This window comes from Klebsiella indica (assembly GCF_005860775.1).
Classification (GTDB): domain Bacteria; phylum Pseudomonadota; class Gammaproteobacteria; order Enterobacterales; family Enterobacteriaceae; genus Klebsiella; species Klebsiella indica.
On record NZ_VCHQ01000035.1, the window covers coordinates 1 to 46509 of the forward strand.

38 protein-coding genes, 1 rRNA gene and 3 pseudogenes are annotated in these 46509 nt (G+C 52.3%); 28 read left to right on the forward strand and 14 right to left on the reverse strand.

Annotated elements, in window-relative coordinates:
• Positions 1-1253: IS66 family transposase (tnpC, locus tag FE839_RS22340; protein WP_138362957.1), on the forward strand; the 1253-nt coding region annotated here is incomplete at its 5' end.
• A 38-nt stretch (positions 1254-1291) separates the two neighbouring features.
• Here the strand turns inward: tnpC and FE839_RS22345 are convergent.
• Together FE839_RS22345 and FE839_RS25210 are read right to left on the reverse strand one after the other, a co-directional pair.
• Positions 1292-1774, reverse strand: a pseudogene (locus tag FE839_RS22345) (FadR/GntR family transcriptional regulator); the annotation flags it as partial.
• 171 nt (positions 1775-1945) lie between these two features.
• Positions 1946-2068 (reverse strand): putative zinc ribbon protein, encoded by a 123-nt coding sequence (locus FE839_RS25210; protein WP_479680759.1) that lies wholly within the window; start codon positions 2066-2068, stop codon positions 1946-1948.
• A gap of 361 nt (positions 2069-2429) precedes the next feature.
• On the opposite strand from FE839_RS25210, the gene FE839_RS22350 reads away from it, so the two are divergent.
• The 5 genes and pseudogenes from FE839_RS22350 to FE839_RS22375 all read left to right on the forward strand — a co-directional run bounded on the left by FE839_RS22350 (position 2430) and on the right by FE839_RS22375 (position 8196).
• Positions 2430-3455 (forward strand): amino acid ABC transporter substrate-binding protein, encoded by a 1026-nt coding sequence (locus FE839_RS22350; RefSeq protein ID WP_138362959.1) that lies wholly within the window; start codon positions 2430-2432, stop codon positions 3453-3455.
• Positions 3456-3520: 65 nt separating this feature from the next.
• Positions 3521-4699 (forward strand): amino acid ABC transporter permease, encoded by a 1179-nt coding sequence (locus FE839_RS22355; protein WP_138362960.1) that lies wholly within the window; start codon positions 3521-3523, stop codon positions 4697-4699.
• Positions 4700-4714: 15 nt separating this feature from the next.
• Positions 4715-5815 carry an amino acid ABC transporter permease gene (locus FE839_RS22360; RefSeq protein WP_138362961.1) on the forward strand — a complete coding sequence of 367 codons (1101 nt, stop codon included), beginning with the start codon at positions 4715-4717 and terminating at the stop codon, positions 5813-5815.
• An 8-nt stretch (positions 5816-5823) separates the two neighbouring features.
• Entirely contained in the window at positions 5824-6585 is a 762-nt protein-coding gene (locus tag FE839_RS22365; protein ID WP_138362962.1) for an amino acid ABC transporter ATP-binding protein, read from the forward strand.
• A 399-nt stretch (positions 6586-6984) separates the two neighbouring features.
• Positions 6985-8196 (forward strand): annotated as a pseudogene (locus FE839_RS22375) (FAD-dependent oxidoreductase).
• Between the two features lie 39 nt (positions 8197-8235).
• On the opposite strand, the gene FE839_RS22380 reads toward FE839_RS22375, so the two are convergent.
• Entirely contained in the window at positions 8236-8940 is a 705-nt protein-coding gene (locus FE839_RS22380; RefSeq protein ID WP_138362963.1) for a GntR family transcriptional regulator, read from the reverse strand.
• 191 nt (positions 8941-9131) lie between these two features.
• Between FE839_RS22380 and FE839_RS22385 the strand changes: the two genes are divergently transcribed.
• The 10 genes from FE839_RS22385 (at position 9132) to FE839_RS22430 (ending at position 19533) form a co-directional block, all read left to right on the forward strand.
• Complete coding sequence (locus FE839_RS22385) at positions 9132-9947, forward strand: alpha/beta fold hydrolase (protein ID WP_138362964.1); 816 nt, start codon at positions 9132-9134, stop codon at positions 9945-9947.
• 148 nt (positions 9948-10095) lie between these two features.
• Entirely contained in the window at positions 10096-11184 is a 1089-nt protein-coding gene (locus tag FE839_RS22390) for a substrate-binding domain-containing protein (RefSeq protein WP_138362965.1), read from the forward strand.
• Positions 11185-11205: 21 nt separating this feature from the next.
• Positions 11206-12798 (forward strand): sugar ABC transporter ATP-binding protein, encoded by a 1593-nt coding sequence (locus tag FE839_RS22395; protein ID WP_138362966.1) that lies wholly within the window; start codon positions 11206-11208, stop codon positions 12796-12798.
• The gene (locus tag FE839_RS22400; protein WP_138362967.1) at positions 12798-13781 is read left to right on the forward strand and encodes an ABC transporter permease; all 984 of its coding nucleotides are present in this window, start codon (positions 12798-12800) and stop codon (positions 13779-13781) included. The genes FE839_RS22395 and FE839_RS22400 overlap by 1 nt, the downstream gene beginning before the upstream one ends.
• 75 nt (positions 13782-13856) lie before the next feature.
• Positions 13857-14273: a RidA family protein gene (locus FE839_RS22405; RefSeq protein ID WP_138362968.1), complete on the forward strand. Its 417-nt coding sequence runs from the start codon at positions 13857-13859 to the stop codon at positions 14271-14273.
• 26 nt (positions 14274-14299) lie between these two features.
• Positions 14300-15184, forward strand: coding sequence for a fumarylacetoacetate hydrolase family protein (locus FE839_RS22410; RefSeq protein ID WP_138362969.1), 885 nt, complete (start codon positions 14300-14302; stop codon positions 15182-15184).
• Between the two features lie 20 nt (positions 15185-15204).
• Positions 15205-16203 carry a DODA-type extradiol aromatic ring-opening family dioxygenase gene (locus FE839_RS22415; RefSeq protein ID WP_138362970.1) on the forward strand — a complete coding sequence of 333 codons (999 nt, stop codon included), beginning with the start codon at positions 15205-15207 and terminating at the stop codon, positions 16201-16203.
• Between the two features lie 11 nt (positions 16204-16214).
• Positions 16215-17381 carry an FAD-dependent oxidoreductase gene (locus FE839_RS22420; protein WP_138362971.1) on the forward strand — a complete coding sequence of 389 codons (1167 nt, stop codon included), beginning with the start codon at positions 16215-16217 and terminating at the stop codon, positions 17379-17381.
• A gap of 164 nt (positions 17382-17545) precedes the next feature.
• The gene (locus FE839_RS22425) at positions 17546-18889 is read left to right on the forward strand and encodes a uracil-xanthine permease family protein (protein ID WP_138362972.1); all 1344 of its coding nucleotides are present in this window, start codon (positions 17546-17548) and stop codon (positions 18887-18889) included.
• Positions 18886-19533 (forward strand): cysteine hydrolase family protein, encoded by a 648-nt coding sequence (locus tag FE839_RS22430; protein WP_206665982.1) that lies wholly within the window; start codon positions 18886-18888, stop codon positions 19531-19533. Before FE839_RS22425 ends, FE839_RS22430 begins: the two co-directional genes overlap by 4 nt.
• A gap of 113 nt (positions 19534-19646) precedes the next feature.
• Here the strand turns inward: FE839_RS22430 and FE839_RS22435 are convergent, their stop codons facing one another.
• From FE839_RS22435 to FE839_RS22460, 6 genes are all read right to left on the reverse strand, one after another.
• On the reverse strand, positions 19647-20753 hold the full coding sequence (locus FE839_RS22435) for a M20 family metallopeptidase (protein ID WP_138362973.1): 1107 nt from the start codon (positions 20751-20753) through the stop codon (positions 19647-19649).
• On the reverse strand, positions 20750-21508 hold the full coding sequence (locus FE839_RS22440; protein ID WP_138362974.1) for a glutamine amidotransferase: 759 nt from the start codon (positions 21506-21508) through the stop codon (positions 20750-20752). The genes FE839_RS22435 and FE839_RS22440 overlap by 4 nt, the downstream gene beginning before the upstream one ends.
• A gap of 11 nt (positions 21509-21519) precedes the next feature.
• Positions 21520-22599: a phosphotriesterase family protein gene (locus tag FE839_RS22445; RefSeq protein ID WP_138362993.1), complete on the reverse strand. Its 1080-nt coding sequence runs from the start codon at positions 22597-22599 to the stop codon at positions 21520-21522.
• Between the two features lie 8 nt (positions 22600-22607).
• Positions 22608-23609 carry an ABC transporter permease gene (locus FE839_RS22450; RefSeq protein WP_171034946.1) on the reverse strand — a complete coding sequence of 334 codons (1002 nt, stop codon included), beginning with the start codon at positions 23607-23609 and terminating at the stop codon, positions 22608-22610.
• Between the two features lie 19 nt (positions 23610-23628).
• A complete protein-coding gene (locus FE839_RS22455) occupies positions 23629-24375 on the reverse strand; it encodes an ATP-binding cassette domain-containing protein (RefSeq protein WP_138362994.1) in 747 nt (248 codons plus the stop codon).
• Positions 24376-24731: 356 nt separating this feature from the next.
• The gene (locus FE839_RS22460; protein ID WP_138362976.1) at positions 24732-25745 is read right to left on the reverse strand and encodes a LacI family DNA-binding transcriptional regulator; all 1014 of its coding nucleotides are present in this window, start codon (positions 25743-25745) and stop codon (positions 24732-24734) included.
• Between the two features lie 382 nt (positions 25746-26127).
• On the opposite strand from FE839_RS22460, the gene FE839_RS22465 reads away from it, so the two are divergent.
• Complete coding sequence (locus tag FE839_RS22465; protein WP_138362977.1) at positions 26128-27072, forward strand: ABC transporter substrate-binding protein; 945 nt, start codon at positions 26128-26130, stop codon at positions 27070-27072.
• 10 nt (positions 27073-27082) lie between these two features.
• Here the strand turns inward: FE839_RS22465 and FE839_RS22470 are convergent, their stop codons facing one another.
• Positions 27083-27952 (reverse strand): PfkB family carbohydrate kinase, encoded by an 870-nt coding sequence (locus FE839_RS22470; RefSeq protein WP_138362978.1) that lies wholly within the window; start codon positions 27950-27952, stop codon positions 27083-27085.
• Positions 27953-27982: 30 nt separating this feature from the next.
• Here FE839_RS22470 and FE839_RS22475 point away from each other — a divergent pair, with 30 nt between their 5' ends.
• A complete protein-coding gene (locus tag FE839_RS22475; protein ID WP_138362979.1) occupies positions 27983-28828 on the forward strand; it encodes a BtpA family protein in 846 nt (281 codons plus the stop codon).
• Complete coding sequence (locus tag FE839_RS22480; RefSeq protein ID WP_138362980.1) at positions 28828-29472, forward strand: TenA family protein; 645 nt, start codon at positions 28828-28830, stop codon at positions 29470-29472. Before FE839_RS22475 ends, FE839_RS22480 begins: the two co-directional genes overlap by 1 nt.
• 50 nt (positions 29473-29522) lie before the next feature.
• Here FE839_RS22480 and FE839_RS22485 read toward each other — a convergent pair.
• A pseudogene (locus tag FE839_RS22485) lies at positions 29523-30755 on the reverse strand (dipeptide ABC transporter ATP-binding protein); the annotation flags it as partial.
• Positions 30756-31233: 478 nt separating this feature from the next.
• Here FE839_RS22485 and evgA point away from each other — a divergent pair.
• The 7 genes from evgA (at position 31234) to FE839_RS22520 (ending at position 40852) form a co-directional block, all read left to right on the forward strand.
• Positions 31234-31806 carry an acid-sensing system DNA-binding response regulator EvgA gene (gene evgA / locus FE839_RS22490; RefSeq protein ID WP_138362981.1) on the forward strand — a complete coding sequence of 191 codons (573 nt, stop codon included), beginning with the start codon at positions 31234-31236 and terminating at the stop codon, positions 31804-31806.
• Between the two features lie 2 nt (positions 31807-31808).
• Positions 31809-34988 carry a response regulator gene (locus FE839_RS22495; protein WP_138362982.1) on the forward strand — a complete coding sequence of 1060 codons (3180 nt, stop codon included), beginning with the start codon at positions 31809-31811 and terminating at the stop codon, positions 34986-34988.
• Between the two features lie 459 nt (positions 34989-35447).
• On the forward strand, positions 35448-35966 hold the full coding sequence (locus tag FE839_RS22500) for a helix-turn-helix transcriptional regulator (RefSeq protein ID WP_138362983.1): 519 nt from the start codon (positions 35448-35450) through the stop codon (positions 35964-35966).
• Between the two features lie 103 nt (positions 35967-36069).
• Positions 36070-36588, forward strand: a complete 519-nt coding sequence (locus FE839_RS22505; protein ID WP_138362984.1) for a fimbrial protein — start codon at positions 36070-36072, stop codon at positions 36586-36588.
• A 42-nt stretch (positions 36589-36630) separates the two neighbouring features.
• Positions 36631-37308 (forward strand): fimbrial biogenesis chaperone, encoded by a 678-nt coding sequence (locus FE839_RS22510; RefSeq protein ID WP_138362985.1) that lies wholly within the window; start codon positions 36631-36633, stop codon positions 37306-37308.
• 11 nt (positions 37309-37319) lie between these two features.
• Positions 37320-39821 (forward strand): fimbria/pilus outer membrane usher protein, encoded by a 2502-nt coding sequence (locus FE839_RS22515; protein ID WP_138362986.1) that lies wholly within the window; start codon positions 37320-37322, stop codon positions 39819-39821.
• Between the two features lie 17 nt (positions 39822-39838).
• Positions 39839-40852, forward strand: coding sequence for a fimbrial protein (locus tag FE839_RS22520; RefSeq protein ID WP_138362987.1), 1014 nt, complete (start codon positions 39839-39841; stop codon positions 40850-40852).
• 123 nt (positions 40853-40975) lie between these two features.
• On the opposite strand, the gene FE839_RS22525 is transcribed toward FE839_RS22520, so the two are convergent.
• Both FE839_RS22525 and FE839_RS22530 read right to left on the reverse strand, forming a co-directional pair.
• On the reverse strand, positions 40976-42319 hold the full coding sequence (locus tag FE839_RS22525; protein WP_138362988.1) for an OprD family outer membrane porin: 1344 nt from the start codon (positions 42317-42319) through the stop codon (positions 40976-40978).
• Positions 42320-42403: 84 nt separating this feature from the next.
• Positions 42404-43183, reverse strand: coding sequence for a histidine phosphatase family protein (locus tag FE839_RS22530; protein ID WP_138362989.1), 780 nt, complete (start codon positions 43181-43183; stop codon positions 42404-42406).
• 495 nt (positions 43184-43678) lie between these two features.
• Between FE839_RS22530 and surE the strand changes: the two genes are divergently transcribed.
• On the forward strand, positions 43679-44554 hold the full coding sequence (surE, locus tag FE839_RS22535) for a 5'/3'-nucleotidase SurE (protein ID WP_138362990.1): 876 nt from the start codon (positions 43679-43681) through the stop codon (positions 44552-44554).
• A gap of 69 nt (positions 44555-44623) precedes the next feature.
• Here the strand turns inward: surE and FE839_RS22540 are convergent, their stop codons facing one another.
• On the reverse strand, positions 44624-45748 hold the full coding sequence (locus FE839_RS22540; RefSeq protein ID WP_138362991.1) for a ribosomal protein uL16 3-hydroxylase: 1125 nt from the start codon (positions 45746-45748) through the stop codon (positions 44624-44626).
• A 588-nt stretch (positions 45749-46336) separates the two neighbouring features.
• Here FE839_RS22540 and FE839_RS22545 point away from each other — a divergent pair.
• Positions 46337-46509 (forward strand): 16S ribosomal RNA (locus tag FE839_RS22545); the annotation flags it as partial.

Consider the following 46509-nt stretch of genomic DNA (forward strand, 5'->3'; position numbering starts at 1 on the left):
CCCGTACACGTAAACCCTTCCCTGAATCACTCCTCCGGGATGAAAAGCGTCTGCTACCGGCAGAGCCCTGTTGCCCGGACTGTGGGGGGGCGCTGAGTTATCTGGGTGAGGATGCCGCCGAACAACTGGAGCTGATGCGCAGCGCCTTCCGGGTTATCCGCACGGTGCGCGAAAAACACGCCTGTACGAAGTGCGACCGTATCGTTCAGGCTCCGGCGCCTTCACGGCCCATCGAACGCGGTATCGCCGGGCCGGGGCTACTGGCACGGGTACTCACATCAAAGTACGCAGAGCATACACCGCTGTATCGTCAGTCAGAAATATATGCCCGCCAGGGTGTTGAGCTGAGCCGCTCAGTGCTGTCGGGCTGGGTGGATGCCTGTTGCCGGCTGCTGTCACCGCTGGAAGAGGCGCTTCGAAACTATGTGCTGACTGATGGCAAGCTCCACGCCGATGACACGCCCGTCCCGGTGCTGTTGCCGGGCAATAAAAAGACGAAGACCGGACGGTTATGGACGTACGTTCGTGACGACCGTAACGCCGGGTCAGCGTCGCCACCGGCGGTCTGGTTCGCATACAGCCCGGACAGAAAAGGCATCCACCCGCAGACCCATCTTGCGGGGTTCAGCGGAGTGCTGCAGGCGGATGCTTACGCCGGGTTCCATGAGCTCTACCGCGAAGGTCATATAAAGGAAGCGGGCTGCCGGGCCCATGCCCGCCGAAAGATCCATGATGTGCATATCCGCACTCCGTCGGCCCTGACGGAAGAAGCGCTGAAACGGATCGGCGAGTTGTATGCTATCGAAGCGGATATAAGGGGAATGCCAGCAGAACAGCGGGTTGCCGAACGCCAGTTGAAAACGAAAGCGCTTCTTAAATCACTGGAAAACTGGCTGCGTGAAAAGATGAAAACCCTGTCGCGACACTCAGAACTGGCGAAGGCGTTCGCTTATGCCCTGAATCAGTGGCAAGCGTTGATGTACTACGCAGACAACGGCTGGGCTGAAGCGGATAACAACATCGCGGAGAATGCTCTGCGAATGGTCAGTCTGGGTCGTAAAAACTACCTGTTCTTCGGCTCTGATCATGGTGGTGAGCGCGGAGCGTTGCTGTACAGCCTGATCGGGACGTGCAAACTGAACGGCGTGGAGCCGGAAAGCTACCTTCGCTATGTCCTTGACGTCATTGCTGACTGGCCGATAAACCGGGTGAATGAACTGCTCCCCTGGCGCGTCGCACTGCCAACGGAATAACACATCCCCGTCAATACGGCCCTCGGTGTACGCTTACGCATGTGCGACATATCGAGTAACACTTTGTTCTTGCTTGCTTCTGATATGGCAAGGTGAAACTGTTTATCAAGGGAATAAAAACCATAAACATTATTCTCGAGGATGGCTTTCTCCATACTGAGATACAGGGACTCAATTTTCTGGATTAAACTATCCTCACCAGCCTGAGCAGCAAGTTTCGCACAGTGACTATCAACCAGTTCACGGGTATAGAGAATTTCTTCGATCGTATAGTCGCTGGAGGCGTGTTTTTTATCCGAAACGATGACCCCATTACCGGACTGGATAGTAATCCAGCCAGAAATTTCCAGCACAATAAGCGCTTCCCGGAGTGATGCCCGGCTAACAGCAAGTTGCTTCGCCAGCTCGCGTTCAGGTGGCAGGAAGCTTCCTGGAGGAAAAATATTATCATTGATCAGTTTGATGATGAGATTAGCAATTTTTTGATAAAGTCTCTCCTGTTTTATCTCAGGAATAACCATGTGCCCCCCATTTTCTTACTCTGCGCAAATTTTCGTTGGCTATCATATCATTCCTGGACTTAAGAGTCGTACTCAAGAGTTAAAGCCTCCTTGATTTCCATCGTTGAGAGGTCTCGGGGCGAGTCTGGGTAAGCGGTCAGAATCATTATTGCAGTGCGCTGCATTTAAATATCAATGGTCTGATGGAGATTTACTCTCTTTTTCAATGCTGTAAATACCCGTAACGCACGAAGTGCAATGATTGTCCCCGCAGTAATAACCCCCACACGACAAGCAGCACAAGGAAAATGTCATCGCCGGACGAGCCTGGGTGGAGAAATATCCTCCGATAAAAATCAAACGGTAGACAAATATCTCTCGCCAGTCCTCATATCCAACCTAACATCCCTGACATTTCCTCTGCCTTCATTTGGTGGAACACTTGCACCGTTTGTGATCGACGCGGTGCCATATTGCCCCCTTTTGGTATTCCGTTGTCATCGCTGTTTTCAGGGTGCGTGAGATTATAAATATTTACTACCAGTGATTTCAGTGGATTACAAAATTTGGCACCAGAATTGCTTATTCATTAATGGCTGATGGCCGCACACAGAAAAAGCGCACTTAAAATGCGCAATGCAACCACATAACCACATTTCTTCACACAGGATGCTTTATGAAAAAGATTATGTTCTCTACTTTATTCGCAGCAGCTTCTCTGCTTGCCGTCGCGCAGCAAGCGCATGCGGGCGCCACGTTGGATGCAATTAAGAAGAAAGGGTTTGTTCAGTGCGGTATCAGTGATGGTCTGCCGGGGTTCTCTTATGCCGATGCCAGCGGCAAATTCACTGGTATTGATGTGGATGTCTGTCGTGCCACTGCGGCTGCGGTGTTTGGCGATGCCAGCAAAGTCAAATACACGCCACTGACGGCAAAAGAGCGTTTTACCGCGCTGCAATCCGGTGAAGTGGACATTCTGTCCCGTAACACGACCTGGACCTCTTCGCGCGATGGCGGCATGGGCTTCCTGTTTGCCGGCGTGAACTATTATGACGGCATCGGTTTTCTGACCCATAAAAAAGCCGGTCTCAAAAGCGCGAAAGAACTGGATGGCGCCACCGTCTGTATCCAGGCCGGTACCGATACCGAGCTGAACGTAGCGGATTACTTCAAAGCTAACAATATGCAATACACGCCGGTGACCTTCGACCGCTCTGACGAATCCGCCAAAGCGCTTGACAGCGGCCGCTGCGATACCCTGGCGTCCGATCAGTCTCAACTGTACGCGCTGCGTATTAAGCTGGGCAAACCGGATGAGTTCATTGTTTTACCGGAAGTGATTTCGAAAGAGCCGCTGGGCCCGGTGGTCCGTCGCGGGGATGACGACTGGTTCACCATCGTTAAATGGTCGCTGTTCGCCATGCTCAACGCTGAAGAAATGGGGATTAACTCGAAAAACGTCGATCAGCTGGCGGCAAAACCCTCCAACCCGGACGTGGCTCACCTGCTGGGTGCTGAAGGCGACTTTGGCAAGGATCTGAAGCTCGACAACAAATGGGCGTTCAACATTATTAAACAGGTCGGTAACTACCAGGAAAGCTTTGACCGTAACGTCGGTAAAGACAGTGCTCTGAAAATCTCGCGTGGCCTGAATGCGCTCTGGAATCAGGGTGGCATTCAGTACGCACCGCCGGTGCGTTAATTCCGCCTTCCCGTCGGGCACTGCGCCATGCGGTGCCCAATGCGTTTTTTCACTGAGGTTTCAATATGTCTCAACGCCCAACCGTAAAAAGGGATTTTTCCATCGGTAACCCTACGGTTCGCGCCTGGTTTTACCAGATAGTCGCCATTGTGGCTGTGTTTACCGTTGCGGGATATCTCATCCACAACACGGTAATAAACCTGGCCAATCGCGGCATTACCTCCGGTTTTGGTTTTCTTGAACGTAACGCTGGCTTCGGCATTGTCCAGCATCTGATTGATTATACGGAAGGCGATACCTACGCGCGCGTGTTCCTGGTGGGATTAACCAATACCCTGCTGGTTTCCGCGCTCTGTATCGTTTTCGCTTCTATTCTCGGCTTCTTTATCGGCCTCGCGCGTCTGTCGGATAACTGGCTGCTGCGTAAGCTATCAACCATTTACATCGAAACGTTCCGTAATATTCCACCGTTGTTACAGATTTTCTTCTGGTATTTCGCGGTGCTGCGTAATCTGCCCGGTCCACGCCAGGCATTGAGTGCGTTCGATCTGATATTTGTCAGCAATCGTGGCCTGTACATCCCATGGCCTACCTCAGCGCCGGGCTCCTGGCCCTTTGTCATCGCACTGGCGCTGGCGATTGCCGGTAGCGTTGGCTTGCTGAAGTTTAATCGCAAACATCAGTTAAAGACCGGTCAGTTGCGCCGTACCTGGCCGTTTGCCGTGGCCATGTTCATCGTCTTCCCGCTGATCGCTCATCTGCTATTTGGGGTCGCCGCCCACTGGGATATCCCGCAACTTCGTGGATTTAATTTCCGCGGTGGGTTCGTCATGATCCCAGAGCTGGCTTCCCTGACCCTGGCGCTGTCGATCTACACATCGTCGTTTATTGCTGAAGTGATTCGCTCCGGTATTCAGTCGGTCCCGTCCGGGCAGAATGAAGCCGCCCGTTCGCTGGGATTGCCGAATCCGGTCACTATGCGCCAGGTGATCATCCCGCAGGCAATGCGGGTGATCATTCCGCCGCTGACCAGCCAGTACCTCAACATCGTGAAAAACTCCTCACTGGCGGCGGCGATCGGCTACCCGGATATGGTATCGCTGTTCGCCGGTACGGTGCTGAATCAGACAGGTCAGGCTATTGAGACCATTGCCATTACTATGGCGGTGTACCTGAGCATCAGTCTGATTATTTCGCTGCTGATGAACCTCTACAACCGCAAGATCGCGCTGGTTGAGCGTTAAGAGAACGGAATAACTATGTCTGTTACCACACATGAAACACCGCCTGTGCCGACGAATCCGGTCAGTAAAGCCTGGGCCTGGGCACGTAAAAACCTGTTCTCCAGCTGGTTCAATACCCTGCTGACGCTGCTATGCCTGTGGATTATCTGGAACGTGATCCCCCCGGCGCTGAACTGGCTGATCTTCCAGGCGAACTGGGTCGGATCAACCCGTGCCGACTGCACCAGAGAAGGTGCCTGCTGGGTGTTTATCCATGCGCGTTTTGGTCAGTTTATGTATGGCCTTTATCCCCATGAGCTGCGCTGGCGTATCAATCTGGCGCTGGTGATTGGGCTACTGTCCATCATTCCGATGTTTATCAAATCGATGCCGCGCCGTGGCCGTTACATCGTCTGCTGGGTGGTGGCCTATCCCATTATCGTCTGGCTGCTGATGTACGGTGGCTACTTTGGCCTTGGCCGCGTGGAAACCCGCCAGTGGGGCGGCCTGACGCTGACGCTGATTATCGCATCGGTGGGGATTGCCGGCGCGATACCGCTAGGGATTTTACTGGCGCTGGCGCGTCGTTCAAAGATGCCGGTCGTACGAACCCTGTCGGTAATTTTTATCGAATTCTGGCGTGGGGTACCGCTGATTACCGTGCTGTTTATGTCATCGGTGATGCTGCCGCTATTTATGGCCGAAGGGACCACCATCGATAAGCTGGTGCGCGCCCTGGTCGGGGTCGTTCTGTTCCAGTCGGCCTATATCGCGGAGGTCGTGCGCGGTGGCTTGCAGGCGCTGCCCAAAGGGCAGTATGAAGCGGCGGAATCGCTGGCGCTGGGTTACTGGAAAACGCAGATTCTGGTTATTCTGCCCCAGGCGCTCAAGGTCACGATCCCCGGTCTGGTCAACACCATCATCGCGTTATTTAAAGATACCAGTCTGGTGATCATCATCGGCCTGTTCGATCTTTTCAGTAGCGTGCAGCAGGCAACGGTTGACCCTACATGGCTGGGAATGTCGACGGAGGGCTATGTTTTTGCCGCTCTCGTTTATTGGATTTTTTGTTTTAGCATGTCTCGCTTTAGCCAGCATCTGGAACAGCGTTTTTACACCGGGCGTAAATCGCACTGAGGTTTTATATGACACAATCTATGATTAATTCTGCTGACGCAATGATGATTTCGCTCGAAAATGTGAATAAATGGTACGGACAATTCCATGTGCTGAAAGATATTAACCTGCAGGTGAAACCGCGCGAACGTATTGTGCTCTGCGGGCCTTCAGGGTCGGGCAAATCGACCACGATTCGCTGCATCAACCACCTCGAAGAACATCAGAAAGGGCGTATCGTGGTGGATGGTATTCATCTCAATGATGATGTTCGCAATATAGAACGCGTGCGAACGGAAGTCGGTATGGTATTTCAACACTTTAATCTTTTCCCGCACCTGACTGTTATACAGAACTGTACGCTGGCGCCGACCTGGGTACGTAAGATACCGAAAAAAGAGGCGGAAGAGCTGGCAATGCACTATCTGCAGCGGGTACGTATTGCTGAGCATGCGCATAAATTTCCGGGACAACTGTCCGGCGGCCAGCAGCAGCGCGTCGCGATCGCCCGTTCGCTGTGTATGAAGCCCAAAATCATGTTATTTGATGAACCGACTTCCGCCCTTGACCCGGAGATGGTTAAAGAGGTGCTCGATACCATGATTGGTCTGGCAGAAGACGGTATGACGATGCTGTGCGTTACCCATGAAATGGGCTTTGCCCGCACGGTGGCTGACCGGGTGATCTTTATGGATCGCGGTGAGATTGTGGAGCAGGCGCCCCCGCAGGAGTTCTTCTCTCAGCCGAAGTCAGAGCGTACCCGCGCGTTTCTGTCGCAGGTTATTCACTAGACGCTCGATCATCCCCCTCGCTTAGGCCGAGGGGGAAAAGGAAGAGGCCGGCCAGAGACGTCCAACACGCGCAGCGTCCCCGCCAGCAACTGCGTATTGCGTTTTATCCGGCCCTTTAACAAATGCCGTGCGCAGCCGGCACCGAAGCATTTCGCTACCCCGCTGAGATACCAGGTCAGTTCGGGAATCAGTTCGCTGAAAGTGGCGATATGCTGCGTTGCCAGCGCGGCGTATGACTCATTCTCGATCACCGGTATGCTGTAGCGCAACGCTTAGCGCCTCTTCACAAAGACATTGGGTTGACAGCCTTTGTGATATTGATAATCATTATCAATAGTGCATTTCTTCCACGACGCGTCGGTTTACTGCAGCCGCGTCGTTCCACGGGGACTTAAGAGCATGTCATCATCCTCGATTGCGTCTTACACTACCGATTGCTGCATCGTAGGCGGCGGCCCTGCCGGGTTAATGCTCGGTTATCTGTTAGCCCGGTCGGGCATTGACGTGACGGTACTGGAGAAGCACGCAGATTTTCTGCGTGATTTTCGCGGCGACACCATTCACCCTTCCACGCTGGAGCTTATGCATCAGCTTGGTCTGCTCGACGATCTCCTGATGTTGCCGCACCAGCGCGCGGAAAGCCTGTGGGCGGAGATCGGCGGGCGCAACGAGATGCTGGCCGACTTCTCCCACCTGCCGACGCGCTGCAAATTTATCGCCTTCATGCCGCAGTGGGAATTCCTCAGTTTCCTCGCCGGACAGGCCGCCGCTTTTTCCCATTTCACCCTGATACAGTCGGCGCAGGTGATCGCGCTGCGCTATAAGCAGGGCCAGGTGTGCGGCGTACTGGCGGACAGCCCGGAAGGGCCGATCGACGTTGCCTGCCAGTTGGTGGTCGGCGCCGACGGCAGGCACTCCGTGGTGCGGGAAAAAGCAGCGCTCAGCAGCTGATCATTTGGCATGCCGCGGGATCTGCTGTGGATGAAACTCAGTAAACAAGTGGGCGATCCGTCATGGTCGATGGGTCATTCCGGGCCAAAGCGTAACTTTATCATGATCGATCGCGGCGATTACTGGCAGTGCGGCTATGCGATCGAGAAGGGGAGTTTCACGACGATCCGACAGAACGGACTGGAGAAATTCTTGCTGCAGGTGGCGAGGGTGGCTCCGTTCCAGGACGATCGCTTTCAGGAGATTGTCAGTTGGGAGCAGGTCAGATTGTTGAGCATCCGTATCGACAGGTTGAAGCAGTGGGCGAAGCCGGGCGTGCTGTGCATCGGCGACGCGGCGCACGCGATGTCGCCGATCGGCGGAGTGGGCGTCAATCTGGCGATTCAGGATGCGGTGGCGGCCGCTAACGCTATTATCCTGCCGCTGCGCCAGCGGCGTTTGCAGCTAAAACATCTGCGGCGGGTGCAGCGGCGGCGTGATTTTCCCACTAAAGCCACGCAATTTTTACAAATCAAAATGAGCCGGCGCAGGACGAAAAAACGCCGTCCGGCGGGTCGCTCCCGTTTGATGATCTGGCTCAGCAACAGCCGCTGGCTGCCGCGGTTAGTCGGCCGCATCATCGGCCTTGGGTTCCGCCGCGAAACGCCACGGATGTTTTAGCGGCATGGGGATGCCGCTGCGGCTTACAACTCCTGTCAATCAGGGAGAAAAAGTCTTCTTCTGCCCTGGGGAAAGCGCATTTAGCGCATTCAACATGATATCCCGGGTTTGGTTAAGATGTTCTGTCAGTATGGCGATCGCGCGATCGGCATCATTCTCAAGGATCGCAGCCAGAAGTTGATTGTGGTCGGTATTGCGCTCCCCCTCTTCGGCGGCGGGGGGCAATAAAACGCGCTGATAGATGGAAAATGCCTCAGCCAGCTGTTTTATCATCAGGAACAGCCACTCGCTCCCGCAGTTTTCCATCATGATAAAATTAAAATCCTCATGACGTGAATGCCACCCTGGATTTAGCTTTCCAGGCTCTTCCGCCAGCGTTTGAGGTGTATGTACCAGTCGGTGGTTCGCGGCCACCAGCCGGGCCTGCCACTCTACATCTCCCGTCGCAATTGATTTCCGCAGGGCAATACTTTCAAAGATAATTCGTTGCTCCGTGAGATCCCGAAGATCGTCAGCGTCTAACCCGCGCACGCTGAAGCCCTGCTGGGGCGCTACATCTACCAGTAATTCGCCGGCCAGGCGATTCAACGCTTCCCTGATAACGTTGAGACTGACATCAAAGCGATGCGCCAGCTCAGAAATCTTCAGTTTGTTTCCCGGCATCAGTTGCCCGGTCAAAATCAATTCCCTGATACGAGCATAGATCGTCTGGTTCAGCGATCTTCCCTCCGTGAGCGTCTTCATTGCAACCTCTGCTTTATTTTCAATAAGTTAATTTTAAAAATGTCCATTATGATGTTAATGATAGCACAAGATATGTTAAGAAGATATTAATACTAAAAACTTATAATCAATAAAAAAATCCATTTTTTACTTTGAAAAAGGTTTTTTGCGGGTATTATCAGCATGACATCCAATCTGACGCAGGAGCTGATATGTCCCATCCACTGAAGAGGTCATCTTTTGAGTTTGAAGGTATGGAGGTGGGTTATTACACCGGCGGGGAGGGCAAGCCACTCATGATGATTCATGGCTCTGGTCCGGGCGCATCCAGTCTTGGAAACTGGAGTCGGGTGCTGGATAATCTGAGTCAGCGTTACCGCATTTATGCGATGGATCTGATTGGCTTTGGCATCAGCGACCGTAAACCTGCGCCACCCTATTTCGATTTCGCCATGTGGGTTCGCCAGGCTAAAGCGATGCTCGATTTTATCGGCGCGCCTCAAATCGGCGTCATTGGTCATTCTCTATCGGCAGCAATTGCCCTGCAGCTGGCAGCATCCGATAAACGAATTTCCGCGATATTAACGACCGGCGCTATCGGCGCCCCTTTTATCGTATCCGATGCAACCAGACGGATATGGCGCTGCCCGGTAAATCGTGCTGAATTAGCGGCAACGCTAAGCACATTAATTCATGACCCAGCGCTTATCGATGATGACTATATTGCCGCCCGCGAGCCGGTTGTTTTTGCATATGGCTATGCCGATTACTTTAATAGTATGTTTTCCGGAAATCCTCAGCAATATGTTGAACAAACAACGCTGAGTGATCAAACGTTATCAACGATTAATTGCCCGGTTATAATGTTACACGGTCGGGAAGATATTCCATTTCCGCCGGAAACATCGGTTATTTTAGCGGGGAAAATAAAGCAAGCTGACCTTTATATTCTTCATGGATGCTCGCATTCGGTAGCATTTGAACGCAGTCATTCCTTTTTAGCTGCAGTAAATCAACTGTTTAGTTAACTCTTCTTTTACGCACGCTCACGATTATGGATGACATTATCAGGGATTAGTAGGACGCCTGTATCTATACCGATTTTTATTTTGGAAAACGCTGTTCAATCTGGGGGGATGCATTTGTCCCTGTGTTTTGTGAAATGAGGAAACAATAATGAACTGGCTGTCTCAATATAAAAAAACACCTGCATCTTTATGTTTAACCTGTTTTATGACGGCGATGATACTTTCGCTATCAATGACCGCACCAGCGCAAGCAGAGGAAGATCGACTGGTGGGATTGATTCCCGCGATGACAGCAGACAAGCCATTTAAACTGGCGGTGACGGTCGTACATCTTAATGATGACTTTTATAAAGGTATTATTTATGGGATTACCGATGAAGCCAAACGCACCGGAGTGAATGTCGTGCAGGTTTCTGTTGCTGGCGCATATGGTAACGTCCGCGAGCAGTTTGCCCAACTTGAAGCCTTTAAAAGCATCGGCGCCGATGTCGCCGTATTAGCCCCTGCGGCCTATAACGGTTTTGATCCAATTATCAAATCCCTTAAAGAAACCGGCATGAAAGTCGCTTCGGTAGGCATCCCGGTTAACAGTAAGAACATCGATTTTGGCGTGCTTCAGGATGATACTTATATCGGAAAGCTGATGGCCGATGCTGTCTGTAAAGCTGCCGCAAAACCGAAAAAAGTGGCGATGATCCCGGGGCCAGCGGGCGCTGAGTGGGTGCGTCTGCGTTATGAGGGTTTTAAAGCCGAGGCGCAGAAATGCGCCAGTCCGATTTCGGTGATTGATTCTGCGTTCGGCGGCGGCATTGATTTGCAGGAAGGGCTGGCCAAAGCCACAGACATGATGCTGCGTAACCCGGATATTAACTTCATTTATACCCCGCAGATTACCCTCGGAATGGGGGCGGTGCAGGCAATACGCCAGCAGCATCGTGATGCTTCCGTGGTCAGCTCCGCTATGGTGAAACGGGCGGTGCCGATGATTGAGGACGGTAAAATGCTGGCGGTAGTTTCCGAGCCGGGCATCATCATGGGCCGCCTGATCGTACAGTACGCCATTCGCGCGATGGAAAATAAACCGCTGCCAAATCTGGCCCCAGCCGGCGCCGATGGCTTGAGTTATGCGCACTATAACGTGCCGAATAAAGTGCTCGATAAGAGTAATGTCGCAACACATCCTTTTGAAACATATGAAATTGCACCGGCGGACTGGAAAGTCCCGGCGATGCAGTAACGCAGCCTGAGGGAAGCGAGGATGAACAACGTAGCGTCCACTCTTAATCCGAATTCTCCCCTGCTGCGTATCAGTGGGTTGTGCAAACGATTTGGTGCGACCCAGGCGCTGAACAATGTCTCTGTTCAATTTGCCGCCGGGGAAATCCACTGCGTTCTCGGTGAAAACGGCGCCGGGAAATCAACCATCGGAAAAATCGTCAGCGGGCTCTATCCCGCTGACGAGGGAAGTATCTGGTACGACGACCAGCGGGTGGCTTTTAACAGTTCCCGTGAAGCGCGCCACGCCGGTATTGTCATGGTTTATCAGGAGCTGTCCCTGGCGCCGAGCCTGTCCGTGCGAGCCAATCTGTGGCTGGGGGCGGAGAGAGGTAAGACTCTGCTCTCACTTACTCGCCGCTCTCAGGAAAAGAGTTGTGTACAGGACGTTCTGAGCCAGCTTGGACTGGCTCACATTGATATGGAAAGCGCGGTGGGCCAGTTTCCGGTAGCGATCCAGCAACTGATTGAAATCGGTAAATCTCTGATGTCGCAACCCAGGGTGATTATTTTTGATGAACCCACCGCCATGTTGGGTGCTGTTGAAAAAGAGATGTTTTTTAGCGTTCTGCGGCGGTTGCGCGAAACGGACATGGCGTCGGTGCTGGTGACGCACCATATTGATGATGTATTAGCCGTCAGCGATCGCGTCACCATTATGCGCAACGGCCAGGTGGTGGACGCCTTTCCGGTGAAACCGGGAGTAACGGCAGATTTCATCGTCTCGCGTCTGACGGGCAAAGCACCTGGTCGCCATCGCGTTGAGAATAAAAGAGAACAAAACTTTCCGCCATTGCTCGACTTTGAAAACCTGCCGGTCAGCGGCGGCGGTAACCGGGTGTTCAGCTTAGGGAAAGGCGAAATATTGGGTATCTACGGTGTCGTTGGCTGTGGCGGCGACGAACTGTTGCAAAGCCTGGTGGGGTTTATCCCTACGCCGCCCGCAGTTTCGTCTCGCTTCCGGCTGGATGGTTATGAGTGGCGTCCGAAAAGCGTGGTGGATGCGCTGAAAAATGGGGTGGCCTGGCTACCTGCGGGGCGGGCCAGTAATGGCGTTTACCCCACGCTGTCGATTGCTGAAAATCTGATGATGACGCAGTTGAAAAGCTTCAGCCTGGCGGGATTCATCCGCTCCCGGCAAGTTGATGCCTGCGCCGATAAGATGCTGAAAGACTGCGGGGTTAAGTTCGCTGATAAGCATGATTTATTGACCAGTCTGAGCGGCGGTAATCAGCAAAAGGTATTACTGGCGCGGGCAATGGCAAGTGCAAAGAAAGTGCTGGTGCTGGAAGAGCCTACCGCCGGCGTGGATATCGATGCCAAGTATGAAATCCATCAACGCATTCGGGCGCTGGCGGCCAGTGGTGTCTCGGTGATCCTGCTCTCCAGTGATTTAGCTGAAACCATATCCCTGTGCGACACGGTCTGGACCCTGTTTCATGGTCATGTAGTGAACACGTATCGCACGCCGGATGAGCACGATAAAGCATCGATTATTGCTGATGTGGTGGGACAAGAAACAGCCGACGATGCTCCTGATGAATCAAGTGTCAGCCTGACGCGGGAGGGGATGTGATGAATACAAGCAGAGATGTCAGCCTGATGGCTTCGCAGAAACCGGCGATAAAACGTAAGTTCTCGCTGTCTGACTGGATGCTGCCGTTGCTGGTGGTGGTCGTTGCGATTGTAACGGGGATTATTCAGCCTCGGTTCTTATCGGTGAGTAACGGTATTAACCTGGCCTGCCAGCTTGCGCCGCTGTTGATCCTTTCGTTGGGGCAGGCGGTGGCGGTGATACGAGGAGGGCTCGATCTTTCACTCTCTTCTGCTATGTCGCTGGCCGGGGTGGCCGGGGTCATGGTGATGAATCATGCCGGTATTCCCGCCGGGCTGCTGGTGATGCTGCTGGTGGGAGCCTTTACCGGCGCGGTGTCCGGTATGCTGATCTCCTTTTTTAATACTTCACCGTTGGTGATCACGCTGGGTATGCTCTCGGTCGCTCAGGCGTTTGCGTTGATCCTTTCCGGCGGCGTACCTATTTATGATGTTCCCGCCGCTTATATTGACGCGGTCGGTTACGGCACGCTGCTGGGGATGCCGGTGATGGTGTGGATTGCCGTTGCGCTGACCGTGGCTATTGGCGTACTGATGAAATATACCCTGTTTGGCCGCTACGTTTACGCCATGGGATCTAACGTCTCTGCCGCGTCCAAATCCGGTATTAATGTTCGGCTTAATACGGTACTGGTTTATATGGTCAGCGGGTTCTGCGCCGGTATCGGCGCCATTATTCTCACCGCCTGGACAAGTTCAGCGCAGCCCATTGCGGCTGCGAATCTGACGCTGCAATCGCTGGCGGCGGTGGTACTTGGCGGTGTCGCACTTACCGGCGGGGCCGGAAATTTACGCCAGGTGATTACCGGTGTGGTGGTTCTGACCCTGCTGTCCAACGTAATGAATATGGTCGGCGTGTCGGCATATTATCAGACGCTTGCGGTCGGCGTAGTTATTATTCTGGCTGTGGTGCTTGACCGGTTTCGCCGTCGCGAATCGTACTAATCTTTGTCATGAGTATTCATGCGCAATACATCGGGCATGCTTGCCATGATTTAGTTTGCTATAAGGAGTGTCGTTGTGTCTGAAAACGTTAAGTATATCAACCCTGAAAATATCAGTCCGGCCCAGGGGCTCTATTCCAGTTTGACTAAAGTCCGCGCGGGCGATCTCTATTATATATCCGGGCAGCTCTCGGTCGGTTATGACGGTAACGTCGTCGGCAAAGGTGATTTTGATGCACAATTTGCCCAGGTGTTTAAAAATCTCGGCGAAGTTCTGCATGCTGTTAATTGTGATTTTAATGATGTCGTTAAATTCAATACCTATCTGGTGGCGTCGCAGCACATTGATAATTTCATGAAGAACCGACAAGAACTTTTTTCCAGACTATTTTCAACTGCCGATTATGCGCCTAATACTCTGCTGGTGGTCGACCGGTTGGTGAAAGAGGAGTTTCTGATTGAAGTGGAGGCTGTTGCTCGTTCTCGCGATTAATGACAGGTTTACCGGGAAGGTTAATTATGAAACTGGTCACTTATATTTACTCAAACACCAGGAAAATTGGTGTTATTAATCACGCTGGTAACATTATTGACGTCAGTGATATTGTAAACACGAATGATATGAATGTGCTTATCGAGCGTTTTGCGGAGGTCGAGAGCCGTTTAATATTATGTTGTGAAGGTTCTGGTGAAAATGAGGTGGCAATTGACGCCGTGCGCCTGCTGGCTCCCATTCCGGACACGCGGCGCAATATTTTCTGCGTCGGCAAAAACTACTATGCGCACGCTGAGGAGTTCGCCAACAGCGGCTATGATTCCAGCGCCGCGGCGGGCAACGTACCGGCAAATCCGATCATCTTCAGCAAGCCCTCCACCGCTATCTGCGGCCCTGGTGACGCCATCGACAGCACTCTGGATCCGTACAACACCATCGACTATGAAGCCGAGCTGGCGGTGGTGTTGGGGAAAAAGGGGCGGGTTGCGCAGGATGAGGATCCAATGACTTTTGTCTTTGGTTATACCCTGGTGAATGACGTCACTTCTCGCCATTTACAGAAACAGCACAGTCAGTGGCTGCTGGGCAAAGGAATTGATGGTTTCTGCCCGATGGGGCCGGTTCTGGTCACCGCCGATGAGTTTGGCGCCCCCGGCAGTCAGACGATCTCCTGTCATGTAAATGGTGAACTGCGTCAGCAAGCGCCTGTATCCGATTTGATTTTTGATATTCCGCGATTAATTAAAACTATTGGTCAGAATATTACCCTGCTGCCGGGAGATGTTATTGCCACCGGTACTCCGGCAGGCGTGGGACTCGGATTTTCTCCGCCTCGTTATCTTGCCCGCGGCGATAGCGTGACGGTTTCTATGAATGAAATTGGGCAGCTAACCAATACCATAATCTGATAAAAAAGAATGAGGTCATTATGGCTAAGATAGTCAGTGCAATCAGTATGTCTCACGTTCCGGGGGCATTAGGCTGGGCCGATGCGCCTTCCCCTGCACAACGCCAGCGGCTGGCGGAAATCCATGCCAGATTAAAACAGTGTATCGATGAAACTAAACCCAATCTGATCATCGCTTTTTTAGACGATCACTTTGAGAATAATTTTCGTAATTTAATGCCGACATTAGGCATACCGGTTAGTGATGCGAATATCGGTCCCGCTGAACATATGATGGAAGCGCTGAAATTTGATAAACAGCACCGTATCGCCAGCAATGCGGAAATTGCGCAACGGCTACTGGAAAAGCTTATTCACGGCGGTTTCGAAGCTACGCGGATGGGCGCGATTGAATATGGCAATAACCTGATGATGCCGCTGGTGTTTATTAATCCGGAATTCAATATTCCGGTTGTGCCTGTGTATATCAACGTCTTCTCTCCACCACTCATGCCTTATTCACGTGCCTATGATCTCGGCGAAAAAGTGCGGGAGATTATCGATTCTTTACCGGATGAGTTTCGCGTGCACTTTCTCGCCACCGGGGGACTGTCGCACTGGCCTCCGGTCTGGACAGAAGGCGCACCGGAGAGCGATGAGCTGCTGCAGCGCATGAAGATTTACCAGACCATCGGCAAGGAGGCGCTGATAAATGATCCGACGATCTATACCGATTTCGCGAAGTATGAAATTGAAATGATGAGCAAAATGGAGTGGCCGCTGGGGAACAGCCATCCGTTGGTCAACGAAGAGTGGGACCGTGAAATGCTGGAGCGTTTCGAAGCGGGCGATGTCAGCTACATGCGCGCGCTGACCTACGACGAAGTGGAAGAGCGTGGCGGCCACGGGGGCCATGAAGCCCTCAACTGGGTGGCGTTAATGGGCGCAATGAAAGGGGCTCGCCCCGATTATGTCGCCTATGAATCGGTCCCGGAGTGGATCACCGGTATGAGTTATCTGACCTATCCTGGCCAGGAATAAGGAGACGCGAGATGGCAAGAATTGCAGTCGTGGGTGCTGGTATGGGCGGTCTGGCCTTCGCTTCGGTTATGCGGAACAGTCAACACGAGGTGACGGTGTACGAACAGGCCAGTGAACTGGCTGAGCTGGGAGCGGGGATCTCTTTATGGGCTAATGGCACGCGTCTGTTCGAAGAGATGGGGATCGCCGCGCAGATGGCGGAAAGATCCTGTGAGACGGAGATGGCGTTTTTCAGAAATGAGGACGGTAGCATAGCCGGCGCTCAAGCGTTGGCCCGGGGAAACTGGTACCGGAATGAATATGGCTATCCCTATTACGGGGCATTCCGTACCCATCTGCAGTCGGCACTACTCGATGTGATTGGTCAACAGACCATTCGTCTGAATAAGCAACTGGCACGGCTGGAAGAGGCAGACAGTGAAATAACCTTACATTGGGCGGATGGCTCGATGGACAGTGCCGATTTAGTGGTGGGCGCCGACGGTATTAAGTCAGTCGTGCGGCAGTATGTCAGCCCTGACGCGTTGCCGTTGTTTACCGGCAATAGCGCGTTTCGAGGTCTGGCGAAAACCGCCGATCTTGATCTGCTGCCGGAACCACGCTCCTTTACCGACTGGATGGGTGACGGCATGCACGTGCTGAATTTCCCGGTGGGTAAAAATTTCGCATATCAGACCATCGTGGTGTTTATGGATGGTCCGGAAAAGTGGCTGGAAGCGTCATGGCGCGTCCCGTCGGATGCGGAGGAAATCCGCGCTCATTTCACCGGCTGGCACCCTGCCGTCGGCCAATTGCTGGAACACGTTAATCTGGCGGAACGCTGGGGGATGTTCCAGGTCAGTCCGATGTCCTCCTGGTATCGCGGGCGTGCGGTGCTGATTGGTGATGCCGCACACGGCATGATGCCGCACCACGGGCAGGGTGCGATCTCCTCTTTTGAGGACGCGGTAGCGTTGGCGCACATTCTCAATGATGACGCCACGACTTCCTTTACCGGCGGGCTCGAACGTTATGAACAGGAACGCAAAAAACGCGGTGAAAAAATCCAGAAATCCTCCCGCCGGCTTAATGATTGCCTCCACCTTCCGGCCGGACAGGATCGCGTTGAGCGTAATGCGGTACTTAATAGTCTGGAGCAGCACTTCTCCTGGCTGCACAGTTACCAGATTGGCGTTTAACGAGGGAAGCCTGGTGGGGCGCCGCTGATTCACATCATCCTGGCAGACTAATTAATACATTGCAGATCATGCCGCTGTGCGCTGGTTATGCGTAAGCGGCACGCTTATTGCCTGTGATGCTGTACCGATCCCAATAAACATCGCACTCTTTAGCAGGTATCAACATGCCCAACACATATGTAGTACTCTCGGTAGGAATCGAAGACAAGGTGTCGCCCACTCGCACGTTGATGTTTGCGTTACAGCACTTGCTGGCGCTGACTGGAATATGGGTCTTCCCGGTGATCATTGGCGCCTCGCTCAATCTCACTCACCAGCAGACCGGCACCATCGTGCAGGCCTGTTTTTTTACGACCGGTATTGTCACGATTTTGCAATCGAGTCGATTTTTACGTCTTCCGGTTGTTCAGGGGCCGACGGCCGCTTTTATGGTCGCCGTGCTGGGGTCGGCGCACAGCGTTGGGCTGGGTACCACATTCGGATCGATGTTTGTGGCGGCGTTAATCTTCGCCGCGCTCTCCATTCCGCTGAAACGGCTGGGGATTACCGGCCTGATGATTCGTTATATCTCACCGCCTATCGTTTTTGGCTGCCTTCTGGTGATTATTGGCGCGCAGCTCGCCAGTATTGGTCCGGCAGGCTGGTTCAGCACTGCCAGCGGCGGGACGCTGGGTAACAGCTTTATCGCCGCGTTAGTGACTGTTCTTACCATTATTAGTTGCATGGTGTTTGGCCGCTATGACCTGATAAAACGCGGTGCGCTGCTGTGGGGAATCGGCGTTGGCGTGATAGCATTTAAGCTAATGACGGCGTGGCATCTGCCGGATTTCGCCAGTACGCCATTTATTTCGTTACCCCACTTTTTCGCCTTCGGGTTCGGCGTGTCGATCCCGGTGGTGTTGCTGATGATGCTGGCGTTTCTGCAGGCCTCAGCAGAAGCCATGGGCATGTATTCTCTGCTGGCTGACTGGGGCGGGCAAACGTTGACGACGCAGCGGATTAATCGTGGGCTGTTTACCGAGTTTATCGGCTGTGCCGTTGGCGCGGCAGCAGGCGGATTGGGGACAACATCGTATCCAGAAAATGTTGGTATCATTCGGGTTTCTGGCGTGGCCAGCCGCTTTGTCACATTGACTGCCGGAGTGTTGTCGCTATTTATCGGGCTACTACCGCCGGTTGGGCTACTGCTGGCATCGCTTCCTGAACCAGTCCTTTCCGCCGCATCCTCTATTCTGTTTGGCATTATCGCCCTGAGTGGGGTGCAGATAATGGCGCGTATCCACTGGGACGAACTTAACCTGGCGGTAGCCGCCCCCGCTTTCATACTCTCCATGGGCAGTATGTACCTACCGCCAGCGGTACTGAATTTGCTGCCAGCCTCCCTGAAGGGAATCGTGGCGCAGCCGATGATTATTGGCATCATCCTGCTGATTTCTCTCAATCTCATTATCAATGTATTCGTGCGCGGCTTACGCAAGCCGGTGCTTGAGGAGGAGACATTTTTATGATGAAAAAAGTGACATGGGTGATTAATCCCGCTCGGACCGCGCTGATTGTGGTGGATATGCAGAAGGTATTTTGTCTGGAGGGGGCAGGGTTATACGTTCCTGATACGGCGAATATTATCGAAAACATTCAGGCGCTCAGTAGCCTGATGAGACAATGCAACATGCCGGTGATCTATCTGCGGCATGTGGTGCGGGGAGATGGCAGTGATACCGGGCGGATGCGCGATCTCTACCCTAACGTCAATGCGCTGCTGGGACGCGATAATCCGTCTGTTGAAATCATTGACGCTCTCTCCCCCATGCCCGGTGACATCGTGGTTGATAAGCTGTTTTATAGTGGTTTTCACAACACAGATCTGGATGCGATTCTACGAATGAAGGATATTGATACCCTGATTGTCTGCGGAACGGTAACCAACGTCTGCTGTGAAACTACCATTCGTGATGGTGTACATCGGGAATACAAAATGATTGCTTTAAGCGATGCCTGTGCGGCTATGCCCTATCCTGATATGGGGTTTGGTGAAGTGAGCGCATCAGATGTGCAGCGTATCTCGCTGAGTGCTATGGCCTATGAATTTGCCGAGGTGACGGATACCAGGGATATCATGGCGCGTATCCAGCGGACAGCGCCTCCGGCTTAGTCTGAACCGCTGTCGTGCCTGGATTGACCGCCCACGTGATGGCGATTTGTATAATCTCACATCTCAGGGGGAAAGATGATGCTTCAATACCGATATCCGACCATGCAGGTCGTTCAGTAGGCCGCGATAATCTGTTGATAGAGCGCTTCGGCGGCGGCGAGTTTGTCCAGCTCACAGTATTCATCGGTCTGATGCGCCATCGAGGGTTCGCCGGGGCCGAGAATAATACACGGTGGCGTATTAAGCGCTGGCAGCAGCAGCGAGGCATCGGTGAAATAGGGAACGATGCGCGGAACCAGCGGTTGCGGGTGTAAAGGCTGGCACAGGCGGAACAGATCGCGGATCCACGGCGTATCCGTATCGCTGAGTACGGCGGGCAGATCCACTAATGTTTCAAGGCGCACGTCTTCCCCCAGATGCTGATGCAGGCGCGTGCAAATATCAGCGTGCCGGAGATTTGGCGCGGTACGGATATCTACATCGAACGCGGCGCTGTCCGGGACGGAGTTGATATTCAGCCCGCCGCTTATCCTCCCGACGTTCAGCGTCGGCTGGCGCATCAGCGGATGCGGCGGGCCAGGCGAGAAATGACGGATCGTTTGCAAGGCGTCTGCTGCCCGATAAATCGCGTTAATCCCCAGTTCCGGCATCGCGCCGTGGGCGGTTTTTCCCCTGGTACGGCAGCGTAGCCAGAGTGCCCCTTTATGTCCGATGACAGGATAGTTCGCCGTCGGTTCGCCGACGATCAGCGCCCCGACGTCGGGTAACTGCCCCTGTGACAGCATCGCCTGCGCGCCATCGCAGCCTGTCTCTTCCCCGCCGGTCAACAACAGCACTACGCCACTCCCCGCGCGGATTTCTTCCAACCGCGCGACGCAGGCGCAAAGAAAAGCGGCGATCGCCGCTTTCATGTCGCTGGCACCACGGCCATATAACCGGTCGCCATCCACTTCGCCAAACGGATCGCGAGTCCACGAGGCGTCGCCGAGAGGAACGGTATCCAGATGTCCGGTGAAGGCCAGCGGTAAACCGTTTTGCTGGCCGGGTAAACGGGCCAGCAGATTGCAGCGCCCTTCGCCAAAGGTCGACAACGAGACCTGAAATCCTCGTTCCCGCAGCCAGTCGGCCAGGAACGCCATGCACTCCGCTTCATGGCCTGGAGGGTTGATCGTATCGAAGCTCAGCAACTGACGGGCGAGGGCGAGCGAGGGGGTATTCATTGGCGCGCCCCGGTTAGCCAGTCGAGCGCGTTAATCCACAGGCGGCGATAGCCATCCCAGGCGCTGAACGCCTCCGGTAGCCAGTGGGCCGACATATCGCTGGTCCAGACCAGGGAGCGTCCGCGCTGATACTGACGTACCGCCAGCAGCGGATGGCCGGTTCCGGCGATGGTCGCCAGCAGTTCGCCCTGCGGATGCATTTCCACCTCGTTATAACCCAGCAGCCATGGCCATTCACCGTCCAGCCCGTCCAGCACCGGATGACGGGCGACCGTTTCGGCGTAGCAGCCTTCTGGCGTTTCTACCCGGTCGTCCCACGCCAGGCAGCGTACCGGCAGCACTTTTTCGACAGCGGTGTTACGGAAACGGGCCGCGCCGTTAATCCCCTGGAAACTAAAGTAGCCGCCGATCATCATCAGGTTGCCGCCTGCCGCCACGTAATCGTGCAGCAGCGTCAGGCGGTTGGCGGTCCGTTTGCTCTTCAGCCAGGTATCCGGATGCAGCAGCAGCGTATTGGCGCCGATATCGGAAAGAATAATCACATCCCACTGCTGCAGCGCTTCAAGAGTCAGCGGAAAGTGGTTTTGCGCTTCATGGGCCGGCATGTGGGTGACGGCATAGTCGCTGTCCGCCAGCGCCTGCATAAACGCGTCCGCCCCGCTGTGAAAAGTGGCGGTAAAGAACTGATCAAAACCCTTTACGTGCGTGGCGCTGCTGGTCCATGATTCGCCGACCAGTAAAACTGATTTTTTCATTGATTTCTCCATTAGCCGCCGAAGACGCGCTGCGGGTTAGCGATCATCAGCGTTTCCAGTTGTTCGTCGCTGACGCCGTGACGGCGCAGACGCGGAACAAAATGTTTGAGGATGTAGCCATAACCATGGCCGCCGTAGCGAGTCAGCATGGTTTTCAAAAAGACGTCCTGCGAGAGCAGAATTTGCTGAATAAAGCCGTCGTCGATCAGCTCGCGGATGGCGCGGGCGTTCTCCTCATCGGAGGGGGACTGTGCCGATTCGTCGGCGTAGTAGTAGCTCATCCCGATCATGTCATATTCGAGAAACGCGCCGCGTCGGGCGAGATCGCGCTGATAGGTCTTATCCGCAAAGCTGGGGTTCATATGACATAGCACGGTGTGGCGCAGGTCGGCGCCTTCCTCTTCAAGGATATCCAGCACCTTGTGCCCCAGCCGCTCCCATCCCGGAAGATGTACTTCAATCGGCACGCCGGTGGCGGCGTTGGCGCGTCCCGCCGCACGCAGCGATTTCTCTTCCAGCGGCGTAAAACGGCTGGAGACGCCAATTTCGCCAATCAGCCCGGCAATCACCGCGGGCTTCTCTTCTTTGCCGCCGACGTCGTAGATCAGTTTGTCGGCGAGCGTGGCGACGTCCAGCGCTTTTGACCACTCCGGATGCGATGGCTCAAGGTAGAGCCCGGTGCCCATCACGATATTGAGTCCGGTCAGGCGTGAAATGCGCTGCAATGCCCGTGGGTCGCGGCCAATCCCGAGGTTGGTAGGGTCGACCACGGTGTCGCCCCCCAGAGCACGAAATTTGAGCAGTTCGGCTATCGCTGTATCGACATCGAACAACTGGCAATTATCGCGGCTCATCAGCGGATTCATCGCCAGCTCGCCAAGATTTTCAATGCTCACCGGCGCTTCGGCAATATGCCGATCGCTACAGCAGCAGGGAGCGACCCATTTCCCGGCGGCATCAAGCAGAATATGCTCGTGCATCAGGGTAACCCCCATTTTCGCCAGCGGCATCGGGCCGAGAACGGTCATTACGTGGCCACTGTTCACGCCAACCGGCAATGGCTGTGGATGACGAAAAATGGATCCTTTCACGTTCATGGTTACTCCTTAGCCGGGCGGCGAACCGGATTGAGAATGCGGGTGTTCAGCCAGATCGCCAGCAGGATGATGGCGCCGGTGGCAATCTGGGTATAGAACGGGGAGATATGCGAGAGAATCAGCCCGTTCTGGATCACGGCGATGGAAAGCGCCCCCAACAGACTGCCAATAATGGTGCCGAATCCGCCGAACAGACTGGTACTGCCGAGTACGACCGCAGCAATCACTTGTAACTCAAAGCCTTCCCCCTGGTTGGAGGATCCACTACCAAGACGCGCGGTGATGATCATCCCCGCCAGCGCGGCGGCCATACCGCTGAGCATGTATACGCGTATCGTCACAGACTGGGTATTGATCCCGCCGCGTCGCGCGCCCTCCGCGTTGGCGCCAATTGCGGTAACGTAGCGGCCAAAACGCATATGATTCAACGTGATATGTGCGACAATCAGTACCGCGATGCCAATGAGCGCTGGCATAGGTACGCCGAACACCCAGGCCCGCCCCATCTGGATAAACGGGTTGTCTTCCGGCACCGGAATCGAATAACCCTGCGTGATCAGCAGCGCGATGCCACGCACGATCGCCAGCGTCGCCAGCGTGACGATAAACGCCGGGATCCCTTCACGGGCGATAAAGAATCCATTGATCGCGCCGATCAGCGCCCCCACCAGCAGACCGCCGATCAATACGACCGGCCACGGCACTCCCCATTGATTAAGGGCGATCGCCGACAGCGCGCCCACCAGCGCCAGGGTTGAACCAACGGAAAGGTCGATCCCCCCGGTGGTGATCACAAAGGTCATTGCGCTGGCGACGATCAACAGTGGCGCAGTCTGGCGGATGATATTCAGCCAGTTGCTGCCGGTGAGAAAGTTGCCGGTGATCAGCGAAAAGACCACGCAACAGAAGACAAAAAACAGCGCAATGCTGACCACCCCGGAGTGGCTGTGCATAATGCGCTTCGGTAGCGAGTGCTGCATGACGCGCGGGCTGGATAGATTAATCATACTCATCGATATCCCCTTAATGGGCGCGAGCGGAGTGAGCGGTAAATTTCTCTCCGACGATCAGGTTAACGATATCCGCCAGGCTGGTATCACGGACCTGCCGTTCGGCGACGCTGGTGCCTTCATACATCACCATAATGCGGTCACAGACGAGAAAGAGATCCTGTAGACGGTGGGTGATCAGAATGACGCTGACGCCGCGGGCGCTTACCCGCTTGATCAACGCCAGCACCGCCTCCACTTCGGCCACCGCCAGCGCGGCGGTGGGTTCATCCATGATCAGCACTTTAGGATTGAACGCGGCTGCGCGGGCAATGGCGATAGCCTGACGCTGACCGCCGGATAAATTACGCACCATCACTTTGGTATCGGGGATCGAGATCCCTAAACCTTTTAGCATGTTGCGCGCGTCGGCATGCATTTTGGCTTCGTCAAGAAAGGGGAGGCCGAGGATTTTTTTAATCGGTTCTCGGCCCATAAACAGATTACCGGCGACGTTGACGGTATCGCACAGCGACAGATCCTGATACACCATTTCGATCTGGCAGCGACGGGCGTCGGATGGCGTCAGAAATCGCTGCTCGACACCATCGATACGAATTGTACCGCTGGTGGGAACAACCGCGCCGGAGAGGATCTTGGTTAGCGTGGATTTACCGGCGCCGTTGTCTCCCACCAGTCCCAGCACTTCGCCGGGAGCGAGCTGAAGATTAACGCCGCGCAATGAGCGTATCGAACCGTATGTCTTGGTGATGTCCACCATTTCGACGCGGGCCGGTGCTGCCTGTTGATGCATGCCATTACTCCCAAAAATGTATAGATGGTCGATGACGTTGCGGTCGGGCGGCGTATCATCCGGCGGTTCACTTCTTGTAAACCGGTTTACTTCATGATGACACGACGCCCTTTGGTTTCTGCTGCTGTATTCGGTACTCGTTCGCCATGGTGATTAAAGCAGCAAACGTGCCAGTTGCAGGAAAGGTGGTGAGTAAGTCTGCTAACTGTATGAGTAAACAGCGATTATTAATGATGTGTTAAGTAAACCGGTTTACTTCGAGCGGAAGGTAAAAGCGGATGTGGCGATAAAATGTGCTAAGAGTGTGCAAAAGATGCTCTGATTTAGTGCATCAACGTGCGAATAGAGTCTCTGGCGATCCATTCGACGGGCAAACGGGTTTGATCCGCAACGCTTTCGCCGCGCAGCAGACGTAACATCAGATTGACGGCGGTGTGCCCCATTTGATGGGCCGGCTGGCGGATTGTCGAAATCCGTGGCTGGGTGAATTCGGCGTAGCTGGCGTCATCGAAACCCACGACCGATAACGCTTCCGGCGCCTGCAGATGCCGGGCGCGTAGACCGTCAAGTATCCCCAGCACCAGAAAGTCGCTGGCGGCGAAAATTGCGGTTGGCGGTTCATCATAAGAGAGCAGATGGTCGAGCGCACGGGCGCCATATTCACGCTCATATTGACCATACATCGCCCATTCTGGCGGGCAGTTAAGCCCCGCCAGCGCCAGCGCCTCGCAAAACCCCTGATAACGCTCGCGTACGCTCATTAACGCGTCCGGGCCACCGATAAAAGCGATACGGCGGTGTCCGGCGGCGATCAGTTGCTCGGTGGCTAACCGCCCGCCCTGTAGATTGTCGGCGAAGACTTTGGGGGCGCTGCTGCCGGGAATATCTTCATCCAGCAGCACGATGCGCTGGTGGCGCTGAATTTCACGGCGGAGCAGGCCATCATCGGGGCGGTTGGTGGTGAAGAGCAGACCATCGACCTGGCAGGTATCCAGCCAGCGGATAAACTGGCGCTCCTTTTCTGGATTGTTGCGAGTAATGCACAGCACCAGGCTATAACCCTGTGCGGACGCCGCTTCTTCCGCGGCATCCGCCAGTTCGGCGAAAAAGGGGTTGGTGATATCAGGCAGCACCAGCCCCAGGGTTTCACTACCGCCTTTGCTGAGGCGGCGTGCAAGGCTGTTGCCGCGATAATCCAGCTCACGAATCGCGGCCTCTATCCGTTCTGCGGTGTCTTGAGGTAGCGCCAGGCTGCGGTTGAGATAGCGCGAAACCGTGGCTTTGGAAACGCCTGCTCGCTGGGCGACATCGGAAAGAACGACTCGTTTTTTTATCATGGCGGCATTGCTGATAGTGTCGGAACCTTATAAGTAACATAGAGTGTGGTTAAGTTATACTTTTCTGTTGAACCGTTGTTCAGGTTGTCATGATCGATAAGAGACGCTCGCTGACTCAGAAAATATAGTTTTTTCTTATGTCTTCCTGAAATAACACTTTTGCCACTTGACAAGTCGGCACAAAACGCGAATTTTAATAACCGTTCCCGACGTTGCTTCTGCTTTTATGTTTTCCCTGAGATAAATGGATGGCAGGGAAAGCCTGCTGCTCGATCATTACCATAACGCTATTCTGGCGTCTGTATTTCGTTATTCGTCCCGCCTGAACATTCCCCGTTTTCCGGGGTTAACCATCCTTTATCTTTTGTCGAGGGCGTTATCTATGTTACTCAACACCAGCAAAAAAATGGCATTAATGGTCGCATTCAGTCTGTCTGCCCTGTTTTGGGGAAGAGCGTTTGCCTCCGCACCAACCTATGCGTTAGTACAAATTAACCAGCAGGCGTTGTTCTTTAATGAAATGAATAAAGGCGCACAGGAAGAAGCCAAAAAAAGCGGTAAGGATTTAGTTATCTTTAATGCTAATAATAATCCGGTGGCGCAGAATGATGCGATTGAAAACTATATTCAGCAAGGTGTAAAAGGCATTATGGTTGATGCCATTGATGTTAATGGTATCATGCCTGCGATAAAAGAGGCGGCGGCGAAACATATTCCGGTCATTGCTATTGATGCCGTACTTCCTTCCGGGCCGCAGGCTTCACAGGTCGGCGTGGATAACGTCGAAGGCGGTAAAATCATTGGTCACTACTTCGTGGATTACGTCACTAAAAATAGCGGTGGGAAAGCGCGAATCGGTATTGTTGGCGCGCTAAACTCGGCTATCCAGAATGCGCGCCAGAAGGGGTTTGAAGACACGCTAAAAGGCCATGATGGCATCTCTGTCGCCAGCGTTGTCGACGGGCGCAACGTTCAGGATGACGCGATGACTGCCGCGGAAAACCTGATCACCGGTAACCCGGATCTCACCACCATTTATGCCACTGGCGAACCGGCTTTGCTGGGCGCAATCGCGGCGGTGGAAAACCAGGGTAAACAAAAAGAGATCAAAATATTCGGTTGGGACCTCACCGCTCGCGCCATTACCGGTATTGATGGCGGTTATGTCACGGCGGTATTGCAACAGGATCCGCGCAAAATGGGGGAGGAAGCGGTGAAAGCGCTGAATGCGATTGCCAGCGGTAAGACCGTTGAAAAAAGCATTTACGTACCGGCGACGGTAGTCACGAAAGCGAACGTCGACAGCTACCGTCCGCTTTTTAAATAATCCGCGGGCCTCACGCGTTGTTTTGCAACAGTGAGGCCAGTATGTTGGCATCGGGAAAGGCTTGCAGGGTGCCGCTACGGCTGATGGTTAATGCCGCTGCACGGCTGGCGTGACGCAGGGCCAGTTCATCAGGGCGCGTTTCCCTGCGCAGGGCGGAGGCCAGCATCACCGCCAGGAACGTATCGCCTGCGCCGGTGGTATCGACGACCGTTGTCGGTTCGGCGGCGACGTCGATAATCCCCTGATGGTGATAGAGTCGGGCGCCCAGCGCGCCGCGGGTTTCCACAATCAGCGTGGTGGCGGGGTCAGGATGTAGCAGTCGGGCTTCGTGTTCGTTAAGTACGGCGATATCGACCAGCGGCCAGAGAGCGGCAAACGCCGGGTGTACCGGAGAAGGGTTAAAGACCGTGACCATCTGTTTACGGCGGGCAAGCGCGAAGAGCGAGCCGGTTTTTGCGGCAGAAAAATTTCCCTGTTGCAGCAAGATATCGCCGGGGCACGCATCGGCTAACAGCGGTTCGATTATATCGAGCGTGAGGGCTTCCGCGGCGGCAGTGGTGGTCATAATGGCATTATCATCATCTTCGGTGGTGAAAATAATTGAGGTGTCGCTATGCGTTGATATTGCGTACTGGGGATAAAATAATAATGACTCCTGGCTAAGGGTATTATGTATCCATTGGCCATAATAATCATTGCCGCTACCAGCGATTAATGTCACTGGTAGTCCGCAGCGGGATAAAACAATGGCCTGATTAGCACCCTTTCCGCCAATATCCTGGGCTGTTTTTTCGCCGTGCAAAGATTCTCCTTTTTGTGGTAACGAGGCACAGCGCCAGATTTCATCAACAGTGATATTACCGACAACATAAATATGCATAACCGATTCCTTTAAATATGAGGTTGATTTATGAGTGCTATATCAGCAGGAAAAAGTAGCGCAATTCAAGATGTTTTTTCACGAAGTAAAGCGGTTATTGGTGTTATTCATTGTGCACCTTTTCCTGGTGCGCCAAAATATCATGGGGAAACGGTGGGTTATATTATTGAACGTGCCTTGAAGGATGCGGAAAATTATCTTGAAGGCGGCGTTCACGGTTTAATTGTCGAAAATCATGGCGATATTCCTTTCTCAAAGCCGGAGGATATCGGCCCGGAAACCGCAGCGTTAATGGCGGTAATCACCGACAATATTCGTCGTCGTTTCCCGGTTCCGCTGGGAATTAACGTGCTGGCGAATGCGGCCATTCCCGCGCTGGCGACAGCGCTGGCGGGCGGGGCTGATTTTGTGCGCGTTAACCAATGGGCCAATGCTTATATCGCCAATGAAGGTTTTATCGAAGGCGCTGCGGCAAAGGCGTTGCGTTACCGTAACCAGCTGCAGGCCAATCACATCCGCGTCTTTGCCGATAGTCATGTTAAACATGGCAGCCACGCTATCGTTGCCGATCGTTCGATTCCTGAACTGACCCGCGATGTTGAGTTTTTTGAGGCCGATGCGGTGATTGCCACCGGGCAACGTACCGGCGATAGCGCCACGTTGTCGGAAATTGATGAGATCCGCAGTGCTACCTCGCTCCCTTTACTGGTCGGTTCCGGCGTTACGCCGGATAACGTGGTGGAGATCCTTAGCCGTACTCAGGGGGTTATCGTCGCCAGCACCCTGAAAGAGGAGGGGGTGTGGTGGAACCCGGTTGAACGGGCGCGCGTGAAGCACTTTATGGCCGTGGCTCAGGCGGCGCTGGAGGAGGAGTAATGGAAACGTTCAGCGACCGTTTATTGCGAGAACATCAGGCGCTGTGGCAGGCGATGCAGCGGCATCCATTTGTGGAAGCGATAGTGGAAAATCGGCTGGCCGAAGAGGATTTCCATCGTTATCTGGTCTATGAAGGTGACTTTGTGGCGACGGCGGTAAAAATCGTGGCGCTTGGTGTGAGCCATGCGCCATCTCTCTCCCGGCAACGCTGGCTGATCGGCGGCCTGAATGCGTTGGTGGACACTCAGCTTGGTTGGTTTGACGCGGTGCTGGCACGACGTGGCGTGCAGAAGGAAAAATACCAGCCGATCCCGCCGGGGATCGCGCGTTTTCATCATGGCATGCTGCTGGCTGCGCAGCGCGGCGGCTATGCCGACATCATTACTCTGATGTTCGGTGCCGAGTGGATGTACTATCACTGGTGCGCCCGCGCCGCCGCCTGCCCGCAGGCGGACAGCGACCTGAGCGCCTGGCTGGAGATGCATGTTGACGACGCCTTTTATGGTCAGGCCTGCTGGCTGAAAGAGGAGCTCGATTGCTGCGCTCAGGGGCTGGATGACGCGCAAAAGCAGCATCTGTCGGCCCTGTACGCCGATGTTCTGCGCTGGGAAATTGATTTTCACTCCGCCATGCTGGCGACCTAAATAAATAAGCGGGCGCGCCGTTGCGCCCGCCGGTTCAACGTATTCGCCGTTCAGCAAGCCGCAAGATGCCCGCCGCCAAAATCGATAAAGCGCTGTTGTTCCCCCCGCCAGCCGAGGGGTTTGATGGGATCGGGACGTTCCGGCGCTGGACTGGCGATACGTGCTTCCCGTTTGCGCTGGACGTCAGGCATGGGAACGGCGCTGAGCAGGTGCCGGGTATAAGGATGCTGTGGATGGTGCAGCACCCTATCGCGCGGGCCGATCTCAACGATCTGGCCGCCAAACATCACCGCCACGCGATGGCAGATGCGTTCCACTACCGCCATGTCATGGGAAATAAACAGATAGCTGAGCTGGTAGCGCTGGCGCAAATCCTCCAGCAGCGTCAGCACCTGCGCCTGTACTGACACATCCAGCGCTGAGACCGATTCATCGGCGATAATCACTTTGGGGTTTAGTGCCAGGGCGCGCGCGATACAGATACGCTGGCGCTGGCCGCCGGAAAACTGGTGCGGATACCGCCGCATCGCGTCTGTCGGCAGGCCGACCTGCTGCAACAATTGCGCCACCCGCTCTGCGCGCCGTGCTGTTGGCGTCTGCTCATGAATCAATAGCGGTTCGCCTACCAGATCGAAAATGGTTTTGCGAGGGTTGAGTGCTGCCCAGGGATCCTGGAACACCATCTGCAAATCACGCCGTATGGCTCTTAACGCCTCACCCTGAAGGCCGTGTAGCTCCTGCCCGTTAAGCTGTGCGCTGCCGCTAAACGGCACCATATTCATCAACGCCTTTGCCGTTGTGGATTTCCCGCAACCGCTTTCACCGACGAGGCCCAGCGTTTCGCCGGGGAAAAGATCGAAGCTGACGCCTGCCACGGCATGGACTTCGCGGCGTACGCGCAGGCCGTCGCCGCGCACTGGGAAGCGTACACTGAGGTCGCGGATACTGAGCAGAGGCTGGATTTGTTTAACCGGCGCCAGCGCGGGGACCTGGCCCAGCACCGGTACCGCCTGCAACAGTTGGCGGGTATAGGGCGTCTTTGGTGAGGTAAACAGCGTCTTTACCGGGGCTTGCTCCATGATGTTGCCGTGATTCATGACCAGCACATCATCGGCCATTTCGGCCACAACGCCCATATCGTGAGTGATCAGTAGCAGGCTGGTAGAAAATGTCTGCTGCAGCTCGCGCATCAGGTCGAGGATTTGTGCCTGGATAGTGACATCAAGGGCTGTTGTCGGCTCATCGGCAATAAGTACCTGAGGCTGGCACAGCATCGCCATGGCGCTGACCCAACCGCGTCGTTCACGGCGGTCCAGCGTTAGGTATGGCGAGTGCCACCGCGGACATCAACAGGATGTCGGGAGCGCGCAGGTTCATTTAGCGGGCGCTGACAATGACATGATTTACATTGTACCTTTAACCGTTGTGTCCGCTATTTTTATCCCTTCTTTACTGAAAGGCCGTTGCGTTGGAGCGGCAGGTATCTCTTGCTTAACGATATCAATCGGAATATTCGCCAGTTCAGGAGACGGTAATAACAGGGTAAATGAGTCAACTATAGTCATATACGGGAATACGCTTCTGGGAATTCACGGCGTCGCCGCCTTCCTGCAACTTGAATTATTTAGGGTATATAATTACTTTAAAATGTCGTTAGACTATCAGCGTAAGTGTATCATACCCCCAGAATCACAGTTTCAGGTGGCATATGAGCGAGCATACATCTCGTACCGCTATTCTTGTGGATGACCCCTGGCGCGCATGGCTATTCGTAGTGTACTGGAAAAACAGAACATTGTCATCATCAAAGAGTATGAAGATGGGGCAGCGGCTCTGCAGGCATTAACGAAAACGGCAGTGGATATAGTCGTTGTGGATGTCGAAATTCCAGGTATAAATGGCGTTGAGCTGGTGGAGAAACTCAGAGCGCAGCGTTTTACCGGTGTATTAATCGTTGTGTCAGCAAAAAACGATCGTTATTACAGTAAACGCTGTGCGCAGGCGGGCGCGAATGCGTTTATTAGTAAAAGACAAGATATGGAAAATATTCTTGCCGCGATTAATGCAGCGCAAAATGGTTATAGCTATTTTCCTTTTTTCCTCGAAGAGTCGTCTGCTGCGTTAACGGACAGCCAACGTCTGGAGTCACTTTCAACGCAGGAGATGAAGGTGATGAGCTATGTGCTAAGCGGCCTTGATAATTCTCAGATTGGCGAGGCGATGTATATTAGCGGTAAAACGGTGAGTACCTATAAAACGCGGTTAATGGAGAAGTTAGGCTGTAAATCGTTAGTCGAACTCCTCTCTTTTGCCCATCAAAATAAGCTGACCTGACGATGAATCCGTGGCTTGTGATACTCCTTATCATCTTTGTCGCAAGCGCACGTGCTGTTTATGCGCAAGGTGAGCCTCCGGTTGAACTGGAGCTCTCAGGTTATAGCTACATCACGCCGGTACCCGTCTATTTGAGCGAGGATGACAGGCGTTGGTTGCAGCAGAAACGGGCGTTACGGGTTGGGGTTTATCAACCGGGGCAGACTCCTCTGGTGCAAACAATGCTCACCGGGCGCTACCGTGGAATGAATGCTGATTATCTGACGCTAATCCATTATTCGCTGAATATCCGAATCGTCGTTCTGGCCTATCAAAATCGCACCGATGCGATGCGCGAGCTAAGAGCGGGTGAGATCGATACGGTGTTGACCGGCCTTGACAGTCGCATATTCGCTGAAGAGGGTATTGAGAGCTCAGCCTCACTGGTGCATTCCTGGCCCGGAATGGTGACATCCCTGACGAATGTGATGGCCCCCTTACAAAGTCCGCAAAGTACTCGCGTTGCGGTTGTTGACGGCTATCCCGATGCTGATTTCATTCATCAGGCGTTCCCCAACGCTGAGATAGCGAATTATACCCGCTATCAGGAGGCGCTGAGTTCCGTTGTCAACGGGCAAAATGCGTGGTTTATGGGGGATTCACTGACGACCAGCACCTGGCTTTCTCAGGAGTTCAGTCTGGCGTTGAGTACGGTTAAATATTGGTCTGCGCCGCAGAAAACGAGCCACTTTTTATTTTTATCGGCGCAGAGACGCTTGCTGAGTATTATCAACAGCACCATCAGCGCCATAGATGAAAATCAGCACGGACAAATTGCTCAGTCGATGATCGATAAAGGCAATCTCTCTTTTCTGCTCGAACCGTTAAATCTGACCCCGCGTGAAAAGCAGTGGTTAAAAAATCACAAAACGCTACGCGTGATTATTAATCCATGGTTTGCTCCTTACACCATGACCGACAGTAATCAGGAAATACGGGGAGTTGTGGGCGATCTTCTGAATCTGATTAGCCTGCAAACCGGTCTGCAGTTTGAAACCGTTGTCGTCAAATCGAATGAAGACATGATTTCAGCGATGAAAAAGAACAACTGGCATATTGTGCAGGCTGCCGCCTATGATTTGAGCCGTGAAAACGATCTTTCCTTTACTCACCCTTTTATTACCACCCAGTTTGTTACCGTTGTCAGAAAGGAGGACGCTCAGGCGATAACGCTTCAGGCTGGATCGCGCGTGGCCATCAGCGCCGCGAGTACTTTACTGATGAAACTGAAAGCCCAATATCCGGGTATCCGCTGGCAAGAAGTGGAAAATTCCAGTGTGGCGCTCAACCTTGTCGCCACGGGGGAAGTGGATGCTGCGATTTCGAATCAACTGACTGCCCGCTATTTTAGCGAACATTATTATCCCGACCAGCTTACGTGGCTTCCTCTGGTGGACGCCGATCCAGCGGTAATTAGTTTTGGCGTTCCCCGCTCTGAGCCGGAATTGAGACAGATCCTTGATAAAGCCCTTGACGATATACCACAGAAAGAAGTTTTACAGATTGTCAGCAAATGGATACGTCTGCCGGATGTCAGAATAGATACCTGGGAGTTATATAACCGCCCCTTCTATCTGGTAGCGGCGCTGGCTGCGCTGTTGGTGATAAGCACCTTACTGTGGGTGATTTATCTGGCAAGGGAAGTGAGTATAAGAAAGAACTCACAACGTTTACTGGAGATGGAAAAGAACAAAGCGCAAAAGGCGAATGAAGAGAAGCGGGAATTTCTCTCCCATATGAGTCACGAGATCCGCACTCCAGTAAGCGCCATCGTGGGATTTCTGGAGCTCCTGCAGCTTTCTACGGTAAACCTCAGCCCTGAAGATAAAGCCTCGGTTGATCATGCAGCTATGGCTTCACGCTCATTGTTAAAACTCATTGGCGAGATCCTCGATCTGGAAAAGATCGAATCAGGTTTGCAGGAGGTGGTGCAGAAATGGGTGAATTCGGATGCCCTGATAAGAGAGAAAGTCCTGCTTTTTACGGCGCTTGCTGCGCAGAAAGGGATAGAATTGCACTATGACTCGCATCTGGATCCAAAAGAAGCAATGCAGTTTGATCCACAGTTGTTGGGACAAGTGCTGACTAATCTTATTGGCAACGCGGTAAAATTTACCCGGCATGGCCGCGTTGAGGTATCTGCGAGAAAACATAATCATCTTCTGACGATTTTCGTCACTGATACAGGACCCGGTATTAGCAGTGAAGAGCAGCAGTCGTTATTCATGCCATTCAGCCAGGGGAAAGTGGGTGTGCGTCATCGAGGTTCTGGGCTGGGGCTGGCGATTGCCCGCGCATTGATGAAGCAGATGGGCGGAACCATCGAGCTGCAAAGCGAACTGAATCGGGGAACTCGCGTGATGCTGAATTTACCGGTACAAACTTCTTATGAGGCTACCCCCGACCCTGCGGAAATCGTTTCCTCACCTTCGGTTATTGGGCGATCGCTGCGGGTATTAATCGTCGACGACCATCCCTCCAGCCGTCTGTTGCTAAAACGCCAGCTTGCCACGCTGGGAATTGTTGCGGATGAAGCCGGGAATGGCGAAGAGGCATTGCGCTATCTTCAGCAGGATCGTTATGATTTATTGATTACTGATCTTAACATGCCGGTGATGGATGGCATTGCGCTTACCCGGCAGGTGAGATGTTTTGATAGCGATCTTCCGGTCTGGGGGCTGACTGCCACGGCGCAGCAACATGAACGCGAACGCTGTCTTGCGGCGGGAATGACGGATTGTCTTTTTAAACCGGTTACCCTCGCGCAAATCTCTCATTTGTTAGCCGGAGTGAGTCAGACGAACCGGGCGAGGTTTGATGAGAAGCGGCTCGCCTTGCTGGCGCAAGGTAATCGGGCGCTGATGCTCACCGCACTGCATGATGCACAGCGGGAAAATCGACGGGATTTGGCTGCCGCCCGGGCGACCGCACGGGATGGGGATTACCTGTCAGTGAAGCATCATATTCATCGTCTCAACGGCACAGCCCAACTACTGGGAGTGAGTGAATTGATAAATATCGCTCAGTCGCTGGAAGAGCGGTTGCCCGAGGCTATTTCTGCGGCAGAACTCCTCGATGTTTTTGACCGAATCGAAAGTTCGCTCAATGAGTTGGATCACGACATAGAAAAATTCCATCCATAGCCCCTCTTCCTACATCTGTAGGCGCCCCCTGACAGAATAATAAGCCGCCGCTGATGTTACTCTACTGTTAGCCAGGTAAAATTAACCCTGTTCCGACGCAATATATTCGGTTAACTGTTAATAGAATATTATCTAAGAAAAATCTAAATTCATGGTTATTGCAAGTTCTGACTATCAAATATCAATAGATCATTAAGTTGTGCCTATGTGTTGTGATAGTTTTAAATTCTATATTTTAATTTATTAATGGTGATTTACTTTGGTTTTTCATCATTATTGTGGATCAATGGTCTGTTGATGATAAAAAGATAGTAGAAACGATCGTTTTTAACAGTGTGACTGAAATCCATTACTTTTATGCTGTCATAAAAATTTATTTTCTGTAAATTTTACATCGAAACACGAGAGGGATTACTGACGTTAAATAACAAAGGGGATTACGCCGAAAAGGTAAGTTTTATGGATTTGTCAGACGCCATTTTTTCTGATGATTACTTTTTTATCGTCGGCATCAGTGCGTTGTTAACGCCGGAGTTGATTGATGAAAATTACTATATTATAGATATTGATACGACAAACCTGTCAGAAGTGCGAAAACGAATATTTCCTGGCAGGAAAATTATTGTGTTTATCACCAACGATCTTGACTACTATGCATTAAAGCATATGGCGGATTTTGTTTTTATTGATAAAAAATGTCGATTGAATGAGATTCCCTCTTGTTTGCTGGTCAAGAATTCACAATATAATTACAGAGTTAAATATTCACTTTCTCGTCGGGAGAAAGAAGTCCTTTCTTGTATGCAACAAGGACTGGATGCCAAAGAAATTGGCAGGCAATTAGGGATGACGATGAAGACATTTTATACTCATCGGCGCAGCCTGATTTTTAAACTACGGCAAAGCAATCGCGTTTCGCTGTATCAGAATATTGCGCGCAGCGAACTTTATAAGCAGAACACTTGCGAATATAGCTGAATGTTATGCCGTATTAAACAATTTTTTATGGAGGTACAAGACACAAGAATTTTTTTAGCATGTCTCTTTTTTTACAATTTAATTAACTATCTGGAATTTATATATGAAAAAGATTGCACTGATTTCTGCTCTTATGTCTCTGTCCGTATTTCAGGCGGCAAATGCTGCTGATGGAGTGATTAACTTTACCGGGAATATTACCGGTACAGCATGCGTGGTTGATACTTCTGCTATTGCTCAACCTGTTGATCTCGGCACTATTTCGACCGCGACATTTGCCGGTGGTAATGGCGCGACGGCGGCGGCAAAACGTTTTAACATTGTACTGAAATCCTGCCCGGAGAGCGTTTCCAGCGCCAGCGTTCGCTTTGATGGCACAACGAATACCGCGAATCCGTCTATTCTGGCGCTAAGCAGTGGGCAAAGCGCATCCAACGTCGGTGTGGCTATTTATGAGCAGGATAGTACCACGCTCATTCCAGTCGGTTCTTCCTCAGCAAGCGTGACTCTGCAGGAAGATGTTAATAACACGCTGACTTACTTCGCTAAATATATGGCAACGGGCACCGTTGGCGCAGGAACGGCAAATTCTTCTACGTCATTTACCGTGACTTACCAGTAAAAGCAGGGCCCCTTGTGGCCCTGACTCTCTCAGGATCTCTTCATGTTTCAGAAAGTATTAAAAAAAGTCGTGGTGAGTCTGTTACTTGTCTCAGCAACGGCGATCAGTGGCGTGGAAATAGGCGGTACCCGACTTGTTTATAACGGTAGTGGCCATCAGGCGGCTATCAGTGTGAGTAACCCGGATAATACACCGTATTTAATTCAGTCATGGGTCAGTAACAGTGAAAACAGTGACGATGGTGATAGTATTTTTATTACCACGCCGCCGTTATTTAAATTAAACCCACATGCACAGAATTCGGTTCGCGTAATGTTAACTGACAACACCGTACCTCAGGACAGGGAAAGTGTATATTGGCTGAATATTAAATCAATACCATCATCATCGGCGGATGCGAAAAACGCATTGCTGATTGCAGTAAAAAGTAAAATGAAGATTTTTTATCGCCCGGCGGGATTAAAAGGCGACCCTTCATTAGCTTATCAGCAATTAACTTTTTCAACGGCTGGTGGAAAGCTGAATGTGCATAATCCGTCACCTTATAGCGTGTCGCTCTATGATGTGAAAGTTAATGGCAAAGAATTAGAAAAACCTCCAATGGTTTTACCATTTCAAACAGTATCGCTATCTCAGGCATCGGTAACTGGTGGTGAAGTATCGTGGCGTGCGATCAATGATTTTGGAGGTATTACGGCTGAACATAAATTTAAAATTTAGGTTAATCATTCATGCTCCATGTCAATGCTGTGTCAGGTTATGTGAAATTAACTCAGTTATCTGTGCTTATTTATTTATGCATGCACGCTCCTGTGCTACTGGCTGAGGATTATTTTGCCCCGGATTTTATTGAAACCCGTGGAAATGTTCCACGTGATATCGATATCTCCCGTTTTAGCAAAGCCGACGGGCAGATTCCCGGTGTTTATCATGTCGATGTTTATCTCAACGGGAGCTATGTCGACTCACGCGATATCACTTTCATCGGTAATGAAAGTGATTTGGTGCCGGTTCTGACACGTGCAGATTTTACCCAATGGGGAGTGAAACCGAATGCGCAGCCTGGCTGGATGGATGTGCAGGAGTCGGCATCGGTCGAAAATATCAGCGCTCTCCTGCCCGGCAGCCAGCTTCATTTCCAGTTTAATGGCATGCGGCTTGAGCTCTCCATGCCGCAGGAGTATCTGCGACGGGATCCTCAGGGATCTGTATCGCCAGTGCAGTGGGATGATGGGCTGAATATGCTGTTTTTGAATTACAACTTTTCTGCTGCTAATAACCATAGCAACGGCAACTCACGGAACGACAGCTATTTAAATCTGCGCAGTGGTTTCAATGTGGGATCCTGGCGGCTACGTAATTATTCAACCTATAACAACAGCGATGGAGTGAGTCGCTGGAACACTATCGGTACGTCCCTTGAGCGGGATATCAAAAGGCTGAAAAGCCAATTTAGCGTAGGCGACGGTTATACCCAGGCCGGCGTATTCGACAGCGTTAATTTTCGTGGCGCCCAGCTTTATTCCGATGATTCGATGTTGCCGGAAAGCGTGCGTGGGTTTGCCCCGGTGGTACGCGGTATCGCACAGAGCAATGCTCAGGTCACCATACGTCAGGGCGGGAATATTATCTGGCAGTCTTATGTTCCTCCGGGACCTTTCGTGATTGACGATCTTTATCCTACCGCTGCCAGCGGCGATCTCGACGTCTCAGTACGCGAAGCGGATGGTTCGGTGCATCAGTTTATCCAACCGTTTTCTGCGGTACCGGTGATGCAACGGGAAGGTCAGTTCAAATATGCGCTGGCGGCGGGGAAATATCGGGCGGCAAATGACCAGGATAAGGAACCGACATTTCTGCAGACCACGCTGAGCTATGGTTTGCCGTGGGATACGACGGTTTATGGCGGGACGCTGCTTTCCGGAAATTACCGGGCTGGCGCATTGGGTATGGGTAAGGGGTTTGGCGATTTTGGCTCACTCTCTTTTGACACCACGTTTGCCCGTTCGCAATTACCCGAGAAGACACAGGAAGGGGTTTCGCTACGCGCGCAGTATGCTAAAGATTTTGCGACAACGGGGACGTCCCTGAGTCTGACGGGGTATCGCTATTCCTCATCGGGCTTTCGCGATTTTCAGGAAGCAAACGGCGATGTAAATCCGTTTCGCATCGCGGACGATGAAACTCGTCTTGATGACAACTGGCGCTATCAGCGTAATAAACGCAGTAAGGCGCAAATCACGCTGAATCAACGGCTCGGCGACTGGGGCAACATAAATCTCTCAGCCTGGCAGCAGGATTACTGGGGCGGTGATAGCGAGCGTAGTGTTAACCTGGGATACAACACCAGCGTTAACAACATCAATTATGGCCTGAACTACAGCTACTCGAAAGGCCCATGGCGTCATGACAACGATCATATTGTCGCCTTTACCGTGCAGATCCCACTCTCACGTTTTCTGCCGGACAGCTGGATGACCCTCTCTGCTAACAGCAATAAGAAAGGGGATACCGTTTCACAGATGGGATTATCCGGTGCAGCGCTGGAAGACAAAAACCTGAGCTGGAACGTGCAGCAGGGCTATAACAGCAAAGGTTCCGATACGATGGGGAGCGCCTCGGTTAATTATAAAGGTCGCCATGGTGAGTATCAGCTTGGCTATAGCTACTCTCGTGATAACAGTCAGTTTTCCGTTGGGGCAATGGGCGGGCTGGTGGTTCACCCGTATGGTATTACCGCGACTCAGCCTCTCGGTGAGACCCTGGCACTGGTAAAAGCGGATAACGCCGCCGGGGTGAAGGTGGCAAATAACAGCGGTATCTACACCGACAATAAAGGTTTTGCCGTGGTGCCATACGTCACGCCGTATCGGCAGAACAATCTATCGCTGGATACCGCGACATTGAATAAAAATACCGATGTGCTCAATGACACTCGTACGGTAGTCCCAACTAAAGGCGCTTTGGTCCTGGCTGATTACCCCACCGTAACGGGTTACAGAATCATGTTGCAACTGACCGGGAAAGCGATCCCTTTCGGGGCAACGGCCGAAATTAAAAACCGCGACAACGTGACGGATGGAATTGTTGATGAGCGTATGCGGGTCTGGCTAAACGGCGCGCCGGAAAAGGGCACCGTAGAGGTTCGCTGGGGAGGCGAGAGCTGTCATGCAACATATCAGATAACGCAGATTTCAGACAAAACGCACAACGTTACTGCGCAATGCCATTGAGCAGGAGAGAAAGAAACATGAAACATATTTTAGTCACCCTGATTTTTGCTGTACTGGGGATGTTTTCCCATGCAGTCCGGGCCTGGGATTGCACAACATTAACGTCGTCAACCACCGTATCGCCGCAAAGTATTACAATATCGCGAGATTTGCCTGTTGGCGCAGTTATTGGCACGCAGCTCGTGACCCCGACAATTAATGCGTTTAGTTGCTACGATTCTGCGGAGGGCGTTATCTCTAATCAGGTTTTAGGTGTGAAGGCGAACGGTACCTTCGATTCGATGGTGAACGGTTTGCGCGTTTATAAAACCAACATCGACGGTATTGGCTATGCGATATCGGGTTCAACGACAAAATGTGCGGGCGGTAGCGCGGCGGTCACCGGCAGTAATACGCTCCGGGGAGATGTTAATACCGCCAGACTCTGTGAGAACACCACCGGAATGGTGAGCTCCACCTTGAATGGCACTGTCACGGTGACGTTTTATAAAACTGCAACAGAAACTGGCTCCGGAACGATAACCGCCAAAACGGTAGGTGCGCTGGTCCTGTTGAATAACTCATTGCTTTGGCAATCCCCGGATGCCGCCGTCAATATCAATGCGTTTACGGTTACCACACCAGCCTGTAAGCTGACGACGGCATCAATACCTGTTGATATGCGTGAGGTGGATAAAAATGAATTTAATGGCAAAGGATCCACGCCCGGGGATGCATACACTCAGTCGTTTAATCTGCCGATGACCTGCAATGCCGGAACGAAGGTTAGCGTGAAGATGGAAGGGAATATTTTTGATGCGACTAAAGGGGTGATTAATACCACCGGAGGAACAGACGCTGCCACTGGGGTTGGGATCCAATTGCTTTATAACAATCAGCCGATGGCGTTGGGTTCCGATGTCGTCGTTGGCGCGTCCTCTGCTGGTGGATCATTCAGCGTGCCGCTCAAAGCGCGCTATTATCAGACCGGCGATCGCGTGACTACCGGTAGCGCGAACGGTGTGCTGTCATTCACGATGACGTATCAATAGTGATATTGTCAGCGCCCAATGGTATTTTATTCAGCCGTTTGTCGCGGTGGAATATCTGAGAACGCTGAATTCAGGTGACGCGTGTTGCCAGATTTCCCCGCCGATGGCGGCGGGGCCGATTTATCAGAACACGTTAAACTTATATTCGATAATCACTTCCGAAGAGAGCGAGTTAGCGCGACGGTAATCACCATCGGTAAGCACCGGGGTTTTGCCACTCATCTTATACGACCAGCCCGGTCCAAACATCGCCCAGACGGTGAGATTTTTCAGCCTTGGGTGCGATGGCACCCAGCGGCTGAAAGCGTTGATTTCCCCCGTGCGAACATGATTGCCGCGGTAGTTGAACTGGGCAATATTGCCTGCCAGGCCGATAGCCAGTTCTGGTGTCAGGTTGTAGTCCGACATATTCGAGAGCACCAGTTCGCCATCGCGCATATAGTCATTACCGGCATAGGCCATGGAGGTAAAAGTTCCCCGCGAGTTTTTGCTCATATGACGCGGATAGAAGCCCACCGCGTTGGCCTTGTTGGCATCGGTATAGCCCAGACCCCATTTGGTACTCCATCTATCGTCCTGCCATTTAACATCCATGGCGATATGCCAGGCATCGTCGTCAAAATCACGCTTGTTTGCCGGCATGGCTTTGTACGCATCCAACGCGTGAGTAGCGTACACCTGGGTACCAATGTTCAGCGCTTTTATCGGCTTGAGATTGGCAAACAGAATATGGCGGCGCAGATAGTCATCGCTTTCGCCATAGCTGTATTGCATGTTCAGCCGTTCGCTTTTCCACTGAATATCGCCGCTGGCGATATGGTTAATATAGCCCCCACTGTTGGTCTGGAAGCGCTTCTTATCCGGTGAGTTACGATCCATTGCGCTTTCAATGTAAGCGCCGCGCAGGGTGAATGGGCCGTAGTTCACGGCGCCGGTCCAGCCAAAGTAGGTGGTCGGAGAGAGCCGGGTTGAATTGGATATTACGCCAAAATTTTTCATCGTTTGCCAGCCCCAGCGGCCATTCAGCCCGACGCCTTCCAGTTGGTATCGCAGCTTAACGTTGCGTTGACCGAATTTTGAAAAGCCTTCAGCATTACTTTTTTTATTACCGCTGCCGTTGTTGTAGAGCACGCCGCGGGAGTTAAAGTAATCGCTGGCACCAAGCTTTACCGCGCTATACCAGGTCGCATCAAAGCCAATAATATCGGCAAAATAGCCGGACTGATAATCAATGGCGACCCCCTGACCCCAGGCATTGTGGACTCTTTTCGGCCCGCTTTCTTCTTCCTTCAGATATTTCCAGTAGTTTTTAAAAGATACGTTCATATGTGACTGGCTAAATAATGGATCCTCGAGCACGGTGTCGACCATATCGCATTCTTTAACGTTGCTTTGTTGGGGGGCGGACCAGACACTGGCGGGAATTACCAGCATCATAATGGCGATTGTAATAGTATTGAATTTCATAATAAACCCCAGAGTCGGGAAGTAGTTATTCAGGCGAGGTCATTTCGCCTGAAGCCTGCCGTAATGAATAATTAAATGCGAATATTATTGTTTGTCGAGAGCACGTTTCCCGGCTTCAACATACTTCATCGTGCCGATTTCAGGAATGATATATTTACCGTCGTTATAAATTATTTTTACCACGGCAGCATTGGCGAGCGGTTTATTTTTTGCGTTATCGTCCGTTAAATCTGAAATCATAATTTGCATTGCGGTACCGGATGAAATCGCCAGCACATTTTTTTCCCCACGCGCCTGCGCATTCTCAACGATAGTGCGCAGGGCTGCCTGGGTGCGGGTTTTTACCTGCTGATAATTTTCCGCCATTCCTTTTGGATCGGCAGCAGCCAGCGCATTTTGGTTGGTATCGACGGATAGTTTTCCTGCTTTCATTTGGCTGAAAAGCGCCGCGCCATCTTTAAGACCTAACTGCCTGGCACCTGCCGCAGCCATCTCTTTGTTATAGCCACCTTCGAAACCGCCGAAGAACGCTTCACGCAAACCGCTTAGCTCAGTGAGTTGGTAATTACTTACTCCGGCTTGTTTGAGGATAACATGCATGGTTTCACGCTGACGTCCGGCATCGCTGGAATAAAAACTATCAAATGGAATGCCTTTTAACCCCTCGCCAAGATAGCGGGCAACGCGAATGCCGTCTTCGGTGAGCGGTGAATCGGCCCAGCCTTGAACGCGGTCAAACGTATTCAGCAGTGTTTTTCCATGGCGAGCGAAATAGATATTCACGCCATCGTCATGTTTAACTTCAGTCGCAGAGCAGGTTGCTGCGCCTGCCGCCATCATTAATACGACTATCCATTTCTTCATATTATTCTCCATCTGAATGGTCTTTTTATATGCAAAAAAAAACCTACGTCAGATACCCGATGTGGAACATAAATAACATTATGTTCGCCGGTGCTATCCGATGTAGGTTTCGCCTGCTCTTAACAGTAACAATCCAACACCGGAGACGTTATCACTAAAGATGAGAAAAGGCATCTTCTGCGTATTATGAATATCAATAAATGTGATCATCTTCATGACGGTAATTCTGATGGTAGGGTTTTATTCTGAATTTAATTTTCGGACTAATAGGTGATTTTTGAATTGGGATTATTATCAGGGATTGAGTTTTGTCACAAAATTCAGTGATTGCGACTGGACTCTTCCACGCTCTGACGTTATTTTCCTCTCTCTATCTGGGATTGTTACTGACCGCAGGCAAAACCTAAGATTCTTGTACGTCAATTTGGCTGACGACAGGCGTCTTAGGTTTTTTTTTGTCGAAGAAATAGCTCTGCTACCCAATAAGGAGTGAAGATGAGAACGAAAATCCTGACCGCCGCCATTTTGGCGCTATCTTCCGCCAGCGTACAGGCTGCTGAAAAACCGCTGAAAATACTGCTGGTTAATGATGATGGTTGCCAGTCTGTGGGCACGACCTCGTTGCAGGAAAAACTGGCCGCCAAAGGGTATGACGTCTGGATGGTGGCGCCGACAACCAACCAGAGCGGTATTGGTTCGGCAATTACCTTTAAGACGGGTAAAATTTTTGACGTTAAAAAAGTTGCTGACAAGCGCTACTGCTTTCCGGGAACGCCCGCGGATGCGCTGGATTTTGGCCTGTGGGGCGTTCTGAAAGATACGCCGCCGGATCTGGTTATTTCGGGTGTCAACGATGGCCCCAATACCGGTATGGCGCAGGTTAACTCCGGTACCGTGAGTGCCGCGGCCCGTGCTTTACGCTATGGTTTCCCGGCGATAGCGGCCAGCATTGGTTATCGCTTCACGGAAGAAGAGATGAAAAACAAGTGGCCGAGCACGCATAAATATTGGCCCGATTCAGTGGATTATGTTGTCTCATTGGTGGATAAACTGAATGCCGCTCATAAACCGGGTAACCCAATTTTGCCGCAGGGATCGGGACTGAGCATTAACTATCCGCCGCTGCCGTCGGCTGAAATTAAAGGCATTCATTATGTTGGGAATGAACAATTTCCTGCGCCGCAGATTGGTTATGAACTACTCCCTGATGGCACGGCAAAACAGACGATGAATCCGGAAGCGATAAAACCAGCGGAAGGAGATAATGATTCAGGCTGGTTGAACAAAGGATATGTTACTTACACTCTGTTTGATGGTTCATGGAATGCGCCGCAATACCAGGCGCAATATGAGACTCTGCTCGGAAAATGACGATATAGCGATATGCAATATAAAGAAGACGCGTCAATCCGCGTCTTCTCCATAAACTGATGATGAATATTATTCGTTGAAGAACCAGTATCCCTGATTAATTAAACGAGTCAATTCGGTAATAAAGGCCGGGTTGCGTAGCGCCGTCTCACCCAATTCATGTTTACTCAGGAGCGTATAGCGGCAAAGCGCGTCCAGGGCCTGAGGGTCCGTAGGCTCCAGTTGTTCACTATTCACAAAGAAACAATCGCCGATATGTAGTACGCGCAGGCCGCTCAGGCGAGTCAGCATTTCGCCGCCCAGTAGCGCATCGACAATTTCTTCTTCTTCATAGGGCGGTTCAGCAGGTGCAATATCCAGTTCGTGACGTGAAGTGGTGGCGAAGCTGCCAAACCACTGCGTGAAATCTTGCGGCTGGCTAATCATTTCGATCATCATGCCGCGCAGACGTTCGAGTTCATACTCTTCCACCCTGCCCGGATGTTGGCGGCAGGTTAAATCCGGATCGCTGTAGTGCTCGCTGCCGAGATCATTCTCCAGCACGTAATCAGCAAAACTGCTGATTAAATCGCGACCATTTGGTCCCCGGAAGCCGACAGAGTAGTTCAGCGCCGTTTCGTGGGTAATCCCGTCATGTGGGAATCCCGGTGGGATGTACAGAATATCGCCGGCGCACAGATCCTCATCAATAATCGGCGGGAACGGCTCGACATGTAACAGCGCTGGATGTGGGCAGAACTGACGCATCGGCAGTTTATCGCCCACTCGCCAGCGACGGCTGCCCATACCCTGAATAATAAAGACGTCATACTGGTCGATATGCGGGCCGACTCCGCCTCCAGGCACCGAAAAGGAGATCATTAGATCGTCCAGACGCCAGTCTGGCAACACGCGGAAGGGGCGCACCAGTTCTGCTGCGGGCATATGCCAGTGGTTTACGGCCTGTGCCAGTAATGACCAGCCGGTTTCGCCGAGATCATCAAAATGTTCAAATGGACCGTTGCTGGCCTGCCATTGGCCGTGCTTCAGGCTTACCAGCCGACTGTCGACTTCTGGCTCCATAGCTAACCCTGCCAGCTCATCTGGCGTAATCGGATCGACGAAGTTCGGGAAAGCGTTCTTTAATACTACCGGCTGCTTTTGCCAGTATTTTTCTAAAAACTCGGGCCAGTTAATGTTGAGTTGATAAGCCATAGGTTTACACCAGATAAGAAGAAACGGCCCTGATTATAGAAACATGCAACCACACGCCGCTTTGTCATGGGTCAAGGCTGTTGCTTAAGTCGTCAACCGGGCGTAAAGATGCAGAAAAAAGAAGAGTCGACGAGGACAATGCTAATTTTCACAAAGTGTTATTTTTGACGGAAAGTCGCGACAGGCCATGCAATATCTGGCTTTGTTCTGTTTCGTGTACATAGACAGTTGTGGCTAAAAGATTAAATTATGAGCGGTTGATAAGTTTTTTGTATTTTAAGGGTTGCTATATCCCGGGAGCTCCCTATAATGCGCCTCCACTGACACGGAGCAACGGCACGTAAGCCGCCGGGTCAGCAGGGAAGACTCTGAAAAACAGGGTTGACTCTGCAAGAGGAAAGCGTATTATACGCCACCTCGCGACAGGCGCTGAAGCGCGTCGCAACTGCTCTTTAACAATTTATCAGACAATCTGTGTGGGCACTCAAAGTGACATGGATTCTTAATGTCTTCGGACAATAAATGAATACCAAGTCTCTGAGTGAACACGTAATTCATTACGAAGTTTAATTCACGAGCATCAAACTTAAATTGAAGAGTTTGATCATGGCTCAGATTGAACGCTGGCGGCAGGCCTAACACATGCAAGTCGAACGGTAGCACAGAGAGCTTGCTCTCGGGTGACGAGTGGCGGACGGGTGAGTAATGTCTGGGAAACTGCCCGATGGAGGGGGATAACTACTGGAAACGGTAGCTAATAC

Coding starts and splice junctions, on each gene's coding strand:
- FE839_RS22520 (WP_138362987.1), top strand. CDS start 39,839: ATGAAACATATTTTAGTCACCCTGATTTTTGCTGTACTGGGGATGTTT.
- surE (WP_138362990.1), top strand. CDS start 43,679: ATGAGAACGAAAATCCTGACCGCCGCCATTTTGGCGCTATCTTCCGCC.
- FE839_RS22360 (WP_138362961.1), top strand. CDS start 4,715: ATGTCTGTTACCACACATGAAACACCGCCTGTGCCGACGAATCCGGTC.
- FE839_RS22515 (WP_138362986.1), top strand. CDS start 37,320: ATGCTCCATGTCAATGCTGTGTCAGGTTATGTGAAATTAACTCAGTTA.
- FE839_RS25210 (WP_479680759.1), bottom strand. CDS start 2,068: ATGACATTTTCCTTGTGCTGCTTGTCGTGTGGGGGTTATTACTGCGGG.
- FE839_RS22495 (WP_138362982.1), top strand. CDS start 31,809: ATGAATCCGTGGCTTGTGATACTCCTTATCATCTTTGTCGCAAGCGCA.
- FE839_RS22510 (WP_138362985.1), top strand. CDS start 36,631: ATGTTTCAGAAAGTATTAAAAAAAGTCGTGGTGAGTCTGTTACTTGTC.
- FE839_RS22505 (WP_138362984.1), top strand. CDS start 36,070: ATGAAAAAGATTGCACTGATTTCTGCTCTTATGTCTCTGTCCGTATTT.
- FE839_RS22420 (WP_138362971.1), top strand. CDS start 16,215: ATGGCAAGAATTGCAGTCGTGGGTGCTGGTATGGGCGGTCTGGCCTTC.
- FE839_RS22415 (WP_138362970.1), top strand. CDS start 15,205: ATGGCTAAGATAGTCAGTGCAATCAGTATGTCTCACGTTCCGGGGGCA.
- FE839_RS22435 (WP_138362973.1), bottom strand. CDS start 20,753: ATGAATACCCCCTCGCTCGCCCTCGCCCGTCAGTTGCTGAGCTTCGAT.
- FE839_RS22390 (WP_138362965.1), top strand. CDS start 10,096: ATGAACTGGCTGTCTCAATATAAAAAAACACCTGCATCTTTATGTTTA.
- FE839_RS22395 (WP_138362966.1), top strand. CDS start 11,206: ATGAACAACGTAGCGTCCACTCTTAATCCGAATTCTCCCCTGCTGCGT.
- FE839_RS22365 (WP_138362962.1), top strand. CDS start 5,824: ATGACACAATCTATGATTAATTCTGCTGACGCAATGATGATTTCGCTC.
- evgA (WP_138362981.1), top strand. CDS start 31,234: ATGGCTATTCGTAGTGTACTGGAAAAACAGAACATTGTCATCATCAAA.
- FE839_RS22500 (WP_138362983.1), top strand. CDS start 35,448: ATGGATTTGTCAGACGCCATTTTTTCTGATGATTACTTTTTTATCGTC.
- FE839_RS22530 (WP_138362989.1), bottom strand. CDS start 43,183: ATGAAGAAATGGATAGTCGTATTAATGATGGCGGCAGGCGCAGCAACC.
- FE839_RS22410 (WP_138362969.1), top strand. CDS start 14,300: ATGAAACTGGTCACTTATATTTACTCAAACACCAGGAAAATTGGTGTT.
- FE839_RS22540 (WP_138362991.1), bottom strand. CDS start 45,748: ATGGCTTATCAACTCAACATTAACTGGCCCGAGTTTTTAGAAAAATAC.
- FE839_RS22470 (WP_138362978.1), bottom strand. CDS start 27,952: ATGCATATTTATGTTGTCGGTAATATCACTGTTGATGAAATCTGGCGC.
- FE839_RS22455 (WP_138362994.1), bottom strand. CDS start 24,375: ATGGTGGACATCACCAAGACATACGGTTCGATACGCTCATTGCGCGGC.
- FE839_RS22385 (WP_138362964.1), top strand. CDS start 9,132: ATGTCCCATCCACTGAAGAGGTCATCTTTTGAGTTTGAAGGTATGGAG.
- FE839_RS22440 (WP_138362974.1), bottom strand. CDS start 21,508: ATGAAAAAATCAGTTTTACTGGTCGGCGAATCATGGACCAGCAGCGCC.
- FE839_RS22355 (WP_138362960.1), top strand. CDS start 3,521: ATGTCTCAACGCCCAACCGTAAAAAGGGATTTTTCCATCGGTAACCCT.
- FE839_RS22430 (WP_206665982.1), top strand. CDS start 18,886: ATGATGAAAAAAGTGACATGGGTGATTAATCCCGCTCGGACCGCGCTG.
- FE839_RS22525 (WP_138362988.1), bottom strand. CDS start 42,319: ATGAAATTCAATACTATTACAATCGCCATTATGATGCTGGTAATTCCC.
- FE839_RS22350 (WP_138362959.1), top strand. CDS start 2,430: ATGAAAAAGATTATGTTCTCTACTTTATTCGCAGCAGCTTCTCTGCTT.
- FE839_RS22460 (WP_138362976.1), bottom strand. CDS start 25,745: ATGATAAAAAAACGAGTCGTTCTTTCCGATGTCGCCCAGCGAGCAGGC.
- FE839_RS22480 (WP_138362980.1), top strand. CDS start 28,828: ATGGAAACGTTCAGCGACCGTTTATTGCGAGAACATCAGGCGCTGTGG.
- FE839_RS22425 (WP_138362972.1), top strand. CDS start 17,546: ATGCCCAACACATATGTAGTACTCTCGGTAGGAATCGAAGACAAGGTG.
- FE839_RS22400 (WP_138362967.1), top strand. CDS start 12,798: ATGAATACAAGCAGAGATGTCAGCCTGATGGCTTCGCAGAAACCGGCG.
- FE839_RS22465 (WP_138362977.1), top strand. CDS start 26,128: ATGTTACTCAACACCAGCAAAAAAATGGCATTAATGGTCGCATTCAGT.
- FE839_RS22475 (WP_138362979.1), top strand. CDS start 27,983: ATGAGTGCTATATCAGCAGGAAAAAGTAGCGCAATTCAAGATGTTTTT.
- FE839_RS22380 (WP_138362963.1), bottom strand. CDS start 8,940: ATGAAGACGCTCACGGAGGGAAGATCGCTGAACCAGACGATCTATGCT.